General features: G+C 60.7%; 56 protein-coding genes (1 of these 56 cut by a window edge). 14 read left to right on the forward strand and 42 right to left on the reverse strand.

All coding sequences use genetic code 11. From position 1 onward, the window contains the following. On the forward strand, positions 1–411 hold the 3' portion of the coding sequence (locus M0D64_RS25475) for a family 1 encapsulin nanocompartment shell protein (RefSeq protein ID WP_266259716.1). The gene continues 393 nt to the left of window position 1, outside the view; only the last 411 of its 804 coding nucleotides appear in the window; its start codon lies off the left edge, out of view; it ends in the stop codon at positions 409–411. Between the two features lie 70 nt (positions 412–481). On the opposite strand, the gene M0D64_RS25480 is transcribed toward M0D64_RS25475, so the two are convergent. Continuing rightward, positions 482–1,471 carry a LysR family transcriptional regulator gene (locus M0D64_RS25480; RefSeq protein WP_266259717.1) on the reverse strand — a complete coding sequence of 330 codons (990 nt, stop codon included), beginning with the start codon at positions 1,469–1,471 and terminating at the stop codon, positions 482–484. Positions 1,472–1,744: 273 nt separating this feature from the next. Between M0D64_RS25480 and M0D64_RS25485 the strand changes: the two genes are divergently transcribed. Next, a complete protein-coding gene (locus M0D64_RS25485; protein WP_266259718.1) occupies positions 1,745–3,172 on the forward strand; it encodes a PLP-dependent aminotransferase family protein in 1,428 nt (475 codons plus the stop codon). A gap of 90 nt (positions 3,173–3,262) precedes the next feature. Here M0D64_RS25485 and M0D64_RS25490 read toward each other — a convergent pair whose 3' ends face one another. From M0D64_RS25490 to M0D64_RS25540, 11 genes are all read right to left on the reverse strand, one after another. Continuing rightward, positions 3,263–3,520 (reverse strand): MoaD/ThiS family protein, encoded by a 258-nt coding sequence (locus M0D64_RS25490; protein WP_266259719.1) that lies wholly within the window; start codon positions 3,518–3,520, stop codon positions 3,263–3,265. Positions 3,521–3,575: 55 nt separating this feature from the next. Further along, on the reverse strand, positions 3,576–4,127 hold the full coding sequence (locus M0D64_RS25495) for a molybdenum cofactor biosynthesis protein MoaE (RefSeq protein ID WP_266259720.1): 552 nt from the start codon (positions 4,125–4,127) through the stop codon (positions 3,576–3,578). Positions 4,128–4,172: 45 nt separating this feature from the next. Continuing rightward, positions 4,173–5,255, reverse strand: coding sequence for a GTP 3',8-cyclase MoaA (gene moaA, locus M0D64_RS25500; protein WP_266259771.1), 1,083 nt, complete (start codon positions 5,253–5,255; stop codon positions 4,173–4,175). Positions 5,256–5,519: 264 nt separating this feature from the next. Next, positions 5,520–6,431 (reverse strand): bestrophin family protein, encoded by a 912-nt coding sequence (locus tag M0D64_RS25505; protein ID WP_266259721.1) that lies wholly within the window; start codon positions 6,429–6,431, stop codon positions 5,520–5,522. Positions 6,432–6,468: 37 nt separating this feature from the next. Then, entirely contained in the window at positions 6,469–7,476 is a 1,008-nt protein-coding gene (gene cydB / locus M0D64_RS25510) for a cytochrome d ubiquinol oxidase subunit II (protein WP_266259722.1), read from the reverse strand. Between the two features lie 4 nt (positions 7,477–7,480). After that, positions 7,481–8,869 carry a cytochrome ubiquinol oxidase subunit I gene (locus tag M0D64_RS25515; protein ID WP_171928839.1) on the reverse strand — a complete coding sequence of 463 codons (1,389 nt, stop codon included), beginning with the start codon at positions 8,867–8,869 and terminating at the stop codon, positions 7,481–7,483. Between the two features lie 120 nt (positions 8,870–8,989). Further along, on the reverse strand, positions 8,990–11,272 hold the full coding sequence (locus tag M0D64_RS25520; protein WP_266259723.1) for an FdhF/YdeP family oxidoreductase: 2,283 nt from the start codon (positions 11,270–11,272) through the stop codon (positions 8,990–8,992). A gap of 251 nt (positions 11,273–11,523) precedes the next feature. Next, on the reverse strand, positions 11,524–14,313 hold the full coding sequence (locus tag M0D64_RS25525) for an ATP-dependent Clp protease ATP-binding subunit (protein WP_266259724.1): 2,790 nt from the start codon (positions 14,311–14,313) through the stop codon (positions 11,524–11,526). Positions 14,314–14,762: 449 nt separating this feature from the next. After that, a complete protein-coding gene (locus tag M0D64_RS25530) occupies positions 14,763–15,143 on the reverse strand; it encodes a TraR/DksA family transcriptional regulator (RefSeq protein ID WP_266259725.1) in 381 nt (126 codons plus the stop codon). Positions 15,144–15,287: 144 nt separating this feature from the next. After that, positions 15,288–15,488 carry a hypothetical protein gene (locus tag M0D64_RS25535; protein ID WP_266259726.1) on the reverse strand — a complete coding sequence of 67 codons (201 nt, stop codon included), beginning with the start codon at positions 15,486–15,488 and terminating at the stop codon, positions 15,288–15,290. Between the two features lie 28 nt (positions 15,489–15,516). Next, positions 15,517–15,768, reverse strand: a complete 252-nt coding sequence (locus M0D64_RS25540) for a hypothetical protein (protein ID WP_154558420.1) — start codon at positions 15,766–15,768, stop codon at positions 15,517–15,519. A gap of 229 nt (positions 15,769–15,997) precedes the next feature. On the opposite strand from M0D64_RS25540, the gene M0D64_RS25545 reads away from it, so the two are divergent. After that, positions 15,998–16,336 carry a DUF6566 family protein gene (locus M0D64_RS25545; RefSeq protein ID WP_233464730.1) on the forward strand — a complete coding sequence of 113 codons (339 nt, stop codon included), beginning with the start codon at positions 15,998–16,000 and terminating at the stop codon, positions 16,334–16,336. A 92-nt stretch (positions 16,337–16,428) separates the two neighbouring features. On the opposite strand, the gene M0D64_RS25550 is transcribed toward M0D64_RS25545, so the two are convergent. The 7 genes from M0D64_RS25550 to rhaM all read right to left on the reverse strand — a co-directional run bounded on the left by M0D64_RS25550 (position 16,429) and on the right by rhaM (position 23,086). Then, on the reverse strand, positions 16,429–16,788 hold the full coding sequence (locus M0D64_RS25550) for a host attachment protein (protein ID WP_266259727.1): 360 nt from the start codon (positions 16,786–16,788) through the stop codon (positions 16,429–16,431). A 290-nt stretch (positions 16,789–17,078) separates the two neighbouring features. After that, the gene (gene rhaS, locus M0D64_RS25555) at positions 17,079–18,086 is read right to left on the reverse strand and encodes a rhamnose ABC transporter substrate-binding protein (protein WP_154558419.1); all 1,008 of its coding nucleotides are present in this window, start codon (positions 18,084–18,086) and stop codon (positions 17,079–17,081) included. 94 nt (positions 18,087–18,180) lie between these two features. Then, positions 18,181–19,197: an ABC transporter permease gene (locus tag M0D64_RS25560; RefSeq protein ID WP_154558418.1), complete on the reverse strand. Its 1,017-nt coding sequence runs from the start codon at positions 19,195–19,197 to the stop codon at positions 18,181–18,183. After that, positions 19,190–20,248, reverse strand: coding sequence for an ABC transporter permease (locus tag M0D64_RS25565; RefSeq protein ID WP_266259728.1), 1,059 nt, complete (start codon positions 20,246–20,248; stop codon positions 19,190–19,192). The genes M0D64_RS25560 and M0D64_RS25565 overlap by 8 nt, the downstream gene beginning before the upstream one ends. Further along, a complete protein-coding gene (locus M0D64_RS25570) occupies positions 20,245–21,774 on the reverse strand; it encodes a sugar ABC transporter ATP-binding protein (protein ID WP_171928832.1) in 1,530 nt (509 codons plus the stop codon). The genes M0D64_RS25565 and M0D64_RS25570 overlap by 4 nt, the downstream gene beginning before the upstream one ends. Positions 21,775–21,827: 53 nt before the next feature. Then, positions 21,828–22,721 carry an amidohydrolase gene (locus M0D64_RS25575; RefSeq protein WP_266259729.1) on the reverse strand — a complete coding sequence of 298 codons (894 nt, stop codon included), beginning with the start codon at positions 22,719–22,721 and terminating at the stop codon, positions 21,828–21,830. Positions 22,722–22,762: 41 nt separating this feature from the next. Then, entirely contained in the window at positions 22,763–23,086 is a 324-nt protein-coding gene (gene rhaM, locus M0D64_RS25580) for an L-rhamnose mutarotase (RefSeq protein WP_054035975.1), read from the reverse strand. Positions 23,087–23,226: 140 nt separating this feature from the next. Here rhaM and M0D64_RS25585 point away from each other — a divergent pair, with 140 nt between their 5' ends. Beyond that, the gene (locus M0D64_RS25585; protein WP_266259730.1) at positions 23,227–24,225 is read left to right on the forward strand and encodes a LysR family transcriptional regulator; all 999 of its coding nucleotides are present in this window, start codon (positions 23,227–23,229) and stop codon (positions 24,223–24,225) included. Positions 24,226–24,254: 29 nt separating this feature from the next. Here the strand turns inward: M0D64_RS25585 and M0D64_RS25590 are convergent, their stop codons facing one another. From M0D64_RS25590 to M0D64_RS25615, 6 genes are all read right to left on the reverse strand, one after another. Beyond that, a complete protein-coding gene (locus M0D64_RS25590) occupies positions 24,255–25,037 on the reverse strand; it encodes an SDR family NAD(P)-dependent oxidoreductase (protein ID WP_168435553.1) in 783 nt (260 codons plus the stop codon). Between the two features lie 75 nt (positions 25,038–25,112). Next, positions 25,113–26,291, reverse strand: a complete 1,179-nt coding sequence (gene rhmD / locus M0D64_RS25595) for an L-rhamnonate dehydratase (RefSeq protein WP_266259731.1) — start codon at positions 26,289–26,291, stop codon at positions 25,113–25,115. A 49-nt stretch (positions 26,292–26,340) separates the two neighbouring features. Further along, positions 26,341–27,669, reverse strand: a complete 1,329-nt coding sequence (locus M0D64_RS25600; RefSeq protein ID WP_266259732.1) for an MFS transporter — start codon at positions 27,667–27,669, stop codon at positions 26,341–26,343. 101 nt (positions 27,670–27,770) lie between these two features. Next, positions 27,771–28,523, reverse strand: coding sequence for an SDR family NAD(P)-dependent oxidoreductase (locus tag M0D64_RS25605; RefSeq protein ID WP_054035966.1), 753 nt, complete (start codon positions 28,521–28,523; stop codon positions 27,771–27,773). A 170-nt stretch (positions 28,524–28,693) separates the two neighbouring features. After that, positions 28,694–29,941 (reverse strand): MFS transporter, encoded by a 1,248-nt coding sequence (locus tag M0D64_RS25610; RefSeq protein WP_266259733.1) that lies wholly within the window; start codon positions 29,939–29,941, stop codon positions 28,694–28,696. A 301-nt stretch (positions 29,942–30,242) separates the two neighbouring features. Beyond that, a complete protein-coding gene (locus tag M0D64_RS25615; RefSeq protein WP_266259734.1) occupies positions 30,243–30,551 on the reverse strand; it encodes a hypothetical protein in 309 nt (102 codons plus the stop codon). Between the two features lie 203 nt (positions 30,552–30,754). Here M0D64_RS25615 and M0D64_RS25620 point away from each other — a divergent pair, with 203 nt between their 5' ends. The 3 genes from M0D64_RS25620 to M0D64_RS25630 all read left to right on the forward strand — a co-directional run bounded on the left by M0D64_RS25620 (position 30,755) and on the right by M0D64_RS25630 (position 31,658). Then, positions 30,755–30,946: a hypothetical protein gene (locus M0D64_RS25620; protein WP_154558407.1), complete on the forward strand. Its 192-nt coding sequence runs from the start codon at positions 30,755–30,757 to the stop codon at positions 30,944–30,946. Between the two features lie 62 nt (positions 30,947–31,008). Beyond that, a complete protein-coding gene (locus tag M0D64_RS25625) occupies positions 31,009–31,194 on the forward strand; it encodes a hypothetical protein (RefSeq protein WP_154558406.1) in 186 nt (61 codons plus the stop codon). A 137-nt stretch (positions 31,195–31,331) separates the two neighbouring features. Further along, a complete protein-coding gene (locus tag M0D64_RS25630; RefSeq protein ID WP_093636065.1) occupies positions 31,332–31,658 on the forward strand; it encodes an H-NS family nucleoid-associated regulatory protein in 327 nt (108 codons plus the stop codon). Between the two features lie 66 nt (positions 31,659–31,724). Here M0D64_RS25630 and M0D64_RS25635 read toward each other — a convergent pair whose 3' ends face one another. The 3 genes from M0D64_RS25635 to M0D64_RS25645 all read right to left on the reverse strand — a co-directional run bounded on the left by M0D64_RS25635 (position 31,725) and on the right by M0D64_RS25645 (position 33,637). Continuing rightward, positions 31,725–32,246: a low molecular weight phosphatase family protein gene (locus M0D64_RS25635; RefSeq protein ID WP_266259735.1), complete on the reverse strand. Its 522-nt coding sequence runs from the start codon at positions 32,244–32,246 to the stop codon at positions 31,725–31,727. A 212-nt stretch (positions 32,247–32,458) separates the two neighbouring features. Then, a complete protein-coding gene (locus M0D64_RS25640; RefSeq protein ID WP_266259736.1) occupies positions 32,459–32,659 on the reverse strand; it encodes a hypothetical protein in 201 nt (66 codons plus the stop codon). Between the two features lie 297 nt (positions 32,660–32,956). Continuing rightward, positions 32,957–33,637 (reverse strand): J domain-containing protein, encoded by a 681-nt coding sequence (locus tag M0D64_RS25645; RefSeq protein ID WP_266259737.1) that lies wholly within the window; start codon positions 33,635–33,637, stop codon positions 32,957–32,959. Between the two features lie 468 nt (positions 33,638–34,105). Between M0D64_RS25645 and M0D64_RS25650 the strand changes: the two genes are divergently transcribed. From M0D64_RS25650 to M0D64_RS25675, 6 genes are all read left to right on the forward strand, one after another. Beyond that, complete coding sequence (locus M0D64_RS25650) at positions 34,106–34,765, forward strand: NADPH-dependent FMN reductase (RefSeq protein WP_097396232.1); 660 nt, start codon at positions 34,106–34,108, stop codon at positions 34,763–34,765. 483 nt (positions 34,766–35,248) lie between these two features. Further along, positions 35,249–35,464 carry a transcriptional regulator gene (locus M0D64_RS25655; protein ID WP_154558403.1) on the forward strand — a complete coding sequence of 72 codons (216 nt, stop codon included), beginning with the start codon at positions 35,249–35,251 and terminating at the stop codon, positions 35,462–35,464. A 175-nt stretch (positions 35,465–35,639) separates the two neighbouring features. After that, entirely contained in the window at positions 35,640–37,094 is a 1,455-nt protein-coding gene (gene iaaH / locus M0D64_RS25660; RefSeq protein ID WP_266259738.1) for an indoleacetamide hydrolase, read from the forward strand. 78 nt (positions 37,095–37,172) lie between these two features. Beyond that, positions 37,173–37,949, forward strand: coding sequence for a CDP-diacylglycerol diphosphatase (locus tag M0D64_RS25665; protein ID WP_266259739.1), 777 nt, complete (start codon positions 37,173–37,175; stop codon positions 37,947–37,949). Positions 37,950–38,161: 212 nt separating this feature from the next. Then, the gene (locus M0D64_RS25670) at positions 38,162–39,253 is read left to right on the forward strand and encodes a fatty acid desaturase (protein WP_266259740.1); all 1,092 of its coding nucleotides are present in this window, start codon (positions 38,162–38,164) and stop codon (positions 39,251–39,253) included. Beyond that, positions 39,198–40,427 (forward strand): tyrosine-type recombinase/integrase, encoded by a 1,230-nt coding sequence (locus tag M0D64_RS25675; protein WP_266259741.1) that lies wholly within the window; start codon positions 39,198–39,200, stop codon positions 40,425–40,427. Before M0D64_RS25670 ends, M0D64_RS25675 begins: the two co-directional genes overlap by 56 nt. Positions 40,428–41,020: 593 nt before the next feature. Here M0D64_RS25675 and M0D64_RS25680 read toward each other — a convergent pair. The 10 genes from M0D64_RS25680 to M0D64_RS25725 all read right to left on the reverse strand — a co-directional run bounded on the left by M0D64_RS25680 (position 41,021) and on the right by M0D64_RS25725 (position 52,602). Next, a complete protein-coding gene (locus M0D64_RS25680; protein WP_266259742.1) occupies positions 41,021–42,244 on the reverse strand; it encodes a PLP-dependent aspartate aminotransferase family protein in 1,224 nt (407 codons plus the stop codon). Beyond that, the gene (locus tag M0D64_RS25685) at positions 42,213–43,652 is read right to left on the reverse strand and encodes an aldehyde dehydrogenase family protein (RefSeq protein WP_266259743.1); all 1,440 of its coding nucleotides are present in this window, start codon (positions 43,650–43,652) and stop codon (positions 42,213–42,215) included. The genes M0D64_RS25680 and M0D64_RS25685 overlap by 32 nt, the downstream gene beginning before the upstream one ends. Positions 43,653–43,742: 90 nt before the next feature. Beyond that, positions 43,743–44,681, reverse strand: coding sequence for a PhzF family phenazine biosynthesis protein (locus M0D64_RS25690; RefSeq protein WP_308102511.1), 939 nt, complete (start codon positions 44,679–44,681; stop codon positions 43,743–43,745). 89 nt (positions 44,682–44,770) lie between these two features. After that, positions 44,771–46,087: an MFS transporter gene (locus M0D64_RS25695; RefSeq protein ID WP_266259745.1), complete on the reverse strand. Its 1,317-nt coding sequence runs from the start codon at positions 46,085–46,087 to the stop codon at positions 44,771–44,773. A 66-nt stretch (positions 46,088–46,153) separates the two neighbouring features. Further along, on the reverse strand, positions 46,154–47,635 hold the full coding sequence (locus M0D64_RS25700; protein ID WP_266259746.1) for an aldehyde dehydrogenase family protein: 1,482 nt from the start codon (positions 47,633–47,635) through the stop codon (positions 46,154–46,156). Between the two features lie 89 nt (positions 47,636–47,724). After that, positions 47,725–48,531, reverse strand: coding sequence for an aspartate dehydrogenase (locus M0D64_RS25705; RefSeq protein WP_266259747.1), 807 nt, complete (start codon positions 48,529–48,531; stop codon positions 47,725–47,727). A 132-nt stretch (positions 48,532–48,663) separates the two neighbouring features. After that, positions 48,664–49,572: a LysR family transcriptional regulator gene (locus tag M0D64_RS25710; protein ID WP_266259748.1), complete on the reverse strand. Its 909-nt coding sequence runs from the start codon at positions 49,570–49,572 to the stop codon at positions 48,664–48,666. A 164-nt stretch (positions 49,573–49,736) separates the two neighbouring features. Next, the gene (locus M0D64_RS25715) at positions 49,737–50,453 is read right to left on the reverse strand and encodes a transporter substrate-binding domain-containing protein (RefSeq protein ID WP_266259749.1); all 717 of its coding nucleotides are present in this window, start codon (positions 50,451–50,453) and stop codon (positions 49,737–49,739) included. A gap of 60 nt (positions 50,454–50,513) precedes the next feature. Beyond that, positions 50,514–51,308, reverse strand: coding sequence for a fumarylacetoacetate hydrolase family protein (locus tag M0D64_RS25720; RefSeq protein WP_266259750.1), 795 nt, complete (start codon positions 51,306–51,308; stop codon positions 50,514–50,516). 94 nt (positions 51,309–51,402) lie between these two features. Then, entirely contained in the window at positions 51,403–52,602 is a 1,200-nt protein-coding gene (locus M0D64_RS25725) for a pyridoxal phosphate-dependent aminotransferase (RefSeq protein ID WP_266259751.1), read from the reverse strand. A 273-nt stretch (positions 52,603–52,875) separates the two neighbouring features. Here M0D64_RS25725 and M0D64_RS25730 point away from each other — a divergent pair, with 273 nt between their 5' ends. Continuing rightward, positions 52,876–54,315, forward strand: coding sequence for a PLP-dependent aminotransferase family protein (locus M0D64_RS25730; protein WP_266259752.1), 1,440 nt, complete (start codon positions 52,876–52,878; stop codon positions 54,313–54,315). A gap of 76 nt (positions 54,316–54,391) precedes the next feature. On the opposite strand, the gene M0D64_RS25735 is transcribed toward M0D64_RS25730, so the two are convergent. From M0D64_RS25735 to M0D64_RS25750, 4 genes are all read right to left on the reverse strand, one after another. Further along, positions 54,392–55,174: an N-acyl homoserine lactonase family protein gene (locus tag M0D64_RS25735; RefSeq protein ID WP_266259753.1), complete on the reverse strand. Its 783-nt coding sequence runs from the start codon at positions 55,172–55,174 to the stop codon at positions 54,392–54,394. Between the two features lie 14 nt (positions 55,175–55,188). Next, positions 55,189–56,052: a fumarylacetoacetate hydrolase family protein gene (locus M0D64_RS25740; RefSeq protein ID WP_266259754.1), complete on the reverse strand. Its 864-nt coding sequence runs from the start codon at positions 56,050–56,052 to the stop codon at positions 55,189–55,191. A 17-nt stretch (positions 56,053–56,069) separates the two neighbouring features. Next, a complete protein-coding gene (locus M0D64_RS25745) occupies positions 56,070–56,591 on the reverse strand; it encodes an AMP-binding protein (RefSeq protein ID WP_266259755.1) in 522 nt (173 codons plus the stop codon). A gap of 515 nt (positions 56,592–57,106) precedes the next feature. After that, the gene (locus tag M0D64_RS25750) at positions 57,107–57,565 is read right to left on the reverse strand and encodes a hypothetical protein (protein WP_266259756.1); all 459 of its coding nucleotides are present in this window, start codon (positions 57,563–57,565) and stop codon (positions 57,107–57,109) included. Positions 57,566–57,671 lie beyond the last annotated feature (106 nt).

Here is a 57,671-nt window from a genome sequence, read left to right on the forward strand (position 1 = left end):
CGCGAAGGCTCGTCGAATCCGGCGCTCGCGCTGCCGGCCGACATCAGCGATTATCCGAACACGATCAGCAACGCGCTCGAAGAACTGCGGCTTGCGGGCGTCGACGGGCCCTATTCCGTGTTGCTCGGCGCCGACGCATATACAGCGCTCGGCGAGGCGCGCGATCAGGGCTATCCGGTGATCGATCACATCAAGCGGATCGTGAATGGCGACATCATCTGGGCACCCGCGCTTGCGGGCGGTAGCGTGCTATCCACGCGCGGCGGCGACTTCGAGTTACATCTCGGCGAAGAGCTGTCGATCGGATACGTGAGCCATACCGACACCGTAGTGCGCCTCTATCTGTGCGAGACGCTGACATTCCTGATGCTGACGAGCGAAGCGTCGGTGTCGTTGACGCAGGCAGAGTAAGCGCCTTCCGATTCCTGCTATCGGTTGCTGGGGGTTGCCAGATCTCCCAGCCTCAGCCATCGTTGCGTGTTCAGGCCCGCAACGATGGTGTTAGAAGTGCAGACACATCATCGTCGGGAAGTACTTCAAAGCGACTCGTCACTTCGCCGCAGTCGACCTGCACCCTCTCCAGGATTTCCGACGTGCACTTTCTCAACATCGTCACCATCATCCGTACCCGTGGCGGCACTGGACGTTGCGCCTGAATCAGTACATTCAGATCGAAGGGCAGCACCTCGAATTCCGGCAGTATGCGCACGAGCCTGCCCTCTGCAAGCGCGTCGACGCATGCCGGTTCTTCCAGTACCCCGATGCCGGCACCCGACAGAATCATTTCATACATGGGCCGCCAATGACTGGTCTTGATTGCGGTACGGATCGGCGCGCTCTCCACGACAGTCGCCATGTGCCTGAGCGGCAACTGTTCCGTGCCGAACATACCCTGAACCCGAATGAACGGGTGCTTGACCAGTTCAGACGGCTCGGTGATCGAACCATGCTGACGCAAGTAGCCTGGCGCGGCGACGAGAACACGCCCAATCTGCCCCAGTTGACGGGCAATGAATGCCCCTTCCCCAAGTTGCCCAAGACGAAACGAAATATCGACGCCTTCCGTCACCAGGTCGACGATCCGGTCGTTCAGGACCAGTTCCAGATCCAGTTGCGGATAGGCTGCGCGCACCAGCGTCAACGCTTCCGGCACGACCGTCTCGCCAAAGCAATGAGGTGCCGCGATGCGAATCGTTCCCTTGAGATCCTGCGCGTCGTTCGACACTTCAGCGACCGCCTGCTCCACGGCGAGCAGAATCGCTTTGCTACGCTCGTAGAACGTGACGCCTTCGGGCGTGCAATTGAAAGCGCGTGCGCTACGGAGCAGGAGCCGGCAGCCGAGGTATTTCTCCAGCCGCTCGATACGTTCGCTTGTGGCCGGCTGCCCGATATTGAGGTCCCGTGCCGCGCCGGAAATACTCTCGCGCTCAACCACCCTGACGTAAATCCGCATGGCTTCTAGCAGATTCATAGTGCCCAACCTCCCTTTGTACCGATCTCGCGTCATTCGAACCAGTTTTTACGCATCGGCAAGCCCCTGCGGGGCGATCTGGCAATGCGCATTCGATGGAGAACAGGTTAAGGCTGGGCCATCAGTCGCAGAGTGCACACATCGGGCCGACTCGGGTCAGTACAGTTCTGCTACGCTCCTTGCACCGGGCGGCGGCATGGCGAGGCGAGCGCGTGCAAGCCAGGGGAGAGGTCGATGCAACGTGCCGCTGCGGAACGCTAAGGGAATCATCCGATGAATCTCTACGAGAAGCTGGCAGATGACATCGAGAAGCTGATCCGGCAAGGCGTGTACGGGCATGGCGAACGCCTCCCATCGGTACGGCAGACCAGCCAGCAGCATCGGCTCAGCGTGACAACCGTCATCCGCGCCTATTTGCTGCTCGAAAGCCGTGGCTTGCTGACGGCGAGGCCTCAGTCGGGCTATTTCGTCAACTTCCGGGGCGACGGGGGCGAACGGAAAACGCTCGAACTCAGGCCATCGAAGCCGATTCCGATCTCGTCGCCGGTCGACGTCAGCCGGCTGGTGCTGTCAACCTTGCGCTCGATCGGTGTCGACGATGCCGTGCCGCTCGGTTCGCCCTACCCCGACCCTGGCCTCTTTCCCTTCGAAAGGCTCAACCGCTACGCTTACGACGCGGGACGCGGCAAGACGCGCTGGGGCGTGACCGACGCGCTGCCACCCGGCAATGCGGCCCTTGTGCGCCAGATCGCGCGACGCTACCTCGAGAACGGCATGGCCGTCGATCCGAACGAGATCATCATCACGGTCGGCGCAACTGAGGCGATCAATCTGTGCCTGCAGGCGGTCGCGAAGCCCGGCGACGTGATCGCGGTCGAGTCACCGACGTTCTACGCGATGCTCCACGCGATCGAACGGATGGGCATGAAAGCGATCGAAGTGTCGACGCATCCGGAGCACGGCATCGATATTGAAGCGCTCGCCGCCATCGTGGAGTCGCAGACCATCACGGCCTGTATGGTCATGCCGAACTTCCAGAACCCGCTGGGTTTTCTGATGCCCGATGAACGCAAGCGCGAACTCGTGGAATTCCTGACGAAGCGGGACATTCCGGTCATCGAGAATGGTGTCTACAACGAGCTTCACTATGACAACACGCACCCCAGCACGTTGAAGTCCTTCGACACGAAGGGGCTGGTGCTGCACTGCGGGTCGTTCTCGAAGACTCTCACGGCAGCCTACCGGATTGGTTGGGCGCTGCCGGGACGATATCGCGATCAGGTGGAGAAACTCAAGTTCCTGAATACGCTGACCTCGCCGTCGATTCCGCAAATGGCGATTGCGGAATTCCTCGAGCGCGATGGCTACGAGCATCACCTGCGAAGGGTGCGCAGAGCGTATGCGCAACAGGCCAATCTGATGAAGGCGACCGTCTCGCGTTTCTTTCCTGAAGGCACCCGCATGTCCAATCCCGCGGGCGGATACGTGCTGTGGATCGAACTGCCGCCCAAGGTCGACGCGATGCGGCTTTATAACCTCGCGCTCGATCAAGGTATCACCATCGGACCGGGCTACATGTTCTCGGTCTCGGAGACGACCTATCGGAACTTCATCCGCCTCAATTACAGCAGCCCCTGGTCAAGCGAGATCGAACAGGCGGTGATTACTGTGGGCAAGCTCGTCGCGATGTGCGCCCGGTAGCGGCACGCTGATACGCTGGCCACGACCTTAGCGCGTGTGGGGCACGGGTGAACTCCGCGCGGCCCGATCTGGATCTTGAGGGGGGGAGCCTCAGCCCCCCGTGACCGGCGGAAAGAACGCGATTTCGCTGTCCTCGCGCACGACAAACGTGTCGGCGACTATCTCGTGATTGACGGCTGTGCGGAGCGGCCGGCTCGCGCGCAGTGCCTCGGCCATCCGCGCGTCTCTCGACGCGAGTCTGAGCCGCAAGCAATCAACGGGGAGCTCGGGCGCGTCAATGTGCACAATCTCCTGCGAGATGCCGAGTTGTTCACGAACGCTAGCAAAATATCTGATGGTGAGTTTCATTCGTCTGTTCCTGTTGCCGGCACGATGTGGGCGCACGTTGTGAGCGAATCGCGCATCACCCCCACCGCAGCATCGACTGTTCGTCGCGGGTCTTGGCTTCGACCCATCTGACTTCGCCGTCACGGCGGATTTCCTTCTTCCACAGCGGTGCATGGGCTTTCAGGAAGTCCATCAGGAATTCGCACGCGTCGAATGCCGCCCTGCGATGCGGCGCGGCGACCACGACGAGCACCACCGCCTCGCCAAGCGCGACGCGGCCCACCCGATGCACGATCTTCACCGCCTCCAGGTGCCATCGTGCGATAGCTTCTTCGACGATGCTGCTGAACGACTGCTCGGTCATCCCCGGATAGTGCTCGATCTCGAGTGCGACTAAGTCGTCGAAATCACCGCAATGACGCACCACGCCGAGGAAGTTCACGATGGCGCCCACGTTGGGATTGCGCGTGACCGGCATGATTTCCGACTGGATATCGATCGGCTGAAGCTGGACCCGTACTTCGAAGCCCGACGCGATGGTGGCCTGCACAAGCGCTGGATCGATTGCACGCTTGCCGGCATGCGCCGCGTCAGGCTGTGCGCGATCGCTGGGCGACGGTGTGGTCATGGCAGAACTCCGGTCTGTGTCTGCTTCGCAAGGACTCGCCTGGCGTCAACCGCCAACCAACGACATGCGGACGGTGGGATAGGCTTTCCCCGATCCTGGCCTGCGCGGTGTCGAGCGAAGCTCGGAGTAGCGATCGTCGCGCTGGATCCACCGGCTGCGGACGACCCCAGCCAGCTGCTCGACTGAAGCGGCCTCAGTGAGCCAGGGCCTGAGGTCCGTGCCATGTGTGGCGAAAAGACATGAATAAAGTTGACCGTCGGCCGATACGCGAGCGCGCGAACACGAGCCGCAGAACGGTTGGGACACGCTCGCGATGAAGCCGACTTCCCCTGTGCCGTCGGCATGGCGATAGTTGACCGCGGTGCCCGTCTGTTCGCGAACGACGACGGGGACGAGAGGAAACGCCGATTCGACGATGTTGCGCGTCTCGCGCGCCGTGATCACCTTCGTGTTCGACCAGCCGCCCGCGCCGCCAACGTCCATAAATTCGATGAAGCGCACCGCCACGCCGGTGCCCTTGAACAGCCGCACGAGCGGCAGGATCTGGCTGTCGTTGGCGCCTCGCTCGATCACGACGTTGACCTTGACCGGGTCGAGTCCCACCGCACGCGCGGCCTCGATCCCGTCCAGGATTCGCGACACAGGCATGTCGACGTCACTCATCCGGCGGAATACGGCTTCGTCCACGGCGTCGAGGCTCACCGTCACGCGACCGAGGCCGGCGTCGCGCAACGAACGCGCCTTTGCTGCAAGCAGGGAGCCGTTTGTCGTCAGCGCGAGCTCCAGCGGTTTACCGCCGGGTGTGGTCAGTTTCGCGAGTTGCTCGATCAGGGATTCGAGTCCACGCCGCAGGAGCGGCTCGCCGCCCGTGATGCGGATCTTCTCCACCCCGAGCAGCGCGAACGCTTTCGCGAGCTTGAGCATCTGTTCGAACGACAGGCGTTCCGACGAAGGCAGGAACCGGTAGTCTGCGCCGAAGGTCTCCCGCGGCATGCAGTACGTACAGCGGAAATTGCATTGATCGATGACGGACAGACGTAGATCCCGCAGCGGACGATCGAGCGTGTCGAGCGTGGTCGTGACAGCGCCGGCGGATACGCCATCAGGGGATGCTGTACCAGCGAATATGGATTGGTGGACGATGTTCACGATCTATCCGAAGGTGGGCGGCGGCAAACGGAGCAAGGGCGTGGCGGCAGTCGATCTGTCTGACCGGGACAGCCGCCGGTCCGTCAATGACCTGCTGGCAGGATAGTGCGTCGGCCCTGCCTGCGGGACGCACAGTCTGTGCCGAATTTCAGGAGTACAGTTCGTGCGCCGTATCGGGTGCGACGGCGAGGCTGACGCACTATCCTGCCGGGCAGGCTGACCGGATGTGTCGAAGAACGCACCTTAAGTCAGTTGGTACGCGCGCACCGGTACCACCTCCTCGGGAAGTTCACAGCCACACAGTTCAAGAATCGATCGTTCGATGTTGCGGGTCATGGCATCAAGCGCCAGCGCATTCGGCGCGACTGTAAAAGGCTCGGCGACTTCGCTAGCGATCGCTTCAAGCGCAATGAGCGTATAGGAAATGAAAACGCAAAGAAGCGGTGTGAAGAACTCCGTCGAATCGACCAGACCGAACGGCAGCAAAACGCAATAGGCGTAGACGGTGCGATGCAGCAACACACTGTAGGCAAATGGAATGGGCGTGGAGGCGATCCGTTCGCAGCCTCCCACGGTTCTTCCCAATTCGTTGATCTGCGCGTCCAACATCCAGAGCTGGGTATCCGACATCAAGGCCCGAACCTGCAGATCGGCAAAGTCGCGACGAAGCTCATTGAGCAGCGCGGTCGGTTTGTAGCAGGTGTGCTGCAATGCCTCGGTTCGCGTGCGTCCGAGAAAGCGAACGAGATCGGAAGTCGGGTCGGTCCCGCGCAGTTGATGTTTCAACGCGTACACAGCGGCAATCAGCGTATGGGCTATTTGAACGTTGTGATCGCCCCGCGGGACGTAACACAGCATCTGTGAAGTCAGCGCGCGCGCCGAGATCAGGATACTGCCCCAGAGATGGCGCGCCTCATTGAAACGCTCGTAACTTGCGTTGTTGCGGAACGCAAGGAAGATCGCGAGCGCCAGTCCGAACAATGTGAACGGCGCCGTATTGAGCGGAATCTTCTCGCCGAAAATGCGCCCTTGCGTCACGACGGCGAGACTGCTGACGGCCGCCATAAAAACCAACTGCGGAATAATCGACTGCAACACGGAACCGTTCCAGACAAACAGCAGCCGGAACCAGTTCTGCCCTGGCCTCACAATCATAATGTGCTCTTTTAATGGTCAGACTTCGCCGTCACCCTCAGTGGTAACCGGCATCCCCTTCGCGCACCTTGCCCCGGAACACGCGATACTGCATGACGTTGTAGACAAGGATGATCGGCAGCACGATCACCGTACCGACCAGCGCAAACAACTGGCTCGAGTGGCTCGACGAGGCTTCCCAGATCGTCAGCGACGGCGGAACGATGTTCGGCCAGATACTGATGAGCAAGCCGGTGTAGCCGAGAAAGCACAGCGCGAGCGTGAGAAGGAACGGCGTCGCCTCGTGCTTCTGGCGAAGCGAACGGAAGACGCCCCACACACAGGCGACGACAAGAATCGGCACCGGCAGGAACCAGCCGAGATTGCCGCTCCCAAACCAGCGATGTGCAACCGCCGGCAAGCCGATTACTGTCCATAGACTCACGACGACCATCACCCCGAGCAGGATGCTCACGAGCGGCCGCATCACCTCGCGCATCTTGCGCTGCAATTCTCCATCGGTCTTCAGGACAAGCCAGCCGCAACCGAGCGTCGCATACGTAGTGAGCACGCCGATTCCACAGAACAGGCTGAACGGCGAGAGCCAGTCGAACGGGCCGCCGACGAAGCGGCCATCGACGATCTTGATGCCCTGCAGCAGCGACCCCAGCACAATGCCCTGGCAGAGCCCCGCAAGCGCGGAACCGCCAATGAAGGCGAGGTCCCACGCGTGCTGGGTCCTGACAGCCTTGGCACGCAGTTCGAAGGCCGCCCCGCGGAAGATCAGGCCGATGACCATCAGGATCAGCGGGAGATAGTTCGCCGGCAGCAGCGTCGAATAGACCACCGGGAACGCCCCGTAAAGCCCGGCGCCGCCGAGCACGAGGAATGTCTCGTTGCCGTCCCAGACGGGCGCGATGGTATTGAGCATCACTTGCCGGTCGCCCTTCTCTTCGAAAAACGGAAACAGCAGGCCGATGCCCAGATCGAATCCGTCCAGCGTCACGTAGATGAAAACGCCGAGTCCGATGATCGCGGCCCACACAACAGGAAGATCGATTTGCATGGTGTCACTCCCCTTCCAGTGCGTCCAACGGGCGATTACGCAAGACCGGATGCCGGCGGGACTCGCGGCGCTCGACGTGCTCCTCCGGTCCGCGTTTCATCATCTTCATCATGTAATAGAAGCCCATGCCGAACACCAGGAAATACACCAGCACAAAGATCAGCAAGGAAACGCCGACCTGCTGGGAGCTGACCGGCGAGACGGAGTCCGCTGTACGCAGGACACCGTAGACCGTCCAGGGTTGGCGACCGACCTCCGTCGTTATCCACCCCGCCAATAGCGCCACGATTCCAGAAGGTCCCATGCACAGGACGAAACCCTGATACCAGCGCGTCTCGTAGAGACGGCCACGCAGTCTGAGCAGTAAGCCAAGCAGCGCCGTCAACAGCATCAGCATGCCGAGACCCGCCATGACGCGGAAAGTCCAGAACACGATCGGCGAATACGGACGGTCCTCCGGCGGAAACTCTTTCAGGCCGCGAATCTCGCCATCCCAACTGTGAGTCAGGATCAGGCTGCCCAGATGCGGTATCTGGATCGTATATCGCGTCACTTCCGCATTCATGTCGGGCAGGCCGACCAGGTTGAGCGCGGTGCCCCCGTGCTCGGTTTCCCACAGGCCTTCGATTGCCGCGATTTTGGCCGGCTGATATTTGCGCGTGTTGAGTCCGTGCGCATCGCCAACGAAAATCTGTATCGGCGTCAGGAAAAGCAGGATCCACAGCGCCATCGAAAAACTACGCATGACGGGTTTGTCGCGCCGGCCCTGCAACAGATGCCACGCACCGCACGCAGCAACGATGAAGCCCGCGACAATGAACGCGGCAATGGTCATATGCGCGAGGCGATACGGAAACGACGGATTGAAAATCACCTTCATCCAGTCGACCGGTACGATCCGACCATGCTCGATGGCGAATCCTTGCGGCGTCTGCATAAAGCTATTCGACGCGAGAATCCAGAACGTGGAAATGAGCGTGCCCACCGCAACCATTAGCGTGGCGAAGAAGTGCGCGCGTGGGCTGACGCGTTGCCAGCCAAACAGCATGACGCCGAGAAAGCCGGCCTCGAGAAAGAACGCCGTCAGCACCTCATAGGTCAGGAGCGGCCCCGTGACGTTGCCGGCCACGCTGGAAAATCCACTCCAGTTGGTGCCGAACTCGTAGGCCATCACCACACCCGAGACCACCCCCATTCCGAAGCCGACCGCGAAGATCTTCGACCAGAACTGGAACATATCCTTGTAGGCCACATCGCCGGTGAGCAGCCAACGCCATTCCAGCACGGCGAGGAAACTCGCCATGCCGATACTGATCGCGGGAAAAATAATGTGAAATGAAACGGTGAACGCAAACTGCAGCCTCGCAAGGTGGAATGCATCGAAGATTTCCATGATCGATCAATGGCTCCAGGTGACAACAGAATTTGCGTAAAACGGCGTTCACGCCCGCTATCCGGCAGGCCGGTCAACTGGACGCGCACGCCCGGTTGATCGACCCGCTATCGCTCAAAGTCAGGCGTCTGCAGAGCGCACAACATGAACCGGAACAGACTTGTACGAAGGCGTACCGCTCTCCTTGTCGATGAAGTCGAGCGGCACCAGCACGTTGGCTTCAGGATAGTATGCCGCCACTGAACCCGGCGCGATGTTGTAAGCAATTACCGTTATTTTCTTCAAGCTACGCTGCCTGCCCGCTGAAATCGTTTCAATGTCGACCAGATCGCCATGCTCGAGTCCACGTGCGGCAAGATCGTCTTCGTTCATAAACAGCACGTCACGCCGGCCGAACACGCCACGGTAACGATCGTCCATGGCATAGATGGTGGTGTTGTACTGGTCGTGGCTGCGGATCGTGATGAGACGCAGCACATTTTCAGCGCCGAAAACGTCTGCATCTTCCTTCACCCCGCCGTACACCGAGAACATCGCCTTGCCTGACGGCGTGGGCCACACGCGTTCCGTTGGAGGAAGCGGCATACGGAATCCTCCGGGCACCCTGATGCGGGCATTGAATGCCTCGAATCCCGGCACGGTTTGTTCGATCAGGTCCCGGATCTTGTCGTAATCGGCAACCAGATCCGACCACGCCACCTTGCTGTTCGGTAACGCAGCTCTCGCAATACCGGCGACGATCGCCGGCTCGGATAGCAGGTGTTCGGACGCGGGCTTCAGCTTGCCCGAAGAAGCGTGGACCATCGACATGGAATCCTCGACCGTAATGGATTGCCGGCCGGTCGCCTGGATATCCAGTTCCGTGCGCCCCACCACAGGCAGCACGTACGTTTCTTTTGCCACCAGCAGGTGCGAACGATTGAGCTTGGTACCGAGATGAACGCTCAAATCGAGCTTACCCATTGCCGGAAAGCACTGCTCGGAATCGGGTAACGCGACGGCGAAGTTTCCGCCCAGGCAAATCAGGGCCTTGGCCGTACCGTCGATCATCGCCTGCATCGCCTGGACGGCATCGTGTCCGTGCGCCGCGGGCGGCTTGAAGCCGAATACATCTTCGATCTGCTTGAGGAAGGTGGCAGACGGTTTTTCGGTGATACCGACAGTGCGGTTCCCCTGCACGTTGGAATGCCCGCGCAAAGGACAGATGCCCGCGCCGGGTTTGCCGATGTTGCCGCGCAATAACAACAGATCCGCAATCAGACGGACATTGGCGGTGCCCTTGTTATGCTGGGTAACGCCCATGCCATACGTGACAATCGTCGCATTGGATTTTGCATAGGCAATCGCAACCTCGTCGATATCCTCACGCGTGAGTCCACTGGCCTTTTCGATATCGTCCCATGACGTCGCTTCCAGATCGGCCGCAAACGCGTCGAACCCTTGGGTATGCGTTGCAATGAACTCGTGGTCCAGGACAGTGTTGCCCTGTTCCGCGTCCATCTGCAGGAGCGCCTTCATGATGCCTTTGAGCGCGGCGGCGTCTCCGCCGGCGTCGAGCTGAAAATAGGTCGACGCGATTCGGGTCGACGCAAAGGTCGCCATTTCGAAAACGCTCTGCGGATCGGCGAAGCGCTCCAGCGCGCGCTCGCGCAGCGGATTGAACACGATGATCGGCACGTTGCGCCGCGAGCATTCGTGGAGCGTCCCCATCATGCGCGGGTGATTCGTGCCGGGGTTGTGGCCGATCGAGAGAATCAGTTCGGTCTTGTCGAAATCATCCAGCGATACCGTGCCTTTGCCGATCCCGATCGACTGGGGCAAGCCAACGCTGGTCGGCTCGTGGCACATATTCGAGCAATCCGGGAAATTGTTGGTGCCATATTCCCGCGCGAACAACTGAAAAAGGTAGGCGGCCTCGTTCGACGCTCTGCCTGAGGTATAGAACTCGGCTTCGTCGGGCGAGGACAACCCGCGCAGCACTTCACCAATGCGAGCAAATGCGTCCTCCCATTCGACCGCCCGGAATTTGTCCGTGGCGCGGTCGTAGACGAGCGGATGCGTCAGCCGGCCAAGATCCTCCAGTTCGTAATCCGTCCGTTGCAGCAGCGACGACACCGTGTTGCTCTCGAAAAACTCCGGCGTCACGCGCTTGGTCGTCGCTTCCCATGTGACCGCTTTGGCGCCGTTCTCGCAGAACTGGAACGTGGACTTGTGCTCCTTGTCAGGCCACGCACAACCCGGACAATCGAAACCGTCGGGCTGATTGGTCCGCATCAACGTGATCGGCGCCTCGATGCTTTCCATTTGGGTTCGGACGGCTTGAGCTGTCGCCCGGAGCGCTCCCCAGCCCCCAGCGGGTCCGTCATACGGTCGGATTCCAGGAACTTCGCGTCGTGTGGTCATTTGATACTCCATGGCCTTTATTAGGATGCCTGATGGCCATCCGGATTGAGGTTACGTCGCATCACGGCATAAAGCGTGGATACGGAATCAGTCTAGCTGGGTTGATACGCTGCGAAAGGTACAGATCGACCCGTGGCGAGCGTGCACAGTACACACAGTACATGTGCGGTCACAGCGCCTGTATCGCCCAGACTGGGAGTCCGCACGCCGCCGGCGATGACGTAGCGGCGTCTCCCAGAGGGTTACGCACCTCATCCCTTCGAATGGGCGCTTTCCGTTGCCTCGGGGCTACTGACCTCTTTGGACGGTTTCTTCTTCACACGTCCGTTGCTACCCTTCGCGCCCGTCGCCTTAGGCGTAGGCGGCGCCTCGCTCTTGCTGAACTTCACTTCGCCGCTGTCCTTGTCGTAACTGACCTCGACGCTGTCGCCGGACTTCAAGGCGTCGCTGAGAATCTCCTTCGCAAGCCGCGTTTCCAGTTCCTGACGAATCTGGCGCTTCAACTCGCGTGCACCGAACTCCGGCCGGTAACCGGCATCGGCGAGGTGATCGACAACCGATTCGTCTATCTTGAGGGTAATGTCCTGCGCGGCGGCGGTGCGCACGACCCGTTCGAGCTGGATCTGCACGATCGAGCGGATGTTGTCGCGCGAGAGTCCGTGGAAGACGATGATCTCGTCGATCCGGTTCAGGAATTCCGGCCGGAAGTGCCCCTTGAGCACCCCCATCAATTCCTCGCGGATTGCTTTCTCGGTCTGACGGTCCCCCTCAGGTTTCTCTAGGTTGTCCATGATGATCGACGCGCCGAGGTTGCTCGTCGCTATGATGATCGTGTTGCTGAAGTCCACCACACGGCCCTTGCCGTCGGTCAGCCGCCCGTCGTCGAACACCTGCAGCAGCACGTTGTACACGTCGGGATGCGCCTTCTCGATCTCGTCAAGCAGGATCACGCAGTAAGGGCGCCGCCGGACGCGCTCGGTCAGTTGCCCGCCCTCGTCGTAACCGACGTAGCCCGGAGGAGCGCCGATCAACCGTGCAACCGCGTGACGCTCCATGTACTCGGACATGTCGATACGAACAACCGCCTGCTCGTCGCCGAACACGGTTTCTGCCAGCGCCTTCGCGAGTTCGGTCTTGCCGACGCCCGTGGGTCCGAGGAACAGGAACGTCGCGATCGGCCGGTTCGTCTGGCCGAGTCCGGCACGTGACAGGCGTACAGCATCGCTCACGGCAATCACCGCGTCGTCCTGGCCTACCACGCGTTCGCGCAGCTTCTTCTCCATATCCAGCAGCTTCTGGCGCTCTTCCTGCGTGAGTTCCGTGACGGGAATGCCGGTAAGACGCGACACCACTTCGGCGATTGACTGCACGGTCACTTCGAGCGTCTCCGAGCCGGTCTTGCGCTGCCATGCCTCCATCTGCTCGTCGAGTTTCGACTGCTTTTCGCCGATGCTGGCCTCGAAAGCCTTCGCTTCATCGAAACGTTTGCGCGAGGACGCATAATCCTGCTCGCGCTTCATCTGGGCGATTTCGGCCTCGAGCTCCTGGATGGCCGCGGGACGCGAAGTCGCGCCGATGCGCACGCGTGCCGCCGCCTGGTCAATCAGGTCAATGGCTTTGTCGGGCAAAAAGCGCGATGTAATGTAGCGGTCCGACAGTTCGGCTGCCGCAACGAACGCATCATCGGCGAAAGTCACCTGGTGGTGTGCCTCGAGCTTGTCGCGAAGGCCGCGCAGGATGACGATGGTCTGCTCGACCGTCGGTTCCGGCACCAACACCGGCTGGAAGCGCCGCTCAAGCGCTGCGTCCTTTTCGATGTACTTCTGATACTCGTTGAGTGTCGTTGCGCCGATCAGACTGAGCTCGCCGCGCGCAAGCGCGGGCTTGAGCACGTTCGCGATGTCGAGGCCGCCTTCTCCCCCGCCTTGCCCGGCGCCCACGATCGTGTGCAGTTCATCGATGAACAGGATCAGTTCGTCCTTCTTGGCCGTGACCTCATCGATCAACTGCTTGGCGCGCTCCTCGAACTCGCCGCGATACTTCGCGCCCGCCACCATCGAGTTGATGTTGACTTCGACGAGCCGCTTGCCGCGCAGCACTTCAGGCACGTCGCCGTTGATGATGCGTTGCGCCAGGCCCTCGACGATCGCCGTCTTGCCGACACCCGGCTCGCCGATCAGCACGGGGTTGTTCTTCTTGCGCCGCGCGAGCACCTCGATCGTGCTTTCGATTTCCTGCGCGCGGCCGAGCACCGGGTCGAGTTTGCCCTGACGTGCCATCGCCGTGAGGTCGCGCCCGAACTTGTCAAGGTTGGGCGTGCCGGTTGGCGCGTCGACGCGGCCGTCCTCCGCCCCTTTACCGACGACTTTCACGACTTTCTGCCGCAACGCCTCCGGCGTCACGCCATATTTCTTGAGCAGGGTGCCCGCGATACTGTCCGGCACGGCAGCAAGCCCAATGAGCAGATGTTCCGGGCCGACGTACGAATGCCCCAGATCGCGCGACGCCTGGAACGCATATTGGAACGCCTTTTTCAAACGAGGCGACACGGTCATCTTGTCGACCGGCGAGTCAGGGTCACCCTTTCCCTTCTGCGCATGCTGATCGATGTAAGCCTTGATGTCCTGCGGTGAGAGCTTGAGTTCCTTCAGCAAAGCCGCGCACACATCGGTGTCCGCAAGCACGTACAGCAGGTGCTCGGTGTCGAGTTCGTTGCGGCCAAGTTCGTGTGCCTTTTCCGCAGCGCGCTGCAATAATTCGAGTGTCTGCTCGCTGAAAGCATCGGTGGCATCGACCGATTCACGCGGCACTTCGGCGTATCCAGCGTCATCGTCCTCGTCCCCGTCCTCCATGCCGCCAAAGAAGCGCGACAGGCCACCGCCCCCCAGCAATGAATCGAATGGGTTCTGCATGCTTTGATGCCGCATTAGTTGCCGGTAGTCGTAGTCGCAGATCGATAAGGATTTCCGCTCCCCGTTTTGCACAACGGTTACACGGGCGACAGCGGGACGGGCGTTACAGATTTCGCAGAGGGCTGGCATCGGGAGTCACCTTTTCGGTTAAAGCATCCGGCTACGTAAAAGGTTATGGGGCGCGGTCATATGAGTTGCGAAGGCGTGACGGGCTTCGCCAACACGTCACCTGAGTCACTGTTCATGGTCCGTTTGTCTGGCTCAATAACCGGGGACCCGTGATAGTGATGGCTCATCGAGCGCGGTTTAAGAATCGGCGCGGAGCACGTGTTTGTGCTCGACGAGCACTGTCTGAACAATACGGATTGGTTACAACATCGATATCAACATGATTAGCATAACGAAACCCAAAATCCGCCCTTGGATTCTATGAGGGGCTTGTGAATAATGGAACATTGGTTTTTCCGATGATAGGCATTGGCGCAATCTGCCAGCTGGGCCTCATGGAACAGGATTTCGCAGCCCGGCTTCAGGAACGCATCAGGCCTTCTCCGACATCACAGTGGCGTTGGACGCCATCATTTGCCGGTCTCGCGACGGCTCTGCTCTTCAACAGTCAGGATCGCTTCCGGTGCGACTTCGAGCCGGGCTTTCGGTATCGGGTCACCACTCGCATCGGAGAGACCGTAAGTGCCCTCGTCGATCTTCTGCAGCGCCCGCTCGATATCGCTGATGCGCTGGTCGTTCACGTCGTGCAGCGCCTGGTTGACCTCGTTCTGCGCCATGCCCTGCGCCTCGTCCTCGAACTCGTGCGCTTCGTCGCCGTGCTCCTCCTCGGCTGTTCGCTCGTCCGCGATCGTATTCTCCTCTCCACCCAACAGTTCCTGGCGTAACGCGAGGAGGCGCTTGCGCTGCTGTGCGATGAACTCGTCACTCAACGTGCCGTGCTGCTCCGACATGGTTCTCTCCCTCGCCCTATATCAGGCGACAGCGCGCTAACCCAGCCTAAGGCAAGAATAGTACTAATTTGTAGAGATCAAAGTGCTATCTCGACCGTTTCGGAACGGCGTGCTCTACTCACCGATTCACCGTGGTATGAACCATCACGCACCCAGTTCCTGAAACGCATGGCCGTTCGCCTCGAGCCCCTTCAGAATGTCTGGCGTCAGCTCGCTTTGCCACACGTGTCCATTGAGTTGCCATTCACTTGTGTCGACGAGGTCGGGAAGGCCCGCTCCCGCGCGCACATAGAGACCGAGTGTCGGTTTCTTCAGGTTGATGTAGAAATCGAATTCCTGCTGCATGGCAACACCTCATGCGAGACACGGAGAATCAACTGTCGTCGACGTTGTCCGCATAGTGGTCGATAGCGACTTTGCACTCGTCCACAACGACCTGAAGGAAAGCGGGCTCATTTCTTTCAACCCATCGTTCCACATGGAGAAAGCGGGCCGTTCCCAGATCGGCGATGCGTTCCTGATCCGAGGTTGTGACATCGACCGTGACGATCCCCCGGTTACCCTGCAGCGGTGAGATCGTTGCGGCGATCTGGAACCGCCGATACGAAAGTTCATTCTGTGCCATGAAACCTCCCGTCAACCGAAAAGTTTGAGCCTCACGATTCTTTTGTACTCGAAGTCTATGAGCAAGTCATGTTCATGTGAACATGGGTTTCTCCGATGCTAGATATTGGTGAAATACGCCTACCGGTTTGTCACTGAACCTCAATAATCCGCGTGTCGGACTGCTGGAGTTACGGCATGATGGCGCTAGAAGAGAGGCCCGCACGCTGCGTTGCGGGCGGATATCGATCATGACCGCTGCAAAGGAGAAAACGATGCCAACACGCACTGTTTCTTACGGCGAATACGAAATCGCCGTGCGCCCTGAGCGCAACAAGCTCGGCGCCTGGATCGCAAGTGTCAGTGTGAGTCACGGCACCCGAACAGTCGTCGATATTCGTCCCATGACCGTTCAACCCGAGTGGCTAACCGAAGAGGAGGCGGCAAGAGACGGGGTCGAATGGGGATGCCGGTTCATCGATCGCGAGTTCAACACGCCGCCGTCTCGCTCATGGGTTGCCGAGCGGTCTCATGCGGAAACCTGGTTCCGTGATGCCGAGGAATCGGGTAGCTCGGAAACCAGCGTGTAGATAACACATCAACACAGAAACCCTGCGAGGCCACGATCCGTGGCCAGGTCGGGTTGACTGTGTGAAGGCTATATCACACCGAAGGCAGCCGATCAGTGTCGCCGCAGGTGCGCCTCAATTTGCCGGGCATTGAGCGTCGACAGATCCTCGCTGGTTTGCTCGAATATCAATCGACGGGTTTCCTCGCTGAGATCCGCTTTGACCATGCCGAGAAACTTCGGCTCGATGGCAAGTCTTAGCCGATTGTAGAGTTGATGGAGCCGCCCTGCCTCCAGATACTCGGCAACGCGCTTCGCGAATTTCTCGCGGTCCTTTTCCGTCAGCATCGTGCCGGTATATTCAGTGTTGATGAGACTTTCTTTTTCATGCAAGTCGAGCGTGAGTCCCGGCGTCTGGAAAACACGCGCACGGCCTCCGTCAGCCACAACAAGCCACGTCATTCCGATCATCATGCACCTCTAAGCAGGGATTTATCTGCGTGTACGGCATCCGTTCAGACTGCTCGCCTTCGTCCTCGCCGAAAACCGCGGCCGCCAACTGCTGCGTCAATGATCATCCGTGGTCCGAACGGCGCTCACTCAAGATAGCAGTTCGGACCCGCTACGCCCACGGTCGATTTACCGATTCATAGTATAGGTCTTAAAGTTCACGCCAACGCCTCCCGCGCATATCCGCAGCGGCTCCCGGTTGGCCCGGCCGGCACGCATATCCCGTACCCGAATTGCGGCGCCCCGCTCGCTGCCTAGAAATTGAAGTTGTCGATATTGCTCGCGTCGAACGTGGTCGGCGGTCCGAGAATGATTTCGCCTTGCGGGCCGATCGTGCGCTTGCCGAGCTTGCCGGCATCAAACGATTCGCCTTCCTTGCCGGCAATCGTCCCCGAGGACAGCGCCGCTGCCGCATAAGCCGCCAGATAGCCGAGCTGATTCGGATCCCACAACTGGAACGCCTTGACGGTCCCGTTCTTCACGAACGCACGCATCTGATTCGGGGTGCCCAAGCCGGTCACCTGTACCTTGCCCTTGCTCGACGAGGACGAGATATAACGTGCCGCCGCTGCAATGCCCACCGTGGTGGGCGCAACAATCGCCTTCAGATTCGGATACGCCTGCAACAAGCCCTGCGTTTCGACGAACGACTTCTGGTCGTCGTCGTTGCCATACGCGATCTTCACGAGCTTGATCTTCGAGTACTCGGGCTTTTTCAACTCCTCCTGCATCCACTTGATCCACGTATTCTGATTCGTCGCGTTAGGCGTGGCCGACAGCACGGCAAACTCACCCTCGCCGCCCATCAGTTTCGCGACCAGTTGGATCTGTCCCCGCCCGATACCCTCCGCGTTCGCCTGGTTGACGAAAAGCTGACGGCCTTCAGGCGCCGTGTCGGAGTCGAAGGTCACGACCTTGATGCCTTGCGACATCGCTTTCTTCAGATACGGCACGACCGCGTTCGCGTCGTTGGCCGCGATCACGATCGCGTCCTGCCGCTGCGTGATCAGCGTGTTGATGTATTGCACTTGCGACGAGGCGCCCGCATCCGACGGTCCCACGACCTTGCCCACCCCGCTGAACTCCTTGATCGCGGCCATGCCGCCGTCGTCCGCAATCACTTCATAGGGGTTGTTGATCTGCTTCGGCACGAAGGCAATCTTCAGGCCGCTTTTCAGGCCCGCCGCGGACGCGGCACAACTGATCGCGACTAGCGCAATGCAAAGCGCGGTCTTGCCGGTGTGACGTAGAGGATTGAACATGAGCTGTCTCCTGCTTTGTTGTTGGACGACATGCTGTCCGGGTTGTCGGTATTTGGTATTGGGTATTTCTTGTGGAGCCGGTTTTAAGAGAACGTTATAAAGAAGAAGCGGACTTCGCGATGAAACGCCGGTCACGCGCCGCACGCCAGCGCGCAACCAGATTGGGAATCAGAACCGATGCCAGCAGCAGCACGCCGGTAACGATCGTCAGCGTTTCGCTCGACACATCGTCGAGCGTCAGCGCGTTTTTCAGCACGCCGATAATCAGCAGCGAGAGCAGGACGCCGAACATCGAGCCGCGTCCGCCGAAAATACTCACGCCGCCGAACAGCACAGCCGCGATCACGGACAATTCGAACCCTTCGCCGTTATCGCCACGTGCGCTGGTGAAGCGCAGCGTATAGACGACGCCCGCCAGCGCGCTCATCGCGCCGGACAGCACGAATAGACGCAGCCTGATCTTCGCGACTTCGATACCGGAGAAAGCCGCCGCGGTCGGATTCGCACCGATTGCGTAGAGGCTGCGGCCAAACGCCGTAGACTGAAGCAGCACGGTAAACAGCACCGCGCCGACGATTACGATCGCAAAAGGCAATGGAATGAAAGTCGAGCCGACCGTGTCCATGCCGAACGCTGTATAAGCTGCGGGAAAATCCGCGACCGCCTGATCGCCGAGCAGCACATACGCGAGGCCGCGAAACAGCGCCAGCGTGCCGATGGTGACCGCGAGCGAAGGCAGATTGAGCTTGACGATCACGAGGCCGTTCAGCAGACCCGCCAGCGCGCCGGCAATCAATACCAGCACGATCACGACCGGCATCGGCAGGCCCATGTGCCACAGCACGCCCATCAGCGCACTGGACGCGCCCAACACCGACGCCACCGAAAGGTCGATTTCCGCGGCGACGATAATCAGCGTCATGGGCAGCGCCATCAGCGCGATCTCGGTCAGATCGGCGAGGATGTTGCTGACATTCGCACTGGTGAGAAACACCGGCGACAACAAGCGCCCGAGCACGAGCGACAGGGCCAGTACGATGACCAGCAACACTTCCCATTGCAAGGGCGTTTCGCGTTTGCGCGTGAGCAACGCGGAATCGGGTTTAGCCATGATCGCGTTTCCTCATCATGCGTTTGGCGACGGAGCGGGCCAGCAAGGTGTCGGCGGTAATCGCGGCGACGATCAGCGCCCCCTGGATCGCCTGCTCCCAGAATGGCGAGACATGCAGCACGACGAGCGCGATACTGATCACACCCAGTACGAGCGCGCCGAGCGTCGCGCCGAGGATGGTGCCCACCCCACCGGTGATCGCCACGCTGCCCACCACCGCGGCGGCAACGACTTGCAATTCGATGCCCTTCGCGGTGCTTGCATCGACGGTGCCGAAGCGCGCGAGCCACAATGCGCCCGCGAAACCGGCAATCGCGCCGGACAGCAGAAAACCCGCCATGACGCGACGTTCGACGTTCACGCCGGCAAGCCGCGCCGCCTCCGGATTCGAGCCGATGGCATAGTGTTCGCGTCCGCCGCGAAACTGCTTCAGATAGACAGCCAGACCGGCCAGCACGACAATCGCGATCAACGCGAGCGTCGGTATGCCGAAGAAAGTGCCGGTAGCGAGTCGGGAAAACGCGTCAGGCAAACTGGTCGCGTTGATCTGGCCGCCGTGCACCCATGCATAATCCGCGCCGCGAAAGATGTAGAGCGTGGAGAGTGTCGCTACCAGCGACGGCACGCGCCCCACGGCCACGAGCAACGCATTGATACCGCCCGCCACCAGACCGATCGCCAGTCCAGCCAGCAACGCGACAATCACCGGCATATGCGGAAACGCAACGTACAGGCTGCCGACCGCATACGCGCTGATGCCGACCGTCGACCCCACCGACAGATCGATATGCCGCATCAGGATGACCACGGTCATGCCGGCCGTCAGCAAGCTGATGATCGACACGTTGAGCAACACGTCGCGCAGATTCTGCAGATTCAGAAACTGCGGTTTTGCGAGCCCCGTACCCACGATCAGCAGAATCAGCACGACGAAGAGCGTCGTTTCGCGGCTCTTCGCAATGCCCGCGATGAAGCCGCCCGGCGCGCTGCCGGTGCGCTTGGGGGCTGACGCCTGAACCGGCGCGGGATGGGTCGTCGAATGGCGCATCATGCCGCGTTCCCCAACGGTGGAACCGGTTGGCCGAGCGCCGCGCCCATGATGCGTTCTTCGTCTGCTTCGGCGCGCGCGATGTCCGCGCTGATACGTCCCTCGTGCATGACCAGTACGCGATCGGCCATGCCGAGTACTTCCGGCAATTCGCTCGAAATCATCAACACGGCCATGCCATCGCGCACCAGTTCCGCCAGCGCGCCATACACCTCGGCCTTGGCGCCGACGTCGATGCCGCGCGTGGGTTCGTCGATGATCAGGACCTTTGGATTCGTGGCGAGCCACTTGCCCAGCACGACCTTCTGCTGATTGCCGCCGGAAAGCGTGCCGACCGGCGCATTTGGGTCACCCGCTTTGAGGCGCAAACGCGTGCCCCACTGATTGGCCAGTTGGGTTTCGCTTCGCGTGGAAATCAGCCCATGTTTGACGAGACGTCCAAGCACCGTCATCGAGGCATTGCGCGCGACACTCAACTCCAGTGCCAGCCCTTGCTGACGACGGTCCTCCGGGACCAGCGCGAGGCCGGCACGCACCGCGGCGGCCGGACTGCCTGCGGTGAGACGTTTACCGCCAATCGAAATTTCACCCGAATCGAGGGGATCGATGCCGAAGATCGCGCGTGCCACTTCGCTGCGCCCCGCGCCGACGAGGCCGGCCAGCGCGACGATCTCGCCTGCGCGGACGTCGAAGGAAATATCCTTGAAGACGCCGATGCGCGTGAGTCCACGCACTGACAATCGCACTTCGCCCGGTGGCCGGTCGGCCTTGGGATAGAAGGTTTCCAGATCACGGCCCACCATCTTCGCGACGATGGATTCGGTGGTGAGATCGGCAGTGAGCCCGTCGAATACCTTCGCGCCGTCGCGCATGATCGTCACGCGTTGCGTCAGCGTGAACACTTCATCGAGCCGGTGCGTGATGAACAGAATCGCCACATCGCGTTCGCGCAGCTTGCGCACAATTGCAAAGAGCCGCTCCACCTCGGGCAGCGACAAGGCGGCGGTCGGCTCGTCCATGATCAGCACGTTCGCGTTCAACGACAACGCCTTCGCAATTTCGATCACCTGCTGATCGGCAATCGAGAGCCCACGCACCAGTTGATCCGCACGCAGATCGACCCCGAGCGAGGCCAGCAAACCATCCACCTCGCGGCGCATGGCGTCGTACTGAATGCGGCCGATCCGGTCGACCGGCTGCCGCCCCATGAAGATGTTCTCCGCGATCGAGAGATCGAAGAACAGCGTCGGCTCCTGATAGATCACCGCGAGACCCGCGTCGCGTGCTTCCGCAGGCGTTGCAAATCGGCGCGCCACGCCGTCGACCAGCAGTTCACCGGTATCCGGCTGATGCACACCCGCGAGAATCTTCACGACCGTCGATTTGCCCGCGCCATTCTCGCCGAGCAATGCATGCACTTCGCCCGGCCACAACGCGAGATCGCCGTCGGATAACGCACGGACCCGGCCGAATGATTTGCTCGCGTGCCGTAGTTCGAGCCTGGGCACCGCGGATGGGGATTGCTGCACTACGTGTCTCCTTCTCTTTTGCTTTTGGGAATGCGTCAGACGCGGCAGGTACGTCAGATACGATAAAAACGCTCCGCGTTACGGCAAAACAGCGCTTCTTTTTCAGCATCGCTCGCACCGTCGACGATCGACGCGTACGCGTGCCACAAATCCTGGTAAGAGCCGAACAACCGATCGACCGGAAAGTTCGACGCGAACATTGCGCGCTCAACGCCGAAGGTATCGATCGTTTCGAGCACATAAGGCCGCAGGCTTTCGACGCTCCACTGATGATCGAACATGGCGAGTCCGCTGATCTTCACCGCGACGTTCCTGCAATCCGCGAGCATGCGCATGCCGTCACGCCACGCGCGATAACCGGCGACGCTGCTGCGATCCACGAACATGCCCGCATGGTTGACGATAAAAATCGTATCGGCATGCGCGCGCGCCAACGCAGCCGCTTCCTCCATCTGCGACGGATACAGTTGCAGATCGAACGACATGTCGTAACGGCGCAGCAACGCAAAATGTTCGCGCCACTGCGGCTCGCGCATGAAATGACGGCCCACGTAATCAAACAACTTGTTCTCGTGCACGTTCAGGATCTGCCTGATGCCACGCGTGTTGGCAAACGATGCGTGAGCCTCAAGCATTTCGGGTGCGTTCGCCGCAGACAGATCCACGGCGGCGACAATCGCATCCGGCATGCCACGCGAGGCCGGACGATCCGCAACGGACTGCAACCAGCGGGTTTCCTCGACCGGATCGGCAGGATCGTGATTCGCCTCTACGTGCACCAGTTTCAGCACCTCGATATCGCCCGCCTCGCCGAGCAGATCATCGAGCAGATAGTCGTGCTTCAGATCGCGCGCGTCACCCACGAACGACACGCCCGGGTTTTCCAGCCACGGATAGCGATGCGTCTTCAGATCCCACAGATGGATATGCGAATCGACAACCTGCATGCGACATCCTCCGCCCTTCAGGTCAGGCACAGTCAGCTACATTAGCTGAGCGAATTCAGATGAAAGACCGGCTCCAGCGGTTGTTGAAGCGGCGTATGGTCAGGGGCCGTCTGCATGATGTCGGCCATGTAATCCCACCATTTGCGCATCACGTCGAGTTGCGGCAGCGCGTTCATGGTGTGATTCGTGCTGCGCGTCAGAATGGCGAAAAGGTGATGCGAGTCTGCGTCGAAGAAGATCCGATAGTCGCGCACACCGGCGTTGTGCAATGCATCAACCAGTTCAGGCCAGATTTGCGCATGACGTCGTTCGTATTCCTCGCGCATGCCGGGGTTGAGCACCATCCGGAAAGCGATTGTTTCCATTGCGGCCTGTCTCCCGTCGTATCCGGGCGCTTTCCCTGAGAAGCGTAGAAGCGTCTGGTACGACTATAATTCCTGCGTCGATAGCAACTCAATCCGTTGTTGGGATTGGGCGATCCACAAACCGAATCGCACCCGGAACCATGAGCCAACACTCAGCCGCCATCGCACTCGTCAATCGGCTCAAGTTCAAGCATCTGGCGCTGCTCGTCGCGCTCGACGACGCGCGCAATCTCCACCAGGCCGCCGAGGCCATCAACGTCGCGCAACCCAGCGCGAGCCGCATGCTCGGCGATATCGAGGAAGCGTTCGGCTTCCTGCTGTTCGAGCGCAACGCGCGCGGCATGACGCCCACGCCGCTCGGCGTGGTCACGCTGGCGTATGCGCGGCGCGCACTCGCCGAGTTGACCCGGTTTGCCGAAGATCTCGACGTCAAACGCCGTGGCGGACATGGACAGTTGACCGTCGGCGCGATCATGGGCGCCGCGCCTGATCTGCTGGCCATGGCGGTCGCCGCCCTGAAAACCGAAAGCCCTCTGCTGAACGTGCGCATTCTTGGCGAAACCAGCGACCAGGTCGTGCAATTGCTGCATCGCCGCGAAGTCGATCTGGCGCTTGGACGCCTCACCAGTCCGTTGCAACACAACGATTTCAGTTTCGAGCCGCTCGCACGCGAGACTTTGCTGCTGGTGGTGCGTTCGGTGCATCCGCTGGCGCAGCGCTCGCGCATCACGTTGCGGGAGCTGATCGACTGGCCGTGGGTGGCGCAACCTGTTACCAGTCCGGCGCGCGTGCTGTTCGAAGAGGAACTCGCGCGTGCGGGTCTGGCGACGCCCGTCAACCTGACCGAGTGCGCGTCGATCTTCGCCACGCTGCAATTGCTCGAGAACTACGACGCCGTGGCCATGCTGCCCGAGTCCGTGGTGCGCGATCATGTGCGTGGCAAGCTGCTGGTTGCGCTGCCGCTCGAGATCGGCAAGAGCCTCGCCGGCTTCGGCATTCTCACGCGCAAGGAAGAAGCCCTCGCCGAACCCGCGCTGCGCTTTATCGATTTGCTGCGCGGTTTCTCGCGCAAGCTCGCACGCGACGATCCCACCGCGACCGCGACTGAGCCTGTGATCGTATCCGCACCGGCTAGTTGATGTCACCATCGTGAAGTCGCCATCGCCCGTTACTGCAAGTTGACAAACAGGCCGCCGTCCACCAGCAGCGCGGCGCCTGTTACATAACGCGCGCGGTCGGAGGCAAGGAATACCACGCAATCGGCGACATCCTCCGGGCGGCCCAGTCTGCCCAGCGGAATACGCTTTTCGAAGTAGGCTCTTTTAGCTTCGTCGGCGAGATCTTCCGCGTTCAGGTCGGTCGCAATCGTGCCGGGCATGACCGAATTGCAGCGAATGCCGTACGGCCCCAACGCCACCGCGCATGACTGCATCAGCGAATGCACACCGGCTTTGGTCGGCGTGTAGTGGGTTTGCATGCCGCCGCCCACCAGCGCGCTGATCGAACTCGTCGCCACAATCGCACCACCCGTACCCTGCGCTTTCATTTGCTGCGCGGCGGCCTGCGTGACGTAGAACGCCCCGTTCAGATTCACTGCCACCGTCGACTCCAATACCTCGGGCGGCATGTCGAGAAAGGCGTGAAACGGACAGATGCCGGCGTTGCTCGCGAGCACATCGACTTTGCCGAAGGCTTCGACAGTGCGGCGAACAAGTTCCTGACCGGTTTCGCGTAAGGCGACATTCCCTTCGATCGCGATCACGCGCCGCCCCAAGGCTTCAATTTCGCCGACCACTTCCGCGACGGCCGAACGTCGCCCATACGATGCGTCGTTATCGCCCCAGTAGTTGATCGCCACGTCCGCACCTTCGGTTGCGCACGCAACTGCTATCGCGCGGCCGATGCCACGCGAGCCGCCGGTAACGATCACGACCTTGTCCTTGAGCAACACGTCATTCTCCTGTTGGCTGGATCGATAAGATGTCTTGCGGGTTGAAATCTAGTCCAACCCACCTTCAATAAGCATTCAGCGTGGATAAGGCCGCACCAGCGCGCACTCCGGATTGAGCCGCACACCGAAGCCCGGCGTGTCGGGCACTTTCATCCGTCCATTCACGGGGACCGGTTCGTCGAGCAGCAGCGGCGTGAACATCGGCACGACTTCATCCGCCTTCGGCGCCATCATCAGAAACTCGGCGAACGGTGAGTTGTGCCGCGTGACGACGAAGTGATAGCTATACACCGATGAACCGTGCGGCACCACCATCACATTGTGGGCATCGGCGAGCGCGGAGATCTTGATGAGTTCGGTGATGCCGCCGCACCAGCCCACATCCGGCTGAATCAGATCGCAGCACTGCATCTCCAGCAGCATGCGAAAACCCCAGCGCGTCGCTTCGTGCTCGCCGGTCGACACCATCATGCCGCGCGGCACGTTGCGGCGCAGTTCGGCGTAACCCCAGTAGTCGTCCGGCGGCAGGCACTCTTCGATCCATTTCAGACCGTACTCGTGCGCGGCCTGCGCGAGCCGCGTTGCATACGGTACGTCAAGGCTCATCCAGCAGTCGTACATCAGCCAGAAGTCATCACCTACACGACTACGCATCTCGGCGAGCTTCTCCAGATTCTTCTTGAGACCCGCCTCGCCTTCAGCAGGACCATGCTGCAACGGCAATTTGCCGCCGATGAATCCCATCTCCTTAGCCAAGTCCGGACGCGCACCAGTCGCGTAGAACACGAGTTCGTCGCGCACCGGGCCGCCCAATAGTTGGTACACCGGCTCCTTGCGCACTTTCGCAAGCAAATCCCACAACGCGAGATCGACACCCGAGATCGTATTCAGCACCACGCCTTTGCGGCCGTAGTACAGCGTCGAGAAATACATCTGATCCCAAATCTTCTCGATGTCGGTGACGAGCTGGCCTTCCAGAAAACGTGCGAGATGTTTTTCAACGATGAACGCGCCGATCTCGCCACCCGTCGTCACCGCAAAACCAACCGTGCCGTCGCTCGCCTCGATCTCGACCACCAACGTGCCGAGCACATTGATGCCGAACGACTGGCGGCTCTGGCGATACTCCGGATAACGCGCCATCGGCGTGGCAATGTGATCGTCGATCCAGTGTCCATCGGGTTGATCGTGATAGTCCGCGCCGCCACCGCGGACGACGAAGGCACGCACGTGCCGGATAGTAGGCATGGCCATGAAAAGGGCTCCGTTATGGGTGCGTCGAACGTGCAGCCAAAAAACGCGCCTAGCGGGCGCGGTGCAGTAATTGTTGGAAAGACCCGCTTGATTGGACGCCGTCACGACGTAACAGCGTGCCGACCATGAGCGCCGCCAGCAGACTCGACACGCCCAATACGATCAGCCCCGCCGAGGTCGACGAAAACGCCCGTTCCGCCGCAGTGCGCAGGCTCGGCGCAATAAATCCACCGAGGCCGCCGAGCGAATTGATCAACGCGATCCCGCCCGCCGCTGCGGCACCCGTGAGGTAGCGTGTCGGAAATGTCCAGAACAGCGGTTGCGCCGCGATGAAGCCGCTGGCCGCACAGCACAGCGCGATCAGGCCGATCGACGGGTTATGCGCGAGCCCCGAGGCGCCGATGCCGAGACCCGCGAGCACCAGCAGCGCAACCGCCCAGCGCCGGTGCGCACCCGTACGATCCGCTCGACGCGGCACGTACCACGTGACAGCCAACGCACACAGCCATGGCAGCGCGCCGGCGAGGCCAACGCGCAAACCGACCGTCGTGCCGAGCAAAGCCGCCACCTGCTGCGGCAAATAGAAGATCACGCCGTAGACGCTCATCTGAATCAGCAGATAGATCGCCGAAAGCAGCAACACACGGCGGTCCACCAGCGCAGCGAGAATATGACGCGGCCCATGCGCCGATGCGGCGAGCGCATCGTCATCAAGCGCGCGGCGCAAGGTGGTGCGCTCCTGCGCGTCGAGCCACTGGGCGTCTTCAGGACGGTTGTCGAGATACCAGAACGCCCACACGCCGACCAACGATGCCAGCGTCCCCTCGATCAGAAACAGCCACTGCCAGCCGGCCAAACCCATCGCGCCATGCAGTTCGAGCAAGGAACCCGACAACGGACTGCCGAAGATGAACGCCAGCGGCGCACCGAAATAAAACACGCCCACCGCACGCGCTCGCGCCGCTTGCGGAAACCAATGCGTCAGGTAATAGATCACGCCGGGGAAGAAACCGGCTTCGGCGACACCAAGCAGAAAACGCAGCGAGTAGAAAGCAGTCGGCGTATGCGCAAGACACATCGCCGCCGAGACGAGCCCCCAGGTCACCATGATCCGGCACATCCACGCGCGCGCACCGACCTTGTGCAGCAGAAGATTGCTCGGTACTTCGAACAATGCATAACCGACAAAGAACACGCCCGCGCCGAAGGCAAAAGCCGCATTGGACAAGCCCGTGTCGTGCTGCAACGCTTTCTGCGCGAAGCCGATATTGGCGCGATCGAGAAACGCCAGCACGTACATCAGCAAGAGAAACGGCAACAGCCGGCGCATGACCTTGCTGTTGATCGCCTCCAGTGAAGCGGGCGAATGCGGATTCATGTCGTCTCCTTCGCAAAGCATGCGGGTCGCGCTCTGCGTTTTTTCCTTTTGCACTGCAACTGCTACGGCTACGGCTACGGCTTAGACAACGCTGTGGCGACTCAGTAAGTGGCGCGGCCGCCGGACAGGTCGAATACCGAGCCGGTGCTGAAAGCGCAGTCTTCGGAAGAGAGCCAGAGAATCAGCGACGCCGCTTCTTCCGGCAACAGGAAACGGTTCATTGGAATCTTCGAGAGCATGTAGTCGATATGCTGCTGCGACATCGAATCGAAGATTTCCGTTTTTGCCGCCGCGGGCGTGACCGCATTGACGAGGATGTTCTTCGTCGCAAGTTCTTTGCCGAGGGATTTGGTCAAGCCGATGAGCCCGGCTTTGGAGGCGCTGTAGTGCGAGGCGTTCGGGTTGCCCTCCTTGCCGGCCACCGACGCGATATTGACGATCCGGCCATACCCCTGCTTGAGCATCTGCGGCACGACCGCGCGACAGGTGAGATACGGGCCGATCAGATTCACGTCGATCACGCGGCGCCAGACCTCGGGGTCCAGCTCCCACGTCGTGCCGTTGCCGCCGGTGATGCCGGCGCAGTTGATCAGCACGTCGATCGCGCCATGGGCGGCGACCGTTTGCGCCACCGCCTGAACCACTGACGCTTCCTGGGTGAGTTCAACTGTGACGGCGGTGACTTTGCCGAGTTCGCTGAGTTCGCGCTCGCTGCGCGCGAGGCGCTCGGCGTCGATGTCCCATAGCGCGACCGACGCGCCCGAGTTCAGCGCCCGTTGAGCCACTGCGTAGCCGATGCCGCGCGCGCCGCCGGTAATGGCGACAACACGCCCCTCCAGATCGATTCGATTCATCGCTGTGCTCCTGTGGCAAGCCCGAGAGGCCTGCCGTTCAGTTGTTGTATTTCTGCTGTCTGTGCTTTCGTCCAGCAAATATACGAGCGGTGCGATGCGCTAACAATCCGTGTATTGGAGGGGTCGATAACAAAATCGGATCGGTTGACGTGGCGCTCGACGCTTACCGGCTAATCAGTACACGCCGGACACGCCATCGCTTCCGCTGGCACTTCCTGCTTGCTTCGTCCGAAGCTCGCGAGCGCCGCGAGTCCCAGCAGCGCCAAAGCGCTGCCGAAGAGAAAGTCGGCGGAAATACCGACATGGTCGACCACCACACCACCAATGAGCGATCCCAAAGCAATGGCAACCTGAATGATGCTGACAAACAGCGCCGAGCCCGCTTCGGGCGAATCCGGCGTGGCGCGCTGAATCCAGATGCTGAAACACAGCGGCAGTGCGCCGAACGAAACACCCCACGCGAGTACGAGCGCGGCGACCCCGATTGGCGATTGTTCCAGCAACGGCATTGCCAGCAGCGCGAGCATGAGCAGAGAAACCATCACGCCCAGAGACACTTTCAGATTACGCGTCACCGTCGACGAAACGGCGAAGTTCGAGAAGAACCCAATAATGCCGAAGCCGAGCAGCAGCCACGTAATCGTCGACATCGTGAAACTCGCGTTATGCAGCAGAAACGGCGTGATGTACGTGTACGAGGAGAAATGCGCGCCGAATACGAGCGCCACCATCAGCATGCTTCTACGCGGATGCGGGCGGCGCAGCAGCGCCACCAGATCGCGCAGCCGCAAGGCGGTGGTCGACGGCAACGACGGCACGAAAACGAACTGCGCCACGAGCGCGATCGCGACAAGCACGCCGGTTGCCATAAACGAAGCACGCCACGACGCGAAGCTGGCGATGAATGTGCCGAGCGGCACACCGATCACCGTCGCGCAGGTCACGCCGGTCAGGATCGTCGCCATCGCTTTGGCTGAATCTTTCGGCTGCACGAGGCGCCCCGATGCCGCCGTTGCCAGCGTCCAGAAGCCGCCCAGCGCCGCGCCGAGCAACGCGCGTCCGACCAGCATGAACAGGAAATCGGGCGCGAAGGCGGAAATCAGATTCGACGCCAGCAGCAAGGCCGTGAGCAACAGAAAGACACGCCGGCGATCCATCCGTCCGGCCACCAGCATCAAACCGGGCGCCGAGATGGCGGCAATCACGCCCGGCACCGTGACCATCAGCCCTGCGGTGCCAGGCAGCACACCCAGATCCGCCGCTATATGCGGCAGTAGTCCGACAGGTAAAAACTCCGTGGTCACGAACGCGAACGCACCGATTGCAACGGCCACAACGGCGAGCCAGGAACGCAGGGACGACGAAGCCCCATCGTCCGGCGAGGCAATGCTCGCCGGCAGATTATCTTCCATCAACATAGTATTGTTTGCGAGTAACTAAACAACGGGTGGGATTGGAGCAGTCACCGGACTAATCAAATCGCAGACTGCAAATCATGAATAAAAAAGCAGGCGGTATTGGCCTGCTTATGATTGCGATCGGAAAAGACAGCGAGTGAAAACCCGAATGGAACACACCTTAACATCGTATTAAATCTCCCGCTGACGACTCCGTAAAATTGCACTCGGGCGTGTGGGTATTCCGATCAGGGTGCCGTGCGCGAATGGAATTGGAGGCGGTGCGTTCTGCTCCCCCACCGCCTCCTGAACTGCCGGCCTGCTATTGGCCAAAATAGATCCTGCATTGCGGCCCGGAAGCGCACGGCCGCTCCTGTCGGCCTCCCACTTCCGTAGCGCCTGCGGCCACCCCGCCATAGGAGGCGTTCTGCACCGGTTGCCCGGCCGGCATCGCGGTCCGCACAGTTTCACCAAACGACATGTCGGTGGTGTCCTGCACTGATTCGTTTGCGTTCTGCATGAGCGCCCGGCCCGACGCGGCTTCGCCCTGCTGGCTGTCCAGTGCGCCGGCTGTGCTCGGCGCCAGAAACAGAGCGGCGCTTGCCAACGCCATCAATAAACGTAGTTTCATGTCCAGACTCCTCGAATCCGGCGCAGCAGCGCTTAACCCCTTCAATAAAAGAAGTAATCCGCGAAAAAACGTCGTGTCATCAAATCGAACTGACGAACTGACAAAGGGGCGAATGCCTATGCGGGACTGCTGCGGCGAGTCACCGAACTAAACGAGTAAATAGTTGCCAGGCCTGAAACCGATGTCGGGCGTGCACGCGCGGCTTGCCGGAAGCGGTCGCCACCAGGCTGGAAACGCAGATTGTTGCTCCGCTGTTTCGTTATAGGTCGGCCACTCAGGATTTCAATCCCGGCGGTGCAGGCGGCCTTGGCGGCACCGGCCGCCGTTCGATCGGCGACATGCAACAACAAAATCAGGCTGGCCGGCGCGTGCGTTACCCGAACAGTGCGTTATGATGCTGGCATAACGCACAAAAATCGGCCCCGCGCGAGGCACCGGCGAGAGACGGAGCGTCGACATGAGACCGACTGTTCGCAATCATTGCATTGTCATCACCGTTTTTTCCATTGCGGCCGTAGGGCTTACCCAGCCGTACCTGCCGCGCGGCGGAGCGCTTGAATATTCACTGATTGGCACAGTCAGCCTTATAGGCGGGCTTGTTGGGCATATGCTGTACCGCAATGTATGGGGCGACGTTCTTTGACGCTGCCGCTGGAATTTCCTTCGATCAATAACCTTACCGCGAGCGGACCCCATCTACGTGGGCTCAATGCTTTCGCGGCTTCCCCTTGCAATCTGTAACTGACAGAACGCCGGACGCTTTAGAAGGACGAATATCTTATGGACGAAAGGAAGCGAGATAGCATGATTGCGTATCTCCGCCACCGCATGGAAGAGTTTGGTATCAAACCAGAAGACCTCGCCGCCGTGCTGGCGGCCGAACCGAAGGGGCAAAAGGCTGAACGCTACCGCAGCGCAACGGGAGATAGCTGGGATGGCCAGGGCGAAATGCCCCAATGGCTTAAACAGGCAATTAGCGCTGGTCAATCAATCGACCACTTCGAATTATCGGCCACGCCGGCACCCGCCCCGCAGCCGAAAAAACAGGTGGATTGGCTAAACGACCCATTCGCGGGAAGTCCGCTTGCGCGCCCGAACAACCGCTAAGCCGTCTGATCGCCAAACCGCTGGAGCAAAGGCATAACCCCGTACTGGTTGACGCGCCGGGGCCGTTCACACGTTGCACCGAATGGCGGGACTCGTCGCGTCGCTCTTCGATGCACACGATGGGTCGCCGGCACGAGTCGGCGCCGCCGCGTACTGCGGCAATTCGATAAACGTGCTGACCTGCCGGACGATTTGCCAGAACACCTTTTCGAACGAACGGACTCGCTCCGGCTCGAGCATGCCATGGGCAAGCGGATCGGCAAAGATCCAGCTACACAACGCAGGTTCTCCGGGAAAGCGCGGTGCATGATGCCCGGCCACACACGCGTCCATGGCAACGACGAGGTCCATCCGCGGCGCCCATTCGCCGGTGAATTCCAGCCAGCTTTTCGGGCAGAGTACGCCGAGGTCCGATATACCGGGCCGCAATTGCGCGATCGCAATGGGATGAACGCGCGTGGCCGGCTCCGGCCCCGCGCTGAACGCTTCGAACCGGTGTCCAGCCAGTTCGCGCAGTAAAGCTTCGGCAATGATGCTACGTGCTGAATTCTCGCGACAGAGAAACAGCACTTTGTATTTTCTGGTCACGCTCACCCCGTGTTTTTTTTATCTCTCTCTATGCGCAATTGTGCCGGCCTAGTCTTGCGTCCTCGTGACACTACGATGACGTAATTTGTTGCGCCACAAGAATTTGTACCAGGACGGTCAACCCACGGGTATCGCGCGCCGCATTGGCGACGAAGTGCAACTGCTCAAAGCCGAATCTTTCAGCATGCTTTCGACCGCGTGACGGCGGCTCCTCAGACGGAAGCCTCGCTGGCGCGCTGTTCGGACACGATCCGGTTCGCGGCGTCGCTTGCGCCGTCAGACGCCGCCGGTGACGGTTCGAACAGCATCGCCGCAGGTTGCGCGCTGATCGACTTGACGCCGTTCGCAATGCCGGGCGCTGCGACGTACGGGATAAACGCCGCCATCGCAACGACAAAAATAAAAGTAACCATGGCCGTCGTGCCTCGCGGAAGCTGCAACATGGAGGTCAAGCGAAGCGGGTTTTTCGCGGGGAAATAGAGTCAGCAACAAGGAGAGGAGCAGCGAGCACACATACAACCTGTGCCCGACATGCTGATGCGTCCGCCACCCGCATGCGTGGCAATGAAGAGCCGTCGCTTCAAGTCGACGCTCGAACGACACATGTCACGGACATGTCTTTGATTCTAGAAGCGGATATCCCAACGCCGAAGGCCGCTCTCTATATCAATTCGGCCTACGTCTCGGGTCTACCGGCCAGAACTGTCTGTTCAAAACCGCAAACCGTTCAGGAACTGGAACCAGAGTCCACCGAGCACCCCGGCCGGATGAGCATCGCTGGCACTTTCTTCGTGCTTGCCTGGGTTGGCGTGCTTACCTGGTGCGTCACGATTGGCGGCGGCGTCGTTCACCGTCGTTGCCTCCGCTTTGGCTGAAACGTCGGGGACGTCCTTCGCTTTTGCTGCCGCCTCGGCCGCGACCGCCGCCCTCTCCGCCTCGCGCCGCGCCGCCTGCAAGGCCGACACGCTGTCCGCGATCTGCGCGGCCCGCTGCGCCTCGCATCGACGTCCTAGCAACACGCCGAACAGCACGTCGCGATTGTGGCCGTCGTCGGCGAAACGCATGGCGAGCGACACCATCTCGGCGTAGGCTGCTTCGTCCGCGGCACGCGCCGCCGCCTCACGTTCGGCCTGTGCTTTTTGTTGGCGGGTGCGCTGCGCTTCCCAGCCGCGCATCTGCTCGGCATAGACCGCGTCATACACCTTGCGCTGTGCGGCGTCGGAGAGGATCGCGTATGCGTCCTTGATTTCCTGGAAGGTAGCGCGCGCAACTTCTTCGGCGCCGTTGTTGCGATCCGGATGCCATTTCATCGCGGCCTTGCGGTAGGCCCGCTTGATTTCTTCGTCCGTGGCGTGCGCGTGCACACCAAGCGTGTCATACAGGGTTGCCATTGCTTGTTCGACCTCGCCGTGATTCGCGTTGCGGACCATCGTAGCATGCAAAAAACGGCTTTATCGTGAAGCGGCAAGCGCGGGCGCCACTGAAAGGCCAGACGAAAAAAAGGCCCCGCCAGTGGCGAGGCCGAATCCCATGTCAAGGAGATGTCATGGAGGAGACGACTCGATCATAGCCGCGTGTCATCGCGCCCCCAAACAATGGTTCGCCATATGCTTATCCGGGGCGGCATCAACTGCATTGCACCGGGCGGCGTATGTGGATCGAAAACGGCTTCGACGCATCCGTCAGACGACCCACTGAGCCGCCGATAACCCCGCGCGGTTATATCGTTAGAACAAAAAGTCGCTTCGCCCGGCTCGCGGCGGTCATTAAGATGACACTTCAAAGTCCGGTTCGCCCCGGTTCGTCTACGCGCAGCCCCGCGCCAGCGTCCCGTGAGCCGCTACCGAAGGAGCATTTCGTTGACCAGTTTCGACCATCACCGCCGGCCGCTCGTCATCGGCATCGGCGGCACGACACGCGCGGCGTCGTCGACCGAGCGCGCACTCGGCTTTGCGCTGCGTGGCGCAGAAGCCGCGGGCGCGAATACCCGCCTGTTCGGCGGCACCTTCCTGCATAGCCTGCCCCACTACGCTCCGGAAAACCCTCAACGCACCGCCGAACAGCTCGAGCTGATCGAAGCCGTGCGCCATGCGGACGCGCTGATCATCGCGACGCCCGGCTACCACGGCGGCGTCTCGGGCCTCGTCAAGAACGCACTCGACACGCTCGAGGAGCTGCGCGCCGATGAGCGGCCGTATCTGGATGGCCGCGCGGTCGGCTGTATCGTCACCGCTTATGGCTGGCAGGCTGCCGGCTCGGTGCTGACGTCGCTGCGTTCGATCGTCCACGCGTTGCGCGGCTGGCCGACGCCGTTCGGTGCCGGGATCAACACGCTGGAAACGCGCTTCGACACCGTCGACACCTGTTCCGACGCCAAGGTCGTCGATCAGCTCGCCACGGTCGGCCAGCAGGCCGCGCAATTCGCCCTGGCGTTCAACGCGCATCGCACGCCGACGGCCGCGCCGCTCGGCAATGCAGTCAAGGAAGCGCAACCCGCCCGGTTGCTGCACGCGGTTTAGCGCCTTTGCGTACGGCGTCGAGGATCCACGCTCGCACTTGCGGGTCCTCGACGCACTCGCGTTTGCACTGAACCGGCGGCCATCCTGCTGCCTCGACGAACCATTCTACGCATGCGTGCGTTTGCCTCCTCTCCCCGCCAACCGCAGCATCCTCCAACGATACTTTCAAGGCCGACAAGCCGCGCCATGCGCGTTCGAACGCGCTCGTGTTTCCGCTCGCCCAAACCGTGCGCCACACAACAGACCGTACGCCCACAACGCCGGATAGTGTGTTCGAACGCTGCGACTATCGTCCGATCCGGCCTCCTGAAGACCGTTCCCGAACCTCGCTGATTTGCTTACGACGAAAGATTGGTTCACCCGCTGCGCGGCGCGGCCTACGCTTGATCCTGCCCGCTCACTCACCGGTTGCCTGACGCACAGGGTTGCGTCCCGCGCGCCGGCTCCTCAGCAATACACGCGGGCACACTCACTGCCACGACCATGAATTCAAATATCCGCTACAAGGGCTACGAAGTCGCACCGGCCGCGCAACTGCTGCCCAACGGCCTGTTCGCCGCCAACCTGACCATCGAGAAAACGTCTGCAAGCCAGGGCCAGGCTTATTCGTTCGACGCACTCGACTACTTCTTCGACGAAGAGCACGCGCTCGCCTATGCGTTCCGTTGGGGACGCATGTGGATCGACAGCCGCAAGTAACGCCGGCAGACTCGTCCGATAACACCCAGGCGGTCACGCCGGTCTCGCGCGCAGAACCAGAGAAGACCGTCCACCCTGCGAGCCGGCAAACGCAGGCCACCTTGCGCCACCCGGCGTCGATTCTTAAGCGGCTGTGCCAGAATAGGCGATACCTCAGTTAAAGGAGACGCCTGCGATGACATGGACCGTCGATCAACAGTTGGCCCTAACCGCAACCGAAGCGGTCGCCGCGATCCAGTCCGGGCGCATCAAGGCCGCCGACTATATGGCCACGCTGCTGGCGCGCGCGGCGTCGCTCTCGAGCCTCAATGCGCTCACCACGCTCGACCTCGACGGCGCGCTGGCCGCCGCGCAGCGCATCGATGCATTGCCGCCCGAAGCAAAAGCGCAATTGCCGCTCGCCGGTTTGCCCATCGTCGTGAAGGACAACATCAACACAGCCGGTTTGCAGACCTCGGCGGGCACGCCCGCTTTGGAAGGCTTCGTACCGAAGACGAACGCGCCTTCAGTACAACGGCTTCTCGATGCCGGCGCGATCATCCTCGGCAAAGCCAACATGCACGAACTCGCGTTCGGCATCACCAGCACGAACTTCGCCACGCACGCCGGGCCGGTGCGCAATCCGTACGACCCCACGCTGATTCCCGGCGGTTCGTCGGGCGGCACCGCTGCCGCGATCGCCGCGCGCATCGTGCCCGCCGGTCTGGGCACCGACACCGGCGGCTCGACTCGCATTCCGGCTGCGTTGACCGGCATTGCGGGGTTTCGTCCGTCGGTTGGTAACGGTGGGGCCGAACGGCGTTATCACGACCCGGATGCGGTCGTGCCGATCAGCCATACGCGCGATACGGTGGGGCCGATGGCGCGCACGGTTGCCGATATCGCTTTGCTCGACGGCGTGATCACCGGAACGGGACCGTTGCCCGCGCTCACGCTGAACGGTTTGCGCATCGGCCTGCCCGAGCCGCTCTGGGAAGGGCTCGAACACCAGGTGGAAGACGTTGCACGCGCCGCCTTGCGCCGCCTCGAAGCAGCAGGCGTCACCTTCGTGCCTGTAGCGATGAGCGAACTGGAGACCTTGAACAGCCACGTCGGCGGACCGATCGCGATCCACGAGCCGCGCGAGGACGTGCTCGCCTGGCTCGTCGCCAATAACGCGCCGGTAAAGACAGTCAGAGAAATGGCAGCCCGCATCGCGAGCCCTGACGTGCGCGCGATCTACGACGGCGTGCTCGCCGACGTACTCGGCGCTCATTACGACGCAGCGCTGAAGCAATGGCGGCCGCGCTTGCAGCAGTATGTCGCGGCGACTTTCGCGGACGAGCGTCTCGATGCGCTGCTGTTCCCCACCACGCGCCTCGCTGCGGTGCCGATCGACGACCTGCACGGCTCGTCGACGGTATCGATCGATGGCGCCGCGCCAATCGATACGATGGACGCGTTCCTGCGCAATACCGACCCGGCCAGCACGTCCGGCATTCCGGGCTTGTCGCTGGCGGCTGGGATGACTGCCGGCGGCCTGCCGGTCGGCCTGGAACTGGATGGCCCGCTCGGCGAGGACCGGCGGCTGCTGGCGATCGGCGTCGCCTTCGAACAATTGCTCGGCGTGCTGCCAGCGCCGGTGCTTTGACGGCTTTGAAAATGCCGTCGAAGGTGCCAATGAAGATGTCGCTGAACACGCCAGTAAAAACCGCCGATCCGCATGCCGATGACCGTACCCAAACCCGCCCGCATTCGCCAAACTATTCTGCGCACCGCCGCCGCATTGGCGGTCGCCTTCACCGCCGTCTCCTGCGCGCGTCTTGCTGCAGTCGATTCGAACGCGCTCTGGAAAATTGTCGATATGCGCTGCGTGCCCTCGCAACAGGCCACCGGCACGCCGGGCCAATGCACGGTCGTCGATCTCGACAAACGTTATGTGATCCTGAAGGACATCGTCGGCCGCTCGCAGCATCTGCTGATTCCGACCGACCGCGTCACCGGCATAGAAAGCCCATTCGTGCTTGCGCCGAATGCACAGGACTACTGGGACGACGCGTGGGTGTCACGGCTGTACGTCGAGAAGTCCGTCAAGCGATCCTTGCCCGACAATCAACTCGGCATCGAGATCAACTCGCAATTCCGCCGCACGCAAAACCAGTTGCATATCCATATCGATTGCATGCACAGCAAGGTGAGCGACGCCTTGGCGCGTCACGCGAAGGACACGCCTGGCGAGTGGCGCTGGGATACGCTCGACGGCCAGCGCTACCGGATCATGCGCGTCACCTCGCTCACTCAGGCGAGCAATCCGTTTCGCATCGTCGCGCGTGATAACAAAGGCGCTGCGGCGATGGCCATGCAAACCATCCTCGTGACGGGTGCGGGGCCGTCGGCGGAGAAGGACGGCTGGCTCGTCGTGAATAGCGGCCTCGATGCCGACAACGGCAGCGGCTCGGCGGAAGGCTTGCTCGATCACGCTTGCCGCGTGGCGGACGATAAATAAGCGTCTGTTACCGATCGCCCGGACAGTATCCGCGAGGACCTTGCACGGCGGTCGGCGCGCCGGGTGCTAGCGGCTTGGCGCTGCGCAAGGGCTGGCGATGTGCCCCCCCGCTTTTGCACATATGCGCAGATGCATTGCTGAACAAAATGGTTCTAGTCGCGTGAATTGGTCCGTAGGATCGGTCTAAACCTGCATTCCGACCGATCCAGCCGATGGCGATTTATCTCGACGACACGCAACGTAAAACACTCGCCAAACAGGCTGCAAGCTGGACATGGCGCACGCAATGGCCGACGTGGCTGCTGATCACTACAATCTACGGTGGATGGTTCGGTGTGGCAACGCATGCGCGTGGGCTCGGCCTGCCGCTGACCACTGTGCTGCTGGCGTTGCTGGGTGCGTGGTACATGTCCCTGCAACATGAGTTGCTGCACGGCCATCCGACGCGTTGGCCGTTCTTCAACGCACTATTAGGATTCGCGCCGCTCGCGGTCTGGTTTCCGTACAGCGTCTATCACGATTCGCATCTTCAGCATCACGACGATCCGCATCTGACGCTTCCTGAGCGCGATCCCGAAAGCTACTTCGTCAGTCAGCGCGTGTGGCAACGTGCGGGTTTGGCGATTCGCGCGCTGCTGATCTTCCGCAATACGTTTATCGGCCGCCTGCTAGTCGGGCCGGCTTTTGCCATAGCGGCAACGGGTGTCGATGAACTCCGCAGTATCAAACGCGGTGATTTGCGTCATGTGCCGATGTGGGTCGCACATCTGGTTGCGTTAGCCGCGCTGACGGTATGGCTTCAACGCGTCTGCGGAGTCCCTGCCTGGGCCTTTATCATCGGCGCGGGTTATGGATCGTTGTCGTTAGGTTCGATCCGCTCGTTTCAGGAACATCGCGCGGCACATGCTCACGAGCATCGTACCGTCATCAACGAGGCGGGGTGGTTCTGGCGGCTGCTGTTCCTGAATAACAACTATCATCTGGTTCACCACGACTTGCCGCATGTTCCCTGGTTTGCACTCCGGGAGGTTTATGAAACGTCCCGGCAGCAATATATAGAACGCTCGGGAGGGTTTCTCGTACACGGTTACAGCGAATGGTTGAGGCTTTACGCATTCGCTCTCGTTGCGACTCCGGTGCACGGCGACAATCTATCCGATTTCATTCAGAAGAACCCGCCTGCTTCCGCCTGGTTTGCGGGTACGTTGCGCGGCAATTTCATGGCAGTTGTCCGTCGAAGAGAACTCCGTGAAGCCAACCTACCCGCTACTGCTGAACGCCAAACCGCAAGACAAGCCCTATAAGATCCGTGACCGCGACTCCATGTATCTGCGGGTATCGGTCTCGGGTTCGAAGGTATGGAAATTTGACTACCGGCTGGATGGCAAGGACTGCAGCTATACCCTTGGGCGATTCCCTGACCTGTCGATAAACGACGCCCGCCAACGTCGCAACGATGCGGCCAAGCTCGTGGCGTCCGGCATCCATCCCAAGGCCCATGAGCAGCAGTTACAGCTACAGACGATCACACACAACAAGAACACCTTTTGGGCCGTCTGCGAGGACTGGATTGAAGACAACCGCGACAGTTGGAGCGAGTACTACTGCGGACAGGCCATACGCTTTCTCTCACGCTACGTGAAAGATTCGCCACTCGGGACGATGCCAGTACGCGATATCAAGGTGGCTCACGTCTACGATCTGCTGCAGTCGATTGCAAAGCGCAAAGCCCTTTCAGGCGATGAACGCAAGGCTGGGGGTGCTCCCCATATTGCAGTGCGTCTGCGTCAGCACCTTGACGCGATATTCAGACGGGCGATTATCAGGGGGCGGGCCGACGCAAATCCTGTCGCGGCGCTCAAAGTGTCGGACGTGGTGACGCTCCCTCCTACGCGACACAATCGGGCGCTGGAGGCCGATGATCTCAAACTCTTGCTGGATTCATTGTCGGTTGTGGGAACTGCGCTCACACGTTTGGCATTGCGTCTGCTGTTGCTTACCTCGGTGCGAACTGTCGAATTGCGGGGCGCGACGTGGAAGGAGATAGACCTGAAATCTGCGGTATGGGCAATTCCCGGAGAGCGCATGAAGATGGGGCATCCACACGTCGTGCCACTGAGTACTCAGGCAATTGAAATTTTGAAAGAAATTCAGAAAATCACTGGAGCTACAGCCGCTGACGACTACCTATTCGCAAATATCAAAGACAAATCGCGCCCCATGGCGCCTACCACAATTAATGCAGCGCTGATCCGCGCTGGATTTAATGACGAACGGCTATTCAGGGCGCACGGCGCACGCGGTACGTTTAGCACATGGGCACACGAACGAGGATATGATCCACTGGCGGTCGAACGCCAGTTGGCCCACGTCGAGAAGAACCGGGTGAGCAGAGCGTATAACAGAGCTGAGTTTCTTCCTGAAAGACGGAAAATGATGCAGGACTGGGGCGACTATCTCCAGAGCATGAGCGGTTGATTGTTCGCAGCAAGTTGCTTGCGTCTCTGTGCCCCACCTCTTTAGACGCATAGGTAGGCAGCGGACTCCAACACTTGCTTGCTAGGCGCTACCAGGTTTGAATCTCCTTGGCCCAGCCATGCTCTAGCCACCGTCCTATCCATACAGCGAATACCAGGTGGCCGCGAGACACCAAAAATGCGCGCTGAAGCTTCCGAATCTCTCCTTGAGGGACTGTGTCGAATCCCCACTCGATCGTCAATCGGTGGCTGAACCCCTCCTGATACGGCGCTTCCGCCTGGTCAGGCAGCGACGATACCGTCAGCGATACCGAAAAATCCAGTCGGCAGTTAGCAGCTTTGGACAGACGGTATTGGTGAATCAACCTGCGCTTTCGTTGAAAGATCAAGAGCACTGGGCATCTGAGGACGATTTCTGCGGGGATACCGTCAGGCACTTTCCAACGCGATCCTGGCGGATCTTGCGGAAGTCACCTTAACTTCGGCCGCACTCCCGACCGGAAAGCATGCAACGCGTGCTGCAACCGCCGTGGGCCAAACGCAGGGACGACCGCCGGGGACGGACGTTGTGCTGCTTACTCAGCGCGTTGCCAATCAGACGAACGTCTCGTCGAGCGCCGCCGTGATATCTGCGATCAGATCGGCGGGCTCTTCGAGACCGATCGACAGACGCAGATGACCATATTCCCGGAATACGTCCGGATAACACTCCGATCCGCCGCGTCCCGCCTTGCCGACGTGCACAATCAGCGACTCGTCGTGGCCAAGCGATACCGCCGAGGTAATGAGATGCAGATTAGCCACGAAGCGATTCTGTATCTCCGGTCCACCTTTGACGGCAAAAGCCATAACAGCGCCATACCCCATACCGCCAAACTGGCGCGATGCAAGCGCATGTTGCGGATGGGAAGACAGTCCCGGAAACGCCACGAAGGCAACACGCGGATCCTTGTCGAGGAGTTCGGCGACCTTCTGCGCGGTAGACACGTGCTGAGCCAAACGCAGTGGCAAGGTCACTGAGCCCCGCATGATCAGCCACGCATTGAAAGGCGAGATTGAACCGCCCACATCGACAAGCGCATCGGCCTTCAGGCGGCGAATCGGTTCCCCGCGCCCGATCACGGCACCGCCCATCGCATCGCCATGCCCATTGATGTACTTCGTCAGTGCATGAACCACGAAATCCGCGTCATGCTCAACGCCGCGAAACATCGGCGGGGGCGTAAACGTTGCATCGATCGACAGCATGGCGCCGGCATCGTGTGCGATCTTTGCAAGCGCCCGGACATCCGCCACCTTTGTGGTCGGATTGGCAATAGTCTCGGCATGGATCAGCTTCGTGTTCGGGCGTATGGCGTCGCGTACCGCAGCGAGATCGCTGATGTCCACGAACGTGGTTTCAATACCGTACCGTTGCGGGAGCAGGTCACTGAAAAGACGCCAGACAGCCTCATACGTGACGTCGCTGACCACGACATGATCGCCACTCTTCAGGAACGTGAAGAAGATCGCATGCAACGCCGCAACGCCCGTGCTGAAAACGGCTGCATCTTCACCGCGTTCCATTGCGGCAAGCTTACGCTCGAGGCAAAGCTGATTGTGGCCAGAATTGCGCGTATAGAACAGCGTTTGAGAATCCGACCAGTCGAGTGCGGCCGGGTCATCTGGCAACTGATACGAGTTCGCCATCACGATGGGCGTACGGATCGCGCCCGTCGTGGCGTCAATGACGTTCCCGGCATGCACGGCCTGACTCGCGAAAGAAAGGCTTGCCGGTTCGTCCTTATCAGGCCGTTGCTGACTGTTCATGGTTGCCATATACCGTCTTCCTGATGCACACGACCTTCGGTTGAGTCATTTCCTCGTACGCAAATCTGACGCCTTCGCGGCCGAGGCTTCCGTACTTGAATCCCCCGAACGGCATGGCGTCGAATCGGTAGTCCGACGAGTCGTTGATCATGACGCCGCCAGCCTCCAGCCTGTCGGCTGCCTTGAGCGCGGCATGCAGATCATTTGTGAAGATGCCGGCATGCAGACTGTATTCAGAGCTGTTGGCGAGCGAGAGTGCCTCATCCAGTGTCTCAATCCGCTGAAGAACGACAACCGGGCCGAATATCTCCTGCTTCCACAGGTCGCATTCGAAGCTAACGTCCTCAAGTACCGTTGGCGCGTAAAGCGAACCGTCCTGAGTATTGCCGCACAGCAGTGTGGCGCCCTGACTGATCGCGGCGTCCACCACGCGTCTCATACGAGCCGCTGACTGAGCCGTGATCATTGGCCCGACGTCCGTGTCAGGCAACGCGGGATTGCCCGTCTTGAGCACTTTGGTGCCGGCAACGAAACGCGTCCTGAACGCGTCATAGATGGACGACTGAACCAGAATGCGTTGCGTGCCAATACAGTTCTGGCCTGCGGCCCAGAACGCCCCTGACACGCACGACGTAGCGGCGTCCTCGAGGTCGCAGTCGTTCAGAACGATGACGGGCGCATTACCGCCCAGATCCATCGCAAGCTTTTTGAGGCCTGCGGAGCTGGCTATTCTCTCCCCGGTTGCGAATCCACCGGTAAACGAAATCATTCTGACGTCCCGGGACGAGACGAGTGCTTCGCCAAGCGCTGCGCCACCCGTCGCGACCGACACGACGTTCGGTGGCATGGCGGCCGCCACCAGATATCCAACGAGCTTGATCGCCGACAGCGGCGTGAGTTCGGAGGGCTTGAGAACGACGGCATTGCCGCCGGCGATTGCCGGCCCGAGCTTATGCGCAACCAGGTTGAGTGGATCGTTGTACGGCGTGATGGCGACGATAATGCCGAGCGGTTCCCGAGTGAACCACCCCTGGCGATTTTCCGATCCACCGTACGCGTCGAACGGTACGACCTCGCCTGCGTTTCGACGCGCCTCATCAGCCGATAGCTTGAGCGTGTTCACGCAACGCAGCACTTCTTTCCGGGCCTGCTTGATCGTCTTACCCGCTTCCGCGACGATGAGACTCGCAAAGGCCTCGCTATCACGTTCCACGAGCGATGCACAGGTCTCGAGCACGCGAGAGCGTTCGTGGCGGGACAGGTTACGGCAAACGCGCGCGCCCTCCTTCGCAGTCTGGATCAGCACCTGGGCGCCTTCCGGCGGAATGTTCACGACCGTGCCGACTTCGACGCCGTCGAAGGGATTGGTGACCGAGATGAAGCCGGGCGATGAGTCAATGGGGAATGCGGAATTCATTTCGAAGCGCCTGCGTCCTTTCTTGCGAATGCGGAAAGTGTCGGAAACCAACGCGCAAGCCGTTTCTGCGCGTCTCGCGTCCGGTCCTGTCTAGAGCGTAAGCGAGCCCTCCACCGATGTGACGCAGGAACCGCCCACGCGCACATTTCCGTTCGCATCCACGCTTACCTTGATTCGCCCATCTCGACCGACGCATCGTCCCTGCGCAGCTACGTAATCTGTTCCGCCTGCCGGCAACAGGCCGCGCTGCCACTGGAAGGCAGCCACGCTGCCGTTGCCGCTTCCGCAGACAGGATCCTCCTCCACGCCACAGGACGGCGCGAAGGTACGCACTTCGATTGCCGCATCGTCTCCATGCTCGCGCGGGCCGAATACGGTCAGGCCCGTGACGCCCAGGCGGCGCTCGAGCTCCGCCAACCTGGCGAAATCCGGCTGAAGATTGAGTACGGCAGCGGCATCGTTCATATGCGCCACGATCCAGATGGCGCCGACATTCACAATGCCCGGCGCAGTCTTCTGGTCCACTTTGCAGCCGAGGATCAGCTCCAGTTCCGCCACATCTGCGGCCTGCAGCGGGTCCAGCTTCGCAGGTGGCAGATTGAACGTGAGCTGGCGATCTGCGCCTCGCTCCTCGATCGTCAATTCAACGAGGCCTATGCCGCATTGTTGAATCAATCGACCGCTTTCGCGCGGTGTGACACGCCCCGCTTCCACGATGGCGTGAGCACTACCCAAGGTCGGATGTCCTGCGAAGGGAAGCTCACTACGCGGCGTGAAGATCCTCAAGAGATAGTCGGCCCCGGCTGTTGTGGGCGGAAAGACAAAGGTCGTTTCTGACAGGTTGGTCCAGCGCGCGACCGCTTGCATCGCGTCAGTAGTCAGGCCCTCCGCGTCCAGTACCACAGCCACCGGATTGCCGAGAAGCGGCTTCGCGGTGAAGACGTCAACCACTTTATAAGATCGTTTCATGTTCGCCTCGTCTGACTCGCGTGGACATCTGGGTACTCTTTGGATGCAAGTGCAACACATACATCGTAGCGCGCGCAGCCCAACCATAACAGTCACAGTTTTTCGCTCATTAGACCATTACAGTTTCGTCCGGCGAGGATGGCAAGCGCTCAACGGTTGACGACCCGCTTCGGCATTGCCAGTGCCAGCACACAACCCAGCAGCAGGCAGATACCGAATGTGATGACACCCGCGCCCACGCTATGAGTGCGATCTTTCAGCCAGCCAAGGAAATAGGTGCTCGCGAATCCTCCAAGGTTGGCAATCGAGCACGCGAATGCAATACCGGCGGCAGCGGCTGTGCCGCGAAGAAACGTTGACGGAAGCGCCCAGATCACCGGCATTGCCGCCGCGGCCCCGGCGTTTGCCATCGAGAGAAGGATGACGATGGCGGCCACGCTCCCCGGAAAAAAGGCGCTTGCGATCAGGCCGAACGCTGAGCACAGCAAGGGCACGGCGACATGCCAGCGACGCTCCCGGAAGCGGTCGGAGCTGATCCCGGTTAGCAGAACCATGACCACCGCGAGGCCATTGGGGATCGCCATCAGCGCGCCGATCTCGATCGCACTTCTCGCGCCGGCATCGCGCAGCATCGTGGGCATCCAGAAACTGATCGAATAGAAGCAGAGCAGTACGCAGAGGTCGAGATAACCCACAACCCATACCTTCGGATTGGCAAACGCCTGAGCCAGCCGATGCTCCTTCTTCTCCTCCCGATCGATTCCGATGTCCCGCTTTAGCCTCGTGAGTTCGGCCGCGCTGAGAAAACGCGCACCCTGGTGCGTTTTCGGCAGGACGATATAGACGAGCACACCAAGCAGCACGGAAGGCATTGCTTCCAGCGCGAACAACCATTGCCAGCCGCGCAAGCCATGCACGCCGTCAAAGATCGACAGGATCCAGCCTGAGAGCGGCGCACCGATCAGACTCGACAGCGGCAAGCCCACCATGAAGAGTGCGACGATCCGGCCGCGCCGCGCGTCGGGAAACCAGTAGGTGAGGTAAAGCAGTGCGCCGGGCAGGAATCCGGCTTCCGCCACTCCCAGCAGGAAACGCACGACATAGAACTGCCCGGGCGTCTTCACGAACATCGTCAGCCCTGAAAGCACGCCCCATGTGACCATGATGCGCGCGATCCAGAAGCGGGCGCCGACTTTCTCCAGGATCAGGTTGCTGGGCACTTCAAACAGGATATAGCCGACGAAAAACAGTCCGGCGCCGAGCCCGTACACCGTTTCGCTAAATCCGAGCGAATCGAGCATCTGCAGCTTGGCTATGCCGACATTCACGCGATCCAGAAATGCGGCAAAGAAGCATAAGCCCAGGAATGGGGCAAGCCGCCATGTGAGCTTGCGATAGAGACTGCGCCCGGTCGGAGCGTCGTCTTCAAGATCACAGGAGGGAATGTTCAGGGGAGACGTCGACATGTTGGATCCTGGAAGAGGACAAGGAAGACGCGTTTCGCAGCGTTCAGCGAAACGCGCGACCTGGCTTCACGAATAGTTGATCACGAGCAGCTTGATTTCCGACATCTCGTCCATCGCGTACCGCGTGCCCTCGCGGCCGGTGCCGGATTCCTTCCAGCCGCCGAAAGGCATGTTGTCGATGCGATAGATCGGCACGTCATTGATCATCAGGCCGCCGACATCCCATTTCTCCAGCGCCCGGAACGCACGCTGCAGGTCTCGCGTGAAAAGTCCACCCTGCAAGCCATAACGCGAATCGTTGGCACGCTCTACGGCTTCATCGAATGTGCGATAGCTGTTGAGCGTGAGTACAGGTCCGAAGATTTCCTCGTCCTCGACCAGCATTCCGCGTCGGGTATCCGTCAGCACGGTCGGCTGCACGACTGCGCCGACACGCGGGCCACCGGCCAGTAGACGCGCGCCGCCGGTCAGCGCTGCATCTATCCAGCCCTGAATGCGGATAGCCGATTTCTCGTCGATAACCGGACCTACGTCGATGCCCTCTTCCATCGGATCGCCGACCTTGCACGCGCGCACTTTGTCGAGCAGCCTGGCCTCGAACTCAGCGCGTACGTTCTCGTGCACAAGAATGCGCTGAACGCCAATGCAATACTGACCACCAAACACCACGCCGCCACGAACACACCGCGCCGCTGCAAGGTCAAGATCCGCGTCTTCCGCCACGATCACCGTGCCGTTGCCGCCGAGCTCAAGCGCGACTTTCTTGTGGCCCGCAATCGATTTGATATGCCAGCCGACCTTGGCGCTGCCCGTGAAGGTCACCATGGCGAAGCGGTCGTCCCGGACCATCGACTCCGCAAGCGGAATACTGCAGTGACACACCTCCAGCGCACCGTCGAGCAGGCCCGCATCGCGCATGACTTCCTGCAGCAGAAGGCTGGTAAGCGGCGTTTGCGGCGCGGGCTTCAGCACGACGGCATTGCCCACCGCAATCGCCGGTGCGACTTTGTGCAGGACAAGATTGAGCGGAAAATTGAACGGAGAGATCGCCAGAATGAGGCCAATCGGAAAGCGCCTTGCAATACCCACACGACGGCGCATGTCCGCCAGTTTGTCGAGATCGAGACGGGACAATTCCGTAGCGCTGCCGCTGGCATCGGTGGTCTGGTATTCGAAAACGCCCGCGTCGACATCGAGCGGTACTTCTTCACCATGACTGCGCCGTGCTTCGGCAGCCGCGTTACGCAAGTTGAAGATGCCACGCGAAACCTCTCCTCGCGCATCGTACAAGGGCTTGCCCGACTCCGCTGCGATCGTGCGCACGAACTTGTCGCGCCGTGATTCGATCAGGTCCGCCGCGCGTTGCAGAATATCCGCGCGCGTGAATCGGGGCAGTTGGCGCATGATCTCGAACGCGGCTTGGGCCCGTTCGATTGATCGTTCGACAGCGTCCGCATCGGCAATCGGCATATAGCCAACCACAGCGCCGTCATAGGGGCTGAGCACAGCGTCGGTGGGTTGGATTTGCGTCTCAATGTCATCTTTCATTTGGCATCCTTATCTATAATCGGAGTTTTTTAATTTTGGCCGCTCGCTGCGAATCCGCATGGGGCTCCGACGAGAAGCGTTCTCGTCGGCTATGCGACGACCAGGGTCTGGTTGAGGTCTGCGATCGCACGTACGAGACTGCACGGCGCCAGCATCGAGGTTTTCGGATTGCTCGGCAGGGTCTTGCCAGTGACCGCAATGTCGATGTGGCCAAAATCGCCTTCCGCCTTGATCCGGTGCGTGTTGCCGGTTGCAAGCGGATCGACGTACAGCACCACCCTGGTCCGATCGAAGCCGACGCCGGCCAGCGCGACCGCGGCGGCCACGTTGGCGTTCTGCGGAAAGAGGCGCGCCGCATCTCGCGCCGTGCCTTCATAGATGGCGGTCGGCGTTTTGATGTCGTCGAGCACAACCAGCGCTTCGGCAGGCGTGCCCCGCCAGGCTCCTGACGCCTTGTGCGATTCGTAGCGCACCTCGCGCAGGCCGGCGAACTTCGCCGCGCCTAGCGCGTCGAGCCCGCCTAACGCGCCGGAGGGAATGCGCAGACGTGCCCCTGCGGCGGTCGCGCTGTCGATCAATAGCGTCTCGAGCGTGGGATCCGCCAACGCACCGACTGAGGCGACGAGCATGTCGTGCCCTGCCGCCAGGACGGACGGCCCCAGGTTGCGCAAGGCTTCGTGGCCTGCGCATTCGACGACGAGGTCGAGATCGCTATCGAGGAAATCGTCAACGTTATCGACAACCCGGGCGCCGGCGTCGAGCGCCCTGCGCGCTCCCTCGCGATGTGTGTCCCGTTCATAGACAGCCACGACACGAACGGCGGGTACGTGCCGGCTCAGCAAGTCGTACAGCAGGCTGCCGATGGCGCCGCATCCTATCAATCCAACATTCATCATGTCCCTCACTCGGTTCGTGGCGCCCGGGCTCGGCCCCACGTGATGAATGCATTAGATGGGATACAAATTTCCCGGGGAAGGTGCTCGAAGTGACGTCTATCGTCACAAAAACAGAACACTGCGGGTGGTGGGTCAGGGAAACTGGCGGCCCGTCCTGAGACGCCGGATCAGAAGGTCGAGGAAACGCTGTGCCGCGACCGACAGTTGTCGCCCGCGAAAGCTGATCACGTCGATGGTCGCCGACCCGGAATCGCGCTCATCCAGTGGTACGGCCCGTAACCATCCGTGGGAGGTCTCCTGCTCGAGGGTGAGCGGCGGCATGAAGCTGACAAGATCCGATTGCCTGACGAGGTTCTTGATAACCTGCAGTGAGTTCGCTTCAACCGCAACCTGAAGCGCGACGTTCGCCCGTGCGGCGGCTTTTTCGATCAGATAGCGAATGCCGAATGTCCGCGCCGGCAACGCCACTATCATGTTACCCAGTTCGGACATTGACACTGTTTTTCGGCTGGCGAGTGGATGCTCCGGCCTGCATATCATCTGCAGCGGCTGGATTGAGCGGCCATGAAGATTGATGTCGTCGCGATTGAGGACATTGAAGGCCATGCCAATCTCGGCGCGATGATCGACGAGTGCGTCGACAATCTGTGCAGTTCCGCAGACCTCGAGATGCACAGCAATGCCCGGGTGGTCACGCGAGAACTCCGTTATCAGATCGGGCATGAAGCTATGCACGGCAGCTTCGACCAGCGCGATCCGGACCACGCCATGGCGCAAAGAGCTCAGGTCGTCCATTGCAGCGCGCAACTGCTCGACGTGGCTCGTGTTGGCGTTCACGTAATCGAGCAATAGCTGGCCGGCTGCGGTTAGCGTCGCACCGCGCGGTGAGCGGTCGAACAACGCCGCGCCGAGTTCCTTTTCCAGATTGCTGATCTGTTTGCCGATCGCGCTGGGTGCGACAAAGAACGTTTCCGAAGCATGTCTTAGCGAACCCGTGCGCGCGACTTCGGCGAAATACCTGAGTGACTGGGGCTGGATCATGCTGTCATGTCCGTGCGGCGGATCGCCGGGCCGGCGTGTAGTGTCGTGGGCACAGGGGGATTCTATGCCGGTCGTATGGCGACCAGGCGTTGCACGGGCGTCCACCGATGTCCGTGCAACGCCCCCGGATGCATCATTCCGCTCAGGCTGCGCTTACGTTGCCGTCAGGCTGCGCTGACGCTGTCGAGTTCCGTCTGTGTAAGACCATACTTCGCCATGCGGGCACGGTGATCAGCCGAACCGAGGTACTTGCGAAGTTGCTCATTCACCGCCTGCAGAAGGTCAGGATTGTTCTTGCTGAACGAGAACGCGCCCACAGGTGCTCTGCCGTCCTTGCTCTTTTCGTGCACCACCACTTCCAGTTCCTGATTGGCGCTGGCTAGGACACGGCTGCCAACCGCCGTGCTCGCGTAGGCGTCGATCTTTCCCGCGAGCAACGCGTCGATCGCTTCGGTTTGGCCCCTGAACGCAACAATCTGGCTATCGATCACGCCGGCCGATTTTGCAGAGTCGAGCTGAACCGTCCCGGCGACGATTCCAAGCCGCGCGTCGTTGCGCGCCGCAACGGCCCCGTAGCTCGTCAGCGCTTTCGGATTTCCCTGACGAAGCAGGAAGCCGTCGCCCAGCGCCCAGACCGGCACGCTGAATGCAACGCACTCGGCGCGCTCAGCAGTCACGAAAATGGGTACGTTCATGTCCCACCGGCCTTCCTGCACACCAGGCAGAAGTTCTTCGAACGAGGTCAACTGATGTTCGATGGAGGTCACACCGATCGCCCGAAGCACCACCTCGGCCAGCTCTATATCGGCGCCCGTCGCCGAATGATCTTCACCCGTCCAGTAGAACGGCGGTTCCTCGAGATATGCGATTCTTACTTTCATAGCTGTGCTCCACATGTCCAGTAGTTAAGATTCCGGTCGCCCGCCCTTGGGCGTGGCGATTCATTTGTGCATCGATGACACGGCTGCCTGAACCGCGCTGCGCTGCGAACCGAGCCCCTCGATTCCGCAAGCGATGATGTCGCCTTGCTTCAGATAGTCTGGCTCCGGCTTGTTGTATGCAACGCCGTGAGGCGTCCCCGTCAGGATGAGATCGCCGGGTAACAAGGTCATGAATTCACTTAGATGGGCAATGATCTGGCCGACGGAAAACACCATTCTGCTGGTACGGCTTTCCTGCCGGGGCACATCGTTTTTTTGCAACCAGATCCTGAGATCGAGCGACGCGGGAAGCTCGTCCAGTGTAACCAGCCAGGGTCCGAGCGGAGCGAAGGTGTCCGCGCTTTTCGCCTTGCTCCACTGCCCTCCGCGCTCGAACTGCCAATGCCGGTCGGTGACATCGTTGGCGACTGCGACGCCAGCGATGAACGACGCGGCGTCCTCGGGGCGAACGTTGCGCGCCGCGCCGCCCATGACCACCGCGAGTTCGACTTCCCAATCGACCGCTTTGGCAGTCGCCGGAATGACAATTGGGTCAAATGGTCCGCTCAGCGCAGTCGGAGACTTGAAGAACACGAGCGGCTCCTGCGGCAGTTCAAAACCGGTTTCCTCTGCGTGATCCGCGTAGTTCAGTCCCACGCATACGATTTTGCCCGGCGCTGCGATTGGACTACCCAGGCGGGAGGCTGGAGGCGCTTCCGGTAGCCGCGAAAGATCAGCCCGCGATATTTCGCTCAAAGAGCTTGCCTCCAACGCGCTGCCTGACCAATCGCGGACCAGGCTGCTGGCGTCGCGCACCGTTCCGGAGGCGTCGAGAATACCTGGCCGCTCCTCACCAGGCGGACCAAATCGAACAAGTTTCATCGTGATGTTTCCAGCTTAAGCCGACACGTCATGCCGTAGCGGCGTTCATGACCGTTGAAAGTGCCGACAGTGCGGGTCCGAGACGCGCAGGCGGCAGGTAGCCAAAGCCCAGCCGGAATACACGGCTGCTTTCGCCAAACCACGCGCCGGATGCCAGTTGCAAATCATGACCCGGCAGCAGATCCCAGAAACGCGCGACAGCGACATCGTCGAATGCATCGGCGCGCAGGCGCAGGCAACATAACGCGCCGGCATCAGGGCGCACCCACTCGATGCGCTTATGCTCGCTATCACACCAAAGCGCCAGTTCCTCCAGCGCACCGGCGAGCAAGCGGCGTCGCGGTGCGAGCACGCCGTCCCTGTTGCGCAGAAGCGCTGTGGCGAGCGTCTCGTCAAGAACCGATCCCGAGATCACGGTGTTCATTTTGGCGACGGCCAGACGCTCCCGCAGATCAGCGTTCGCCACCGTGAGCCAACCCGTGCGCAAGCCCGGCGCGCCGAGCGCCTTCGACACCGACGCGCCAGTGACGATACGTCGATCGAGTCCGGCGAAACTCTCGAGCGCCGCATTGTCGCCATAGGTGGCCTCCCGATAGGTCTCGTCGATGAAAAGTATCGCGTCCGGAGAGCACCTTTCCATCAAGACGAGGAGCTTCTCGACGTCGGCACGAGACGTCTGGATACCCGCCGGATTTTGTGGCGAAGCGATGCTGATCAGCTTCGTTTTCGGCGACAGACTCGCCTCAATCTGGTCCAGGTCCAGCCGATAGCCACGCTCGAATGACAGCTTGATCTCGCGGACGCTAACGCCGGCTCCGAGCAGACAATCACGGCTCGGCGGAAAGCATGGCGTCGCGAGGACAGCCTCGTCGCCGGACCGGCAAACTTCGAAAGCGAGAAGAAAGAGACCAAGCGCGGTGCCTTGTGTCGTGATGATCTGCTCGGCTGGAACGTTGCAACCCTCGGCAATTGCCTCGCGAAGCGCGACCGAACCGGCGGATGTGCCGTAGCCGAGCTTCAGATTGCGGATATCCTCGAGACCCGGCAGCGACAGGAGTTCGCCGAGCGTCAAGTCCTGCGACGTGCTTTCCGCCAGGTTGAACGGCCGGTTCACATTGAGAAGTGAAATGATCTCGTTGCGAGGAAATCGCCCGCGCCACGGCTGGGGGTTCGATTCGCTGAGGTCAGGCTGCTGTCGTTCGTCGACGTTCTGTTGGATACCCTGCATGCTTTTGCCTTGCATTTGCTGTCAATTGTTTGTCAGACGATCCGCTGCAAGCAGCCAAACAGCCGTTTCAGCCTGACCCCGACAGCAGTTTTCGCTGTGCGCAGTACCCCGGCTCCTTCAGACGCGATCGCAACACATGCATCGTAGCGCCGGCCGGTCGACCATAACAGTCACAATTTTCCGCGAAATGGACCATCACAATTCCTCTTGGCGAGCCGGGGCGCCAGGTCGATAATCGTGGATTACACCGATTACACCGTTATGAGCCCTTCCATGGACACGGACACGCCCACTCTGTACCGCTACGAGCGCCTGGCCGAGCTCATCGTCGGCATGATCGACAATGGCGCGCTCGCGGCGGGCACGCGTCTGCCATCCGTGCGTGCCGTCAGCGAACAGCACAGCATTAGCATCTCCACAGTGTTACAGGCGTATCGCCTGCTCGAGGATCGCGGCATCCTGGTTGCGCGGCCGCAGTCAGGCTTTTACGTCGCGGGCTCGCGCCGCGGCGCACTCGCGTTGCCTTCGGTCTCGCGAGCGCGCGCGAAGGCGTCGACTGTGTCGATCAGCGGCGCCGTCGCAGGACTGCTCGAGCACGTCTCGAACCCGGCGCTGGTGCCGCTCGGCTGCGCCGTACCCGACGCGGCGCTGCTGCAGTCGAAGCGGCTCGACCTCGCGCTCGCGCGTGCCGCACGTCAACACGGCACGCGCTACAACATCTATTGCGCGCCGCAAGGCGACCCGCGCCTGCGCCGCGAAATCGCGAAACGGGCGATGCACTTCGGACATGCGCTGTCGCCTGACGACCTGCTCATCACGAACGGCTGCACCGAGGCATTGACACTCGCGCTGACCGCAGTCGCGAAGCGTGGTGATTCGATTGCGATCGAATCACCCACTTACTTTGGCCTCCTCCATACTCTCGAAGTGCTTGGCCTGAAGGCATTCGAGCTGCCCACCGACCCAACACGCGGCATCGACGTCGACGCGCTCGCCCGTCTGCTCGATACGGAACCGGTGGCCGCCTGCGTACTGTCGTCGAATTTTAACAACCCGCTAGGCTGCGCGATGGCCGAAGCCGACAAGCGCTCGCTCCTTGCGCTGCTCGCGCGGCATGCCGTGCCGTTGATCGAAGACGACGTCTACGGCGACATCCACTTCGGTCGCGAGCGGCCCAGGCCGTTCATCGCGCTCGACGGCGGCGCCAATACAATCTACTGCAGCTCGTTTTCGAAGAGCCTCGCACCTGGCTATCGGGTCGGCTGGATCGTGGCGGGCGCCTATGCGCAACGGGTGATGGAACGCAAGCTGGCGTTCAGCCTCTGCTGCCCTGTCCTGCCTCAGGTCGCGCTCGCGGACTTTCTGGAGAGCGGCGCATACGATGCACACTTGCGCGGCGTCCGGCGCATCTTCGAAGAGAACCTCGGGCGCATGACGCGTGCGATCGAGGCAAACTTCCCGACCGACACGAAAGTAAGCCGGCCGGCAGGCGGCTTCATGCTCTGGCTGGAACTGCCGAGGCGCTTCGACTCGCGCGCACTCTTCGACGAAGCACTCGAACAAGGCATTTGCTTCGCGCCCGGTGACGTCTTCTCCGCAAGCCGGCGCTTTCGCAATTGCCTGCGCTTGAGCGCTGGGCATGTCTGGAGTGACCGCATAGAGGACGGCGTCCATCGCCTGGCCCGGCTCGCGCAGGCTCAGCTCGCGCGCTGAGCGACTTTGACGCATGCACAGGTGAATCAAAGGGGCCTGTACGGGAAACGCAGCGGTTCAGCTATGCATATTGCGATCAGGAGAGCCAGTCGGGCGCATGAGGCAAGGTTGCATTCTGGGCAACGTCGTGATTGACGAACAACGTCGCACGTTCAGCATCCAAAAGCTCCTCTACCCTGTTCATCGACGCAATTGACTGCAGTGCGTCGACATTGAAAGAAGGAACGCATCTGCACTGGAAGTTACGCCGATTGTGAGCAATATCGCCACTCAACACGACTCGCCCGGCCTCGGGAAGATTTAGCAACAGCGAGCAATGTCCAGGGGTATGGCCGGGCGTGAAAATGATACGGACGGCGCCATCTCCATAAACGTCGTGGTCGCCCTCGATCAGCCTGAGCCTGTTGTTACGCAGCGTGCTGTACAGTTCCGGCCTGAATCCGAACGCGTCAGGATCCGGCCCAAACATGGCCTCGTATTCAGCCTTTTGCACGATCCACTCGGCCTTCGTGAACAGCCGGCAATTGCCCACATGGTCGTAATGCGCATGCGAAAGCGCCAGCGTGCCGATCTCCTCAGGCTCAACCCCGATTTCCTGGAGTTGCGATGCGATGGTCTTACTGATCGTTCCGCGGATACCGTGGGCGATGATCCGGCCTTCCGGCTCGCCGATCAGATCGTCCTGGGTGCCGGTGTCCCATAGCATCCATTGTCCGCGATGGCGGATGAGATACGCGTTGCAGCTCAATGTCATCGGTTTACCGACATTGAATCCGGGAGAGTAAATCGAGGCATCGTCGACCTGCGCTATACCTGCGTCGAGCACGTAGAGTCGCTCGATTGTCGCGTCATGGCTCATGGCTGCCCCCGTTCTCAGCGAAGATGAATGGCGAGCTCACCGAGCCCTTCGATCGCGGACACCACTTTGTCGCCCGCTTTAAGCCATTGACGTTCGTCGCGCGGCACCTTTTGCCCCCAGATCACCCCCGGCGGCGTCCCGGTAAAAAGGATGTCGCACGGCTCGATCGTCATGATGCCGGCCACGTAGCGGATAATCTCGCGGCAGTCGAAGATCATTTCGCTGGTATTGCCGTCCTGCCTGATTTCGCCGTTCACCCAGGTTTGCAGCCTCAGGTTGTTCGGCTCGGGCACACGATCGCGGGTAACGAGCCAGGGACCCAATGGAGCAAAACCATCCGACATCTTCCTCGCCGTGAATTGCGTGGTGATGTTCTGCAAACCTCTGGCGCTGAAGTCATTGCCGACCGCGTAGCCCGCAACAACAGATAGCGCGTTCTCCTTCGACACGTTCTTGCATTTCCGCCCGAAAACGATCACGAGTTCCGTCTCGTAGTCGAATTCCTTGTCTACCATAGTCGGCAGTTCAATGTCGCCGTCATGGTGGTTGAGTCCGTTCGCAAACTTGCTGAAAATTGGCGGCGCCTTGGGAATGGGCGTTCCCGTCTCCGCCGCATGCGCCTGGTAGTTGAACCCCACGCAGATGATCTTCCGCGGCCGCGTGACAAGAGGAGCGAAAGCAGCCTCATGTACCTCAACCGATCCGATTCCGCCGTCTTCCCGAAGGCGACTGACGATAGCCGATACGTCGGCAGCACGATCGTTCTGAAGCAAATCGTCCATATCCACCGGCGCAGGTATTTCGAAGTTGGCGCCAGCCTGTGTGATATTCACGATCCGGCCGTCGAGCTCGGCGCCGAGGGCGAGTGCACCATCCATGCGGAGATTGGCCAACTTCAGGCCGAGGCCCCGAGCAGGAATGCTTCGTAATCTTTTTCGCCGAGAAGCTTCCCACCTTGATGCTCAGGGTCATCGATGTCGACGACCAACGGCCGCTCTTCGATCATTGGCAGAGCGTGCTCCATGATTGCGGAATATTCCCGGTCGGTGATCACGACCTTGGCTTCGCCATGCTGTAGCATGAATCCGATAGCTTCCGCGTCGAGCCGGGTATTCAGGGTATTCAATACTGCGCCAATCATCGGCACAGCAAAATGTGCCTCGTACATGGCTGGCACGTTAGCAGCCGTCAGTGCCACCGTGTCGCCGACCCCAATGCCGCGCTTCTTGAGCGCCGAAGCGAGACGCCGGCAACGGTCGTAGCATTCCTTCCAGGTAATCTGCCATTCCCCGTGAATCACGGCAATGCGGTTCGGGTAAACGAGCGCGGCACGTTCGATGAAGCTAAGTGGCGACAGCGGCACGTAGTTCGCGCCATTTTTGTCGAGCCCGAAGTTGTAGGGAGCGATGTGAGTCACGACGGTCTCCTTTCGGTTCGCGGTTGAGCCCCTGGGTTGTATTTCAGTGAGTACGTCGGAAACGATCAACCTTCGTTTGCTGCAACGCGTTTATTCTTCTATTGGACTTAAATCCGCCTTTCAGCCAGGCGAAAACCCGCTGGGCGTAAGGCGTGCGATGCGTTATGTCGATGTGATCAATCGGGACCCTCTTACTGCGCGGCTGTATGGAGTCCCTTTGCGCCAAGCGTCTCTCAACATGCGGGAATATTGTGCACGCGCTTGCGCTGGAAAACGGTACGGTGCCGTACCGGGATCAGTGTAGAATTTCGCGCCCTGGCAACGCAAGCTCAGATGCCGTTCTGCTCGACTGTCCTATCGCCGGGCGAAGCGCGATCGTGAACTACCCCCGGTCGACCTTTCATCGACGTGGCATTTTTTTGCGCCCGTGTACTACGTCTGGCATATCGCTGGCATGTCGCGATGAGGCCAGCCAGTACATGCCTCGCGACGGATAAATTGGCCGACATGATCGGTCACGTCGGCAAGGAAATCGGGGAGTTAGCAGTACCAGCGAGAAAAGCTCGGAGTCGACTTTCCGCTTCGAGTACCTTGTGCAGAGGCACGCTTTCAAGCTGAGCATCATAGAGCGCGAGCAGCGCCTCAAAGTCGCTGATTGCCTCAGGTGCGAGTCGCCACTCCCCCGTCTCATGAGCGCACGCCAAGGTAGTCTCAACCGCGCACTCGGTAATCTTGAACTGCTCCGCCGGCTGATGGCCGTAGCCGGCGCGCTGCAAATACCAACCGAGGTACACCGCACGCATGAGTTCGTTGACTAGATGGCCATTCCCATGGCCGTCGCGACACGCCATCAGTGCAAGATGACAGGACAGGGACCGTTCGCGCGCCGAGGCGCGATCCATCGGCAGCAGGAGTGCCTTTGTCAGCGGCTTGCGGGTTCGCCCAACTAGAGACTTGTTTCGCTTGGAGGACATGTTTTCGAAAAGCTGGCGCCACTTGAAGACCGCTGGATTATACCGAAGCCGTGCAAACTGCAGCCCTCTGTAGCGTCAACCAAAGCCCGAGTTCGACCGAGGTGAA

Source organism: Paraburkholderia sp. WS6 (assembly GCF_030464835.1).
In the GTDB taxonomy this organism is placed as follows: domain Bacteria; phylum Pseudomonadota; class Gammaproteobacteria; order Burkholderiales; family Burkholderiaceae; genus Paraburkholderia; species Paraburkholderia madseniana.

Coding starts and splice junctions, on each gene's coding strand:
- M0D64_RS25640 (WP_266259736.1), bottom strand. CDS start 32,659: ATGGTTACTTTTATTTTTGTCGTTGCGATGGCGGCGTTTATCCCGTAC.
- M0D64_RS25670 (WP_266259740.1), top strand. CDS start 38,162: ATGGCGATTTATCTCGACGACACGCAACGTAAAACACTCGCCAAACAG.
- M0D64_RS25535 (WP_266259726.1), bottom strand. CDS start 15,488: ATGCAGCAGGAATTCGATTTCTACATCAACCTGAAGAAACCGACACTC.
- M0D64_RS25495 (WP_266259720.1), bottom strand. CDS start 4,127: ATGACCACACCGTCGCCCAGCGATCGCGCACAGCCTGACGCGGCGCAT.
- M0D64_RS25750 (WP_266259756.1), bottom strand. CDS start 57,565: ATGTCCTCCAAGCGAAACAAGTCTCTAGTTGGGCGAACCCGCAAGCCG.
- M0D64_RS25615 (WP_266259734.1), bottom strand. CDS start 30,551: ATGAAACTACGTTTATTGATGGCGTTGGCAAGCGCCGCTCTGTTTCTG.
- M0D64_RS25690 (WP_308102511.1), bottom strand. CDS start 44,681: ATGTGTTGCACTTGCATCCAAAGAGTACCCAGATGTCCACGCGAGTCA.
- M0D64_RS25530 (WP_266259725.1), bottom strand. CDS start 15,143: ATGTCGGAGCAGCACGGCACGTTGAGTGACGAGTTCATCGCACAGCAG.
- M0D64_RS25705 (WP_266259747.1), bottom strand. CDS start 48,531: ATGATGAATGTTGGATTGATAGGATGCGGCGCCATCGGCAGCCTGCTG.
- M0D64_RS25730 (WP_266259752.1), top strand. CDS start 52,876: ATGGACACGGACACGCCCACTCTGTACCGCTACGAGCGCCTGGCCGAG.
- M0D64_RS25680 (WP_266259742.1), bottom strand. CDS start 42,244: ATGGCAACCATGAACAGTCAGCAACGGCCTGATAAGGACGAACCGGCA.
- M0D64_RS25505 (WP_266259721.1), bottom strand. CDS start 6,431: ATGATTGTGAGGCCAGGGCAGAACTGGTTCCGGCTGCTGTTTGTCTGG.
- M0D64_RS25655 (WP_154558403.1), top strand. CDS start 35,249: ATGAATTCAAATATCCGCTACAAGGGCTACGAAGTCGCACCGGCCGCG.
- M0D64_RS25540 (WP_154558420.1), bottom strand. CDS start 15,768: ATGGCACAGAATGAACTTTCGTATCGGCGGTTCCAGATCGCCGCAACG.
- M0D64_RS25735 (WP_266259753.1), bottom strand. CDS start 55,174: ATGAGCCATGACGCGACAATCGAGCGACTCTACGTGCTCGACGCAGGT.
- M0D64_RS25525 (WP_266259724.1), bottom strand. CDS start 14,313: ATGCCAGCCCTCTGCGAAATCTGTAACGCCCGTCCCGCTGTCGCCCGT.
- M0D64_RS25545 (WP_233464730.1), top strand. CDS start 15,998: ATGACCGCTGCAAAGGAGAAAACGATGCCAACACGCACTGTTTCTTAC.
- rhaS (WP_154558419.1), bottom strand. CDS start 18,086: ATGTTCAATCCTCTACGTCACACCGGCAAGACCGCGCTTTGCATTGCG.
- M0D64_RS25490 (WP_266259719.1), bottom strand. CDS start 3,520: ATGAAACTCACCATCAGATATTTTGCTAGCGTTCGTGAACAACTCGGC.
- M0D64_RS25485 (WP_266259718.1), top strand. CDS start 1,745: ATGAATCTCTACGAGAAGCTGGCAGATGACATCGAGAAGCTGATCCGG.
- M0D64_RS25550 (WP_266259727.1), bottom strand. CDS start 16,788: ATGATGATCGGAATGACGTGGCTTGTTGTGGCTGACGGAGGCCGTGCG.
- M0D64_RS25700 (WP_266259746.1), bottom strand. CDS start 47,635: ATGAAAGATGACATTGAGACGCAAATCCAACCCACCGACGCTGTGCTC.
- M0D64_RS25600 (WP_266259732.1), bottom strand. CDS start 27,669: ATGAATCCGCATTCGCCCGCTTCACTGGAGGCGATCAACAGCAAGGTC.
- M0D64_RS25625 (WP_154558406.1), top strand. CDS start 31,009: ATGAGACCGACTGTTCGCAATCATTGCATTGTCATCACCGTTTTTTCC.
- M0D64_RS25565 (WP_266259728.1), bottom strand. CDS start 20,248: ATGATGCGCCATTCGACGACCCATCCCGCGCCGGTTCAGGCGTCAGCC.
- rhaM (WP_054035975.1), bottom strand. CDS start 23,086: ATGGAAACAATCGCTTTCCGGATGGTGCTCAACCCCGGCATGCGCGAG.
- M0D64_RS25695 (WP_266259745.1), bottom strand. CDS start 46,087: ATGTCGACGTCTCCCCTGAACATTCCCTCCTGTGATCTTGAAGACGAC.
- M0D64_RS25630 (WP_093636065.1), top strand. CDS start 31,332: ATGGACGAAAGGAAGCGAGATAGCATGATTGCGTATCTCCGCCACCGC.
- M0D64_RS25665 (WP_266259739.1), top strand. CDS start 37,173: ATGACCGTACCCAAACCCGCCCGCATTCGCCAAACTATTCTGCGCACC.
- M0D64_RS25480 (WP_266259717.1), bottom strand. CDS start 1,471: ATGAATCTGCTAGAAGCCATGCGGATTTACGTCAGGGTGGTTGAGCGC.
- M0D64_RS25605 (WP_054035966.1), bottom strand. CDS start 28,523: ATGAATCGAATCGATCTGGAGGGGCGTGTTGTCGCCATTACCGGCGGC.
- M0D64_RS25585 (WP_266259730.1), top strand. CDS start 23,227: ATGAGCCAACACTCAGCCGCCATCGCACTCGTCAATCGGCTCAAGTTC.
- cydB (WP_266259722.1), bottom strand. CDS start 7,476: ATGCAAATCGATCTTCCTGTTGTGTGGGCCGCGATCATCGGACTCGGC.
- M0D64_RS25740 (WP_266259754.1), bottom strand. CDS start 56,052: ATGGATGGTGCACTCGCCCTCGGCGCCGAGCTCGACGGCCGGATCGTG.
- M0D64_RS25685 (WP_266259743.1), bottom strand. CDS start 43,652: ATGAATTCCGCATTCCCCATTGACTCATCGCCCGGCTTCATCTCGGTC.
- M0D64_RS25645 (WP_266259737.1), bottom strand. CDS start 33,637: ATGGCAACCCTGTATGACACGCTTGGTGTGCACGCGCACGCCACGGAC.
- iaaH (WP_266259738.1), top strand. CDS start 35,640: ATGACATGGACCGTCGATCAACAGTTGGCCCTAACCGCAACCGAAGCG.
- M0D64_RS25515 (WP_171928839.1), bottom strand. CDS start 8,869: ATGGAAATCTTCGATGCATTCCACCTTGCGAGGCTGCAGTTTGCGTTC.
- M0D64_RS25560 (WP_154558418.1), bottom strand. CDS start 19,197: ATGGCTAAACCCGATTCCGCGTTGCTCACGCGCAAACGCGAAACGCCC.
- M0D64_RS25575 (WP_266259729.1), bottom strand. CDS start 22,721: ATGCAGGTTGTCGATTCGCATATCCATCTGTGGGATCTGAAGACGCAT.
- M0D64_RS25520 (WP_266259723.1), bottom strand. CDS start 11,272: ATGACCACACGACGCGAAGTTCCTGGAATCCGACCGTATGACGGACCC.
- M0D64_RS25715 (WP_266259749.1), bottom strand. CDS start 50,453: ATGAAAGTAAGAATCGCATATCTCGAGGAACCGCCGTTCTACTGGACG.
- M0D64_RS25710 (WP_266259748.1), bottom strand. CDS start 49,572: ATGATCCAGCCCCAGTCACTCAGGTATTTCGCCGAAGTCGCGCGCACG.
- rhmD (WP_266259731.1), bottom strand. CDS start 26,291: ATGGCCATGCCTACTATCCGGCACGTGCGTGCCTTCGTCGTCCGCGGT.
- M0D64_RS25610 (WP_266259733.1), bottom strand. CDS start 29,941: ATGTTGATGGAAGATAATCTGCCGGCGAGCATTGCCTCGCCGGACGAT.
- M0D64_RS25725 (WP_266259751.1), bottom strand. CDS start 52,602: ATGCAGGGTATCCAACAGAACGTCGACGAACGACAGCAGCCTGACCTC.